Origin of the sequence: Chitinophaga sedimenti (assembly GCF_023156195.1) — a bacterium.
Classification (GTDB): Bacteria; Bacteroidota; Bacteroidia; order Chitinophagales; family Chitinophagaceae; genus Chitinophaga; species Chitinophaga sedimenti.
Genome location: NZ_JAKUKA010000001.1, coordinates 1,410,909 through 1,465,299 on the forward strand (window position 1 = coordinate 1,410,909; position 54,391 = coordinate 1,465,299).

At 50.9% G+C, this 54,391-nt stretch carries 68 protein-coding genes, 1 tRNA gene and 3 pseudogenes (2 of these 72 only partly in view); 36 read left to right on the forward strand and 36 right to left on the reverse strand.

Annotation, left to right across the window (positions count from 1 at the left end):
* The 13 genes and pseudogenes from MKQ70_RS07975 to MKQ70_RS08030 all read right to left on the reverse strand — a co-directional run.
* A protein-coding gene (locus MKQ70_RS07975) for a redoxin domain-containing protein (protein WP_248069766.1) crosses the window boundary here: on the reverse strand, window positions 1-725 show its 5' portion. 661 nt of this gene lie to the left of the window's left edge; the window shows 725 of its 1,386 coding nt (coding positions 1-725); it begins with the start codon at window positions 723-725; its stop codon lies off the left edge, out of view.
* Window positions 689-1,132 carry a hypothetical protein gene (locus MKQ70_RS07980; protein WP_248069768.1) on the reverse strand — a complete coding sequence of 148 codons (444 nt, stop codon included), beginning with the start codon at window positions 1,130-1,132 and terminating at the stop codon, window positions 689-691. Before MKQ70_RS07980 ends, MKQ70_RS07975 begins: the two co-directional genes overlap by 37 nt.
* Before the next feature lies 1 nt (window position 1,133).
* Entirely contained in the window at window positions 1,134-1,715 is a 582-nt protein-coding gene (locus MKQ70_RS07985) for a TlpA family protein disulfide reductase (RefSeq protein ID WP_248069770.1), read from the reverse strand.
* On the reverse strand, window positions 1,703-2,278 hold the full coding sequence (locus MKQ70_RS07990; RefSeq protein WP_248069772.1) for a DUF4369 domain-containing protein: 576 nt from the start codon (window positions 2,276-2,278) through the stop codon (window positions 1,703-1,705). Before MKQ70_RS07990 ends, MKQ70_RS07985 begins: the two co-directional genes overlap by 13 nt.
* A 1-nt stretch (window position 2,279) precedes the next feature.
* Entirely contained in the window at window positions 2,280-2,837 is a 558-nt protein-coding gene (locus MKQ70_RS37940) for a RagB/SusD family nutrient uptake outer membrane protein (protein ID WP_308199432.1), read from the reverse strand.
* Between the two features lie 156 nt (window positions 2,838-2,993).
* Window positions 2,994-3,593: pseudogene (locus MKQ70_RS37945) on the reverse strand (RagB/SusD family nutrient uptake outer membrane protein); the annotation flags it as partial.
* Between the two features lie 173 nt (window positions 3,594-3,766).
* Window positions 3,767-5,773, reverse strand: coding sequence for a SusC/RagA family TonB-linked outer membrane protein (locus MKQ70_RS08000; RefSeq protein WP_248069774.1), 2,007 nt, complete (start codon window positions 5,771-5,773; stop codon window positions 3,767-3,769).
* Entirely contained in the window at window positions 5,770-7,152 is a 1,383-nt protein-coding gene (locus tag MKQ70_RS08005) for a SusC/RagA family TonB-linked outer membrane protein (RefSeq protein WP_248069776.1), read from the reverse strand. Before MKQ70_RS08005 ends, MKQ70_RS08000 begins: the two co-directional genes overlap by 4 nt.
* 23 nt (window positions 7,153-7,175) lie before the next feature.
* The gene (locus tag MKQ70_RS08010) at window positions 7,176-8,306 is read right to left on the reverse strand and encodes a FecR family protein (RefSeq protein WP_248069779.1); all 1,131 of its coding nucleotides are present in this window, start codon (window positions 8,304-8,306) and stop codon (window positions 7,176-7,178) included.
* Between the two features lie 74 nt (window positions 8,307-8,380).
* Complete coding sequence (locus tag MKQ70_RS08015) at window positions 8,381-8,596, reverse strand: sigma-70 family RNA polymerase sigma factor (RefSeq protein WP_282456264.1); 216 nt, start codon at window positions 8,594-8,596, stop codon at window positions 8,381-8,383.
* A complete protein-coding gene (locus MKQ70_RS08020; protein ID WP_248069783.1) occupies window positions 8,597-8,980 on the reverse strand; it encodes an RNA polymerase sigma factor in 384 nt (127 codons plus the stop codon).
* Between the two features lie 200 nt (window positions 8,981-9,180).
* The gene (locus MKQ70_RS08025; RefSeq protein ID WP_248069784.1) at window positions 9,181-9,819 is read right to left on the reverse strand and encodes a DUF305 domain-containing protein; all 639 of its coding nucleotides are present in this window, start codon (window positions 9,817-9,819) and stop codon (window positions 9,181-9,183) included.
* Window positions 9,803-10,168: a winged helix-turn-helix transcriptional regulator gene (locus MKQ70_RS08030; protein WP_248069785.1), complete on the reverse strand. Its 366-nt coding sequence runs from the start codon at window positions 10,166-10,168 to the stop codon at window positions 9,803-9,805. Before MKQ70_RS08030 ends, MKQ70_RS08025 begins: the two co-directional genes overlap by 17 nt.
* On the opposite strand from MKQ70_RS08030, the gene MKQ70_RS08035 reads away from it, so the two are divergent.
* The 8 genes from MKQ70_RS08035 to MKQ70_RS08065 all read left to right on the forward strand — a co-directional run bounded on the left by MKQ70_RS08035 (window position 10,160) and on the right by MKQ70_RS08065 (window position 15,665).
* Window positions 10,160-11,053 (forward strand): aldo/keto reductase, encoded by an 894-nt coding sequence (locus MKQ70_RS08035; protein WP_248069786.1) that lies wholly within the window; start codon window positions 10,160-10,162, stop codon window positions 11,051-11,053. The genes MKQ70_RS08030 and MKQ70_RS08035 overlap by 9 nt on opposite strands.
* A gap of 344 nt (window positions 11,054-11,397) precedes the next feature.
* The gene (locus MKQ70_RS08040) at window positions 11,398-11,730 is read left to right on the forward strand and encodes an ArsR/SmtB family transcription factor (protein ID WP_248069787.1); all 333 of its coding nucleotides are present in this window, start codon (window positions 11,398-11,400) and stop codon (window positions 11,728-11,730) included.
* A 56-nt stretch (window positions 11,731-11,786) separates the two neighbouring features.
* On the forward strand, window positions 11,787-12,632 hold the full coding sequence (locus MKQ70_RS08045; protein ID WP_248069788.1) for an arsenite methyltransferase: 846 nt from the start codon (window positions 11,787-11,789) through the stop codon (window positions 12,630-12,632).
* An 18-nt stretch (window positions 12,633-12,650) separates the two neighbouring features.
* Window positions 12,651-13,070, forward strand: coding sequence for an arsenate reductase ArsC (locus MKQ70_RS08050; RefSeq protein WP_248069789.1), 420 nt, complete (start codon window positions 12,651-12,653; stop codon window positions 13,068-13,070).
* A gap of 1 nt (window position 13,071) precedes the next feature.
* Window positions 13,072-13,626, forward strand: coding sequence for an arsenic resistance protein (locus MKQ70_RS43220; RefSeq protein ID WP_282456265.1), 555 nt, complete (start codon window positions 13,072-13,074; stop codon window positions 13,624-13,626).
* A gap of 8 nt (window positions 13,627-13,634) precedes the next feature.
* On the forward strand, window positions 13,635-14,141 hold the full coding sequence (locus tag MKQ70_RS43225) for an arsenic resistance protein (protein WP_443657913.1): 507 nt from the start codon (window positions 13,635-13,637) through the stop codon (window positions 14,139-14,141).
* Window positions 14,142-14,295: 154 nt separating this feature from the next.
* Window positions 14,296-14,754: a nuclear transport factor 2 family protein gene (locus MKQ70_RS08060; RefSeq protein WP_248069790.1), complete on the forward strand. Its 459-nt coding sequence runs from the start codon at window positions 14,296-14,298 to the stop codon at window positions 14,752-14,754.
* A 263-nt stretch (window positions 14,755-15,017) separates the two neighbouring features.
* Window positions 15,018-15,665 (forward strand): hypothetical protein, encoded by a 648-nt coding sequence (locus MKQ70_RS08065; protein ID WP_248069792.1) that lies wholly within the window; start codon window positions 15,018-15,020, stop codon window positions 15,663-15,665.
* Window positions 15,666-15,842: 177 nt separating this feature from the next.
* Here MKQ70_RS08065 and MKQ70_RS08070 read toward each other — a convergent pair.
* A tRNA-Leu gene (locus tag MKQ70_RS08070) sits at window positions 15,843-15,929 on the reverse strand.
* A gap of 299 nt (window positions 15,930-16,228) precedes the next feature.
* Between MKQ70_RS08070 and MKQ70_RS08075 the strand changes: the two genes are divergently transcribed.
* The 3 genes from MKQ70_RS08075 to MKQ70_RS08080 are packed head-to-tail and all read left to right on the forward strand — an operon-like array spanning window position 16,229 to window position 17,674.
* Window positions 16,229-16,633, forward strand: a complete 405-nt coding sequence (locus MKQ70_RS08075) for a hypothetical protein (protein ID WP_248069794.1) — start codon at window positions 16,229-16,231, stop codon at window positions 16,631-16,633.
* 41 nt (window positions 16,634-16,674) lie between these two features.
* Window positions 16,675-17,100 carry a serine hydrolase domain-containing protein gene (locus MKQ70_RS37960; protein ID WP_282456266.1) on the forward strand — a complete coding sequence of 142 codons (426 nt, stop codon included), beginning with the start codon at window positions 16,675-16,677 and terminating at the stop codon, window positions 17,098-17,100.
* Window positions 17,090-17,674: a serine hydrolase domain-containing protein gene (locus MKQ70_RS08080; protein ID WP_282457165.1), complete on the forward strand. Its 585-nt coding sequence runs from the start codon at window positions 17,090-17,092 to the stop codon at window positions 17,672-17,674. The genes MKQ70_RS37960 and MKQ70_RS08080 overlap by 11 nt, the downstream gene beginning before the upstream one ends.
* Window positions 17,675-17,706: 32 nt before the next feature.
* Here MKQ70_RS08080 and MKQ70_RS08085 read toward each other — a convergent pair whose 3' ends face one another.
* A complete protein-coding gene (locus MKQ70_RS08085; RefSeq protein ID WP_248069796.1) occupies window positions 17,707-18,597 on the reverse strand; it encodes a J domain-containing protein in 891 nt (296 codons plus the stop codon).
* 117 nt (window positions 18,598-18,714) lie between these two features.
* Here MKQ70_RS08085 and MKQ70_RS08090 point away from each other — a divergent pair, with 117 nt between their 5' ends.
* Together MKQ70_RS08090 and MKQ70_RS08095 are read left to right on the forward strand one after the other, a co-directional pair.
* Window positions 18,715-19,110, forward strand: coding sequence for a VOC family protein (locus MKQ70_RS08090; RefSeq protein ID WP_248069797.1), 396 nt, complete (start codon window positions 18,715-18,717; stop codon window positions 19,108-19,110).
* A 309-nt stretch (window positions 19,111-19,419) separates the two neighbouring features.
* Window positions 19,420-20,562, forward strand: a complete 1,143-nt coding sequence (locus MKQ70_RS08095; RefSeq protein WP_248069799.1) for a PQQ-dependent sugar dehydrogenase — start codon at window positions 19,420-19,422, stop codon at window positions 20,560-20,562.
* A 49-nt stretch (window positions 20,563-20,611) separates the two neighbouring features.
* On the opposite strand, the gene MKQ70_RS08100 is transcribed toward MKQ70_RS08095, so the two are convergent.
* The 4 genes from MKQ70_RS08100 to MKQ70_RS08115 all read right to left on the reverse strand — a co-directional run bounded on the left by MKQ70_RS08100 (window position 20,612) and on the right by MKQ70_RS08115 (window position 24,179).
* Window positions 20,612-22,282, reverse strand: a complete 1,671-nt coding sequence (locus MKQ70_RS08100) for an RluA family pseudouridine synthase (RefSeq protein ID WP_248069802.1) — start codon at window positions 22,280-22,282, stop codon at window positions 20,612-20,614.
* Window positions 22,283-22,349: 67 nt separating this feature from the next.
* The gene (locus MKQ70_RS08105) at window positions 22,350-23,318 is read right to left on the reverse strand and encodes a helix-turn-helix domain-containing protein (protein ID WP_372489940.1); all 969 of its coding nucleotides are present in this window, start codon (window positions 23,316-23,318) and stop codon (window positions 22,350-22,352) included.
* A gap of 28 nt (window positions 23,319-23,346) precedes the next feature.
* Window positions 23,347-23,586 (reverse strand): SDR family oxidoreductase, encoded by a 240-nt coding sequence (locus tag MKQ70_RS08110; protein ID WP_248069804.1) that lies wholly within the window; start codon window positions 23,584-23,586, stop codon window positions 23,347-23,349.
* A 14-nt stretch (window positions 23,587-23,600) separates the two neighbouring features.
* On the reverse strand, window positions 23,601-24,179 hold the full coding sequence (locus MKQ70_RS08115) for an SDR family NAD(P)-dependent oxidoreductase (RefSeq protein ID WP_248069805.1): 579 nt from the start codon (window positions 24,177-24,179) through the stop codon (window positions 23,601-23,603).
* Window positions 24,180-24,375: 196 nt separating this feature from the next.
* Here MKQ70_RS08115 and MKQ70_RS08120 point away from each other — a divergent pair.
* The 4 genes and pseudogenes from MKQ70_RS08120 (at window position 24,376) to MKQ70_RS08135 (ending at window position 28,091) form a co-directional block, all read left to right on the forward strand.
* Window positions 24,376-25,381: pseudogene (locus MKQ70_RS08120) on the forward strand (DUF3500 domain-containing protein).
* Window positions 25,382-25,431: 50 nt separating this feature from the next.
* Complete coding sequence (gene bla, locus MKQ70_RS08125; RefSeq protein ID WP_372490099.1) at window positions 25,432-26,289, forward strand: subclass B3 metallo-beta-lactamase; 858 nt, start codon at window positions 25,432-25,434, stop codon at window positions 26,287-26,289.
* A gap of 8 nt (window positions 26,290-26,297) precedes the next feature.
* On the forward strand, window positions 26,298-26,447 hold the full coding sequence (locus MKQ70_RS08130) for a hypothetical protein (protein ID WP_248069809.1): 150 nt from the start codon (window positions 26,298-26,300) through the stop codon (window positions 26,445-26,447).
* A gap of 279 nt (window positions 26,448-26,726) precedes the next feature.
* Window positions 26,727-28,091, forward strand: coding sequence for a sulfatase family protein (locus tag MKQ70_RS08135; RefSeq protein WP_248069811.1), 1,365 nt, complete (start codon window positions 26,727-26,729; stop codon window positions 28,089-28,091).
* A 64-nt stretch (window positions 28,092-28,155) separates the two neighbouring features.
* On the opposite strand, the gene MKQ70_RS08140 is transcribed toward MKQ70_RS08135, so the two are convergent.
* The gene (locus MKQ70_RS08140) at window positions 28,156-28,695 is read right to left on the reverse strand and encodes a hypothetical protein (RefSeq protein WP_248069813.1); all 540 of its coding nucleotides are present in this window, start codon (window positions 28,693-28,695) and stop codon (window positions 28,156-28,158) included.
* 185 nt (window positions 28,696-28,880) lie between these two features.
* Between MKQ70_RS08140 and MKQ70_RS08145 the strand changes: the two genes are divergently transcribed.
* The 8 genes from MKQ70_RS08145 to MKQ70_RS08180 all read left to right on the forward strand — a co-directional run bounded on the left by MKQ70_RS08145 (window position 28,881) and on the right by MKQ70_RS08180 (window position 35,877).
* The gene (locus tag MKQ70_RS08145) at window positions 28,881-29,150 is read left to right on the forward strand and encodes a hypothetical protein (RefSeq protein WP_248069814.1); all 270 of its coding nucleotides are present in this window, start codon (window positions 28,881-28,883) and stop codon (window positions 29,148-29,150) included.
* Window positions 29,151-29,242: 92 nt separating this feature from the next.
* Window positions 29,243-29,689 (forward strand): hypothetical protein, encoded by a 447-nt coding sequence (locus MKQ70_RS08150; protein WP_248069816.1) that lies wholly within the window; start codon window positions 29,243-29,245, stop codon window positions 29,687-29,689.
* The gene (locus MKQ70_RS08155) at window positions 29,662-31,437 is read left to right on the forward strand and encodes a B12-binding domain-containing radical SAM protein (RefSeq protein ID WP_248069818.1); all 1,776 of its coding nucleotides are present in this window, start codon (window positions 29,662-29,664) and stop codon (window positions 31,435-31,437) included. Before MKQ70_RS08150 ends, MKQ70_RS08155 begins: the two co-directional genes overlap by 28 nt.
* 6 nt (window positions 31,438-31,443) lie before the next feature.
* The gene (locus MKQ70_RS08160; protein WP_248069820.1) at window positions 31,444-31,947 is read left to right on the forward strand and encodes a hypothetical protein; all 504 of its coding nucleotides are present in this window, start codon (window positions 31,444-31,446) and stop codon (window positions 31,945-31,947) included.
* 254 nt (window positions 31,948-32,201) lie between these two features.
* Window positions 32,202-33,635, forward strand: a complete 1,434-nt coding sequence (locus tag MKQ70_RS08165) for a 3-keto-alpha-glucoside-1,2-lyase-like domain-containing protein (RefSeq protein WP_248069822.1) — start codon at window positions 32,202-32,204, stop codon at window positions 33,633-33,635.
* Complete coding sequence (locus MKQ70_RS08170; RefSeq protein WP_248069825.1) at window positions 33,584-34,021, forward strand: hypothetical protein; 438 nt, start codon at window positions 33,584-33,586, stop codon at window positions 34,019-34,021. The genes MKQ70_RS08165 and MKQ70_RS08170 overlap by 52 nt, the downstream gene beginning before the upstream one ends.
* A 55-nt stretch (window positions 34,022-34,076) precedes the next feature.
* The gene (locus MKQ70_RS08175; protein ID WP_248069827.1) at window positions 34,077-34,370 is read left to right on the forward strand and encodes a hypothetical protein; all 294 of its coding nucleotides are present in this window, start codon (window positions 34,077-34,079) and stop codon (window positions 34,368-34,370) included.
* Window positions 34,303-35,877 (forward strand): c-type cytochrome, encoded by a 1,575-nt coding sequence (locus MKQ70_RS08180; RefSeq protein ID WP_248069828.1) that lies wholly within the window; start codon window positions 34,303-34,305, stop codon window positions 35,875-35,877. The genes MKQ70_RS08175 and MKQ70_RS08180 overlap by 68 nt, the downstream gene beginning before the upstream one ends.
* Window positions 35,878-36,047: 170 nt before the next feature.
* Here the strand turns inward: MKQ70_RS08180 and MKQ70_RS08185 are convergent, their stop codons facing one another.
* Window positions 36,048-36,863, reverse strand: a complete 816-nt coding sequence (locus MKQ70_RS08185) for a strictosidine synthase family protein (protein ID WP_248069831.1) — start codon at window positions 36,861-36,863, stop codon at window positions 36,048-36,050.
* A 131-nt stretch (window positions 36,864-36,994) separates the two neighbouring features.
* Between MKQ70_RS08185 and MKQ70_RS08190 the strand changes: the two genes are divergently transcribed.
* From MKQ70_RS08190 to MKQ70_RS08210, 5 genes are all read left to right on the forward strand, one after another.
* Window positions 36,995-38,269, forward strand: coding sequence for a hypothetical protein (locus MKQ70_RS08190; protein ID WP_248069833.1), 1,275 nt, complete (start codon window positions 36,995-36,997; stop codon window positions 38,267-38,269).
* Window positions 38,270-38,273: 4 nt separating this feature from the next.
* Window positions 38,274-39,383 carry a phytoene desaturase family protein gene (locus MKQ70_RS08195; RefSeq protein ID WP_248069834.1) on the forward strand — a complete coding sequence of 370 codons (1,110 nt, stop codon included), beginning with the start codon at window positions 38,274-38,276 and terminating at the stop codon, window positions 39,381-39,383.
* Window positions 39,380-39,694, forward strand: a complete 315-nt coding sequence (locus MKQ70_RS08200; protein ID WP_248069836.1) for a phytoene desaturase family protein — start codon at window positions 39,380-39,382, stop codon at window positions 39,692-39,694. The genes MKQ70_RS08195 and MKQ70_RS08200 overlap by 4 nt, the downstream gene beginning before the upstream one ends.
* A 1-nt stretch (window position 39,695) precedes the next feature.
* Window positions 39,696-40,730 (forward strand): glycoside hydrolase family 43 protein, encoded by a 1,035-nt coding sequence (locus MKQ70_RS08205; RefSeq protein WP_248069838.1) that lies wholly within the window; start codon window positions 39,696-39,698, stop codon window positions 40,728-40,730.
* Window positions 40,731-40,836: 106 nt separating this feature from the next.
* Entirely contained in the window at window positions 40,837-41,619 is a 783-nt protein-coding gene (locus tag MKQ70_RS08210) for an alpha/beta hydrolase (RefSeq protein WP_248069839.1), read from the forward strand.
* Window positions 41,620-41,664: 45 nt separating this feature from the next.
* Here MKQ70_RS08210 and MKQ70_RS08215 read toward each other — a convergent pair whose 3' ends face one another.
* From MKQ70_RS08215 to MKQ70_RS08235, 5 genes are all read right to left on the reverse strand, one after another.
* The gene (locus MKQ70_RS08215; protein WP_248069840.1) at window positions 41,665-42,594 is read right to left on the reverse strand and encodes a hypothetical protein; all 930 of its coding nucleotides are present in this window, start codon (window positions 42,592-42,594) and stop codon (window positions 41,665-41,667) included.
* Window positions 42,584-42,721, reverse strand: coding sequence for a hypothetical protein (locus tag MKQ70_RS08220; RefSeq protein WP_248069841.1), 138 nt, complete (start codon window positions 42,719-42,721; stop codon window positions 42,584-42,586). Before MKQ70_RS08220 ends, MKQ70_RS08215 begins: the two co-directional genes overlap by 11 nt.
* Before the next feature lie 78 nt (window positions 42,722-42,799).
* The gene (locus tag MKQ70_RS08225; protein ID WP_248069842.1) at window positions 42,800-43,612 is read right to left on the reverse strand and encodes a DUF2157 domain-containing protein; all 813 of its coding nucleotides are present in this window, start codon (window positions 43,610-43,612) and stop codon (window positions 42,800-42,802) included.
* Window positions 43,613-43,615: 3 nt separating this feature from the next.
* A complete protein-coding gene (locus MKQ70_RS08230; protein ID WP_248069843.1) occupies window positions 43,616-43,762 on the reverse strand; it encodes a hypothetical protein in 147 nt (48 codons plus the stop codon).
* A gap of 98 nt (window positions 43,763-43,860) precedes the next feature.
* Window positions 43,861-44,475 carry a diacylglycerol/lipid kinase family protein gene (locus MKQ70_RS08235; RefSeq protein ID WP_372489942.1) on the reverse strand — a complete coding sequence of 205 codons (615 nt, stop codon included), beginning with the start codon at window positions 44,473-44,475 and terminating at the stop codon, window positions 43,861-43,863.
* Between the two features lie 236 nt (window positions 44,476-44,711).
* On the opposite strand from MKQ70_RS08235, the gene MKQ70_RS08240 reads away from it, so the two are divergent.
* Window positions 44,712-45,668, forward strand: a complete 957-nt coding sequence (locus MKQ70_RS08240) for an App1 family protein phosphatidate phosphatase (RefSeq protein ID WP_248069845.1) — start codon at window positions 44,712-44,714, stop codon at window positions 45,666-45,668.
* Window positions 45,669-45,783: 115 nt separating this feature from the next.
* Here the strand turns inward: MKQ70_RS08240 and MKQ70_RS08245 are convergent, their stop codons facing one another.
* The 7 genes from MKQ70_RS08245 to MKQ70_RS08275 all read right to left on the reverse strand — a co-directional run bounded on the left by MKQ70_RS08245 (window position 45,784) and on the right by MKQ70_RS08275 (window position 48,628).
* Complete coding sequence (locus MKQ70_RS08245; RefSeq protein WP_248069847.1) at window positions 45,784-45,978, reverse strand: hypothetical protein; 195 nt, start codon at window positions 45,976-45,978, stop codon at window positions 45,784-45,786.
* A 106-nt stretch (window positions 45,979-46,084) separates the two neighbouring features.
* Window positions 46,085-46,306: a hypothetical protein gene (locus MKQ70_RS08250; protein ID WP_248069849.1), complete on the reverse strand. Its 222-nt coding sequence runs from the start codon at window positions 46,304-46,306 to the stop codon at window positions 46,085-46,087.
* Window positions 46,270-46,743, reverse strand: a complete 474-nt coding sequence (locus MKQ70_RS08255; protein ID WP_248069851.1) for a hypothetical protein — start codon at window positions 46,741-46,743, stop codon at window positions 46,270-46,272. Before MKQ70_RS08255 ends, MKQ70_RS08250 begins: the two co-directional genes overlap by 37 nt.
* Window positions 46,728-47,168, reverse strand: coding sequence for a LytR/AlgR family response regulator transcription factor (locus MKQ70_RS08260; protein WP_248069853.1), 441 nt, complete (start codon window positions 47,166-47,168; stop codon window positions 46,728-46,730). Before MKQ70_RS08260 ends, MKQ70_RS08255 begins: the two co-directional genes overlap by 16 nt.
* Window positions 47,129-47,428: a LytR/AlgR family response regulator transcription factor gene (locus MKQ70_RS08265; protein ID WP_248069855.1), complete on the reverse strand. Its 300-nt coding sequence runs from the start codon at window positions 47,426-47,428 to the stop codon at window positions 47,129-47,131. The genes MKQ70_RS08260 and MKQ70_RS08265 overlap by 40 nt, the downstream gene beginning before the upstream one ends.
* A gap of 1 nt (window position 47,429) precedes the next feature.
* Complete coding sequence (locus MKQ70_RS08270) at window positions 47,430-48,089, reverse strand: sensor histidine kinase (protein ID WP_248069857.1); 660 nt, start codon at window positions 48,087-48,089, stop codon at window positions 47,430-47,432.
* A complete protein-coding gene (locus MKQ70_RS08275) occupies window positions 48,089-48,628 on the reverse strand; it encodes a hypothetical protein (protein WP_248069859.1) in 540 nt (179 codons plus the stop codon). The genes MKQ70_RS08270 and MKQ70_RS08275 overlap by 1 nt, the downstream gene beginning before the upstream one ends.
* Window positions 48,629-48,815: 187 nt before the next feature.
* Here MKQ70_RS08275 and MKQ70_RS08280 point away from each other — a divergent pair, with 187 nt between their 5' ends.
* Together MKQ70_RS08280 and MKQ70_RS08285 are read left to right on the forward strand one after the other, a co-directional pair.
* Window positions 48,816-49,370 carry an RNA polymerase sigma factor gene (locus MKQ70_RS08280; RefSeq protein WP_248069861.1) on the forward strand — a complete coding sequence of 185 codons (555 nt, stop codon included), beginning with the start codon at window positions 48,816-48,818 and terminating at the stop codon, window positions 49,368-49,370.
* Window positions 49,371-49,835, forward strand: coding sequence for a hypothetical protein (locus MKQ70_RS08285; RefSeq protein WP_248069863.1), 465 nt, complete (start codon window positions 49,371-49,373; stop codon window positions 49,833-49,835).
* Window positions 49,836-49,842: 7 nt separating this feature from the next.
* Here the strand turns inward: MKQ70_RS08285 and MKQ70_RS08290 are convergent, their stop codons facing one another.
* Complete coding sequence (locus MKQ70_RS08290; protein WP_248069865.1) at window positions 49,843-50,073, reverse strand: hypothetical protein; 231 nt, start codon at window positions 50,071-50,073, stop codon at window positions 49,843-49,845.
* Window positions 50,074-50,085: 12 nt separating this feature from the next.
* Complete coding sequence (locus MKQ70_RS08295) at window positions 50,086-50,553, reverse strand: DinB family protein (RefSeq protein WP_248069867.1); 468 nt, start codon at window positions 50,551-50,553, stop codon at window positions 50,086-50,088.
* A 67-nt stretch (window positions 50,554-50,620) separates the two neighbouring features.
* Between MKQ70_RS08295 and MKQ70_RS08300 the strand changes: the two genes are divergently transcribed.
* The 3 genes and pseudogenes from MKQ70_RS08300 to MKQ70_RS08310 all read left to right on the forward strand — a co-directional run bounded on the left by MKQ70_RS08300 (window position 50,621) and on the right by MKQ70_RS08310 (window position 53,808).
* The gene (locus MKQ70_RS08300; RefSeq protein WP_248069869.1) at window positions 50,621-52,258 is read left to right on the forward strand and encodes an acyl-CoA carboxylase subunit beta; all 1,638 of its coding nucleotides are present in this window, start codon (window positions 50,621-50,623) and stop codon (window positions 52,256-52,258) included.
* 47 nt (window positions 52,259-52,305) lie between these two features.
* Window positions 52,306-52,776, forward strand: coding sequence for a ribonuclease HI (gene rnhA, locus MKQ70_RS08305; RefSeq protein ID WP_248069871.1), 471 nt, complete (start codon window positions 52,306-52,308; stop codon window positions 52,774-52,776).
* A gap of 184 nt (window positions 52,777-52,960) precedes the next feature.
* Window positions 52,961-53,808 (forward strand): annotated as a pseudogene (locus tag MKQ70_RS08310) (S66 peptidase family protein).
* Here the strand turns inward: MKQ70_RS08310 and MKQ70_RS08315 are convergent.
* Window positions 53,809-54,391, reverse strand: the 3' portion of a protein-coding gene (locus MKQ70_RS08315) for a M20/M25/M40 family metallo-hydrolase (protein WP_248069873.1). It continues 971 nt past the right edge of the window; only the last 583 of its 1,554 coding nucleotides appear in the window; its start codon lies off the right edge, out of view; it ends in the stop codon at window positions 53,809-53,811.

The window sequence follows — 54,391 nt, forward strand, 5'->3', positions numbered from 1 at the left end:
AAGAGGAGCGCCGATGCCCGGTCGGGTGAATGACGGTAAACCGTGGCCGCAAGCGCATAAGCTGTGTTGTAATCCTTGCTATCCATGTACAGCGGCACGGCATTCAAATAGGCGCTCCAATTAGCTGTCGTTTTACTTGTATCGGTAGCTGCCATGCCCCGTGTAAGCCATACGCGTGCTTTTTCCGGATCGTTGCGCTGCAATTGCGCCAGTTGCACATAAGCGACCGTTTTATCTTCCTTACTGCGCAGCAACTGTATATATTCTTCGGCCGCAGGATCATCGCCCGATGCAGCAGCAGATTGCGCCATTGCCTTGTACAGGCCGGTGTATTCATAGTCACCCGCCGCCGGCTCGGGGAAGCGTTGCAGAAATGCCTTAAACAGCGCAGCCTGTGCAGGATAATCATTCGTACTTTTGATCACTGTCATCTGCTGGCGCTGTACATACTTACCATCCGGGAACCTGGCAACTAACAGCTGCGCCAGCGAATCTGCTGCCTGTTTTTGTCCAAGGAACTCCAAATACTGCTGGTGCAGTGTCAGTTCCATTTCATCGGTGGTGCGGTAAGCCAGTAGCTTTTGGACCAGCAATGCCTTATCCGCCGGTTCGGAGGAGTTGATCAGCATATTAAAGTATTGCTGCCTGAACGTTGCTTCCGATGAGGGATGTTCTGCAATTTCCTGTTTCAGGTACGCCAGGGCCTGTTGCTGGTCTTTTTCCATCGGCCCCTGCCTTGCGCCAGTTGCGACATACGATACCACGCGAACGGCACCACTTTCATCTCCCTGTAAACAGGAAAAACATAGGCTTTACCGTTATTGTCATCAGTTTGGCGGCCATCATATAAACGGCCGGTGAGCACCACTGCATCGGCAGGTACGGTGTAAGTCGCCCGGTATGCGGCAGATAACAACAGGGTGTCGGCCGCCAGTTGCCGCGATTTTCCTTCCGCGTCGATAATCACATACAGCGGCGCACTGCCTGCAAGTGCAGTGCCAGCAGGATCAGCCGTAATGGTGATCCCGTGGCCTGCAGCAGGAGTGCCGGATATGTTTATTGGATGATGACGCTGTGCCCGTGCCAGCTGCGCGGTAACTAGCCAGGCCACCGTAATACAAACGCTTTTCATATTATCTGAATAAAGCTTTTATTTTCTCTTCCAGATCTTTTCCGGTCAGGTTACTGGCGATTATTTTTCCCTGTTGGTCGATGATCACGTTGGCGGGAATACCATTCACCGGGTAACTTTTAATGACCGGGCTTTTAGCCGCCATCAGGTCGGATACGTTAGGCCATTGCAGCTGCTCCTTTTCGGAAGCCTTTTGCCATGCTATACGGTTGTTATCCATCGAAAATGAAACGATTTCCAATCCTTTGTGGTGGAAGCTGGTATAGAGCGATTTCAGTTCAGGGACCTCTGCACGGCAGGGTACGCACCAAGAGGCCCAGAATTGCAGCAGCGTATACTTATTTGCTGCGATAACGTCGGCTAAATGCACGAATTTACCATCAACATCCGGCAGGTTAAAATCAACATACTTTTCCCCGATCATTTTCCCCTGGCGGCGTGCGATCAGTTCGGATTGTGCTTTGTCCAGGCGGCGGGCGTGCCGGATAACGTAGCTGTTGTTGCCCAGCTTGCCGGCAGCCTGGTTTATGATCTGCATGGCGGCAGCGCGGTCGGGTTCCAGTTCCAGCATTACCGCGGCCATCGCTGCGGCAGCCCTGTCTTTACCATTGTTAAGTATTTTTGCAGGTAATTACTTCGGATATCGAATCGTTTCATGAACTGTTCAATCCCATCCCATTCTGCTTCAGGACTGGTGGCGACACCAGGCTGGCGCATGCGGAACACTTGCCGGTCCGTTTGTACATAGGCGCTATCGCGCTGATAGCCCAGCAGCCAGTTGTTATACTTTGCCCCGCTAACCTGGGAAAGCCCGGTAGGCGTAAGTTTAAACGTCACTTCGCCCGGCTCGGCGATGATGGGGTAGGAGTACATCGTTCTTCCCTTGTGGTACACCAACGAAACGTTCATTACCTCTTTTAACGGGTAGTGCAGGGTAAATTTTCCGTTCCGTATGGTATCGGTTGCGAGTGTTTCCGCAGCGCCATACAGGTCGTACACGAGTGACACCGCGGTTGTATCTACATCCGGGATATAGCCGCTAACCCGGAATTCCGGCGACTGCCTGGTTGTGAAAGCAAACAGCGACCCTGTCAGGGCCACAGCCAGCAGTGCGGCGCGGCCATGTTTAACTAATCCTACCATCATGCTATCTTGGGTTTTGAGTGATTTCAGGGTTCATGGCAATATATTTCCTGCCGATCGGCAATACCGTTCGGTTGCTGTTGGGCGGCAGACTGAAATTTCCGTCCGGCAGGGCATGCGTTACCGTTATATTGTCGTTGTCGAACATATTGTAGCGGCGTATATCAAACCAACGGCTGCCCCGGAAAGCCATTTCCCGCCTGCGCTCCGCCTTTACCAGGCTGAGTGCCTCCGCAGCATCCGCAGCACTCAGCATATAGGCAGTTCCCAGCTTATACCTGTTGGCCCGGAGGGTATTGATGTCCTGCATCGCTTCTGCCGCATGGCCTAGCCGTGCGTGTGCCTCGGCCCTTATCAAGTAGGTTTCTGGTACAGAAATGCCTTTTGCAGCGGACCTGCCGGACCATTCGTTGCTGAAGTAGCCGAAATTCTGGCCAAAAGCTTTATCGTTGAAGAAATAGGTTTTGAAACGTAAATCAGCCACTGGATCGTACATGCTGAGCAACGCTGTGTTTGTGTATACAATAGGACTGATCATCGGCCCGGATTTTTCGAACAGCATCTCGGGGTTACGGAAGTTCTGCGGATAATTCAGTACCTCCGGGAAGGATGGATTGGGCTGCAGTGCATTGAAGTTGAGCAGCGTGCTGTAAGCCTTCAGGCTTGAGTCTGCGTATAGCAATGCATTGGCGGGATCATTGCGAAACAGGTACGTTTTTGCCAGCAGGCTGTAGGCGCCGGCTCTGACCGGCCTGTTTGTAAGGCCCACCACCGGCGTTACCGGCAGGTCCGGAAGGGCGGCCAGCAGGTCTTCGCTGATATAATCATACACCTGTTGCACGCTGGCACGGGGGAGTTGCTCTTCGAAGTCGATTCCTTTGCGGATAGGTACGCCGGCATCCGTAGTGGCGGTAGCACTGTACTGTTTACCATACAGGTTTACGAGGATGAAATAAGCATACGCCCGGTGTACCCGGGCCTCCGCCATCAGCTGCTGCTTTTCGGCAGTGGTACCACCGGATGAATTCATTACCTGCGCCGTGACGAGGTTGGCCGTATATACCTGGTTATACATGCTCTCCCAATCTGCGTCCGACTCATTTTCCAGGTAGATATTTTCAGCAAAGCGGAAAGCATTCAGTGCATTGGTCTTGTAATAAGTTTGTGAAAATTCATTGATGGACAAATCATCGTCCAACATGAGGTCCATGCCATAGGTGCCGAAAAAGCCGTTGGACTTCTCCTTCGCCGTCGTTTGGTCCAACAGCAGGCGGTAGTCGGCCGTTTTTTCCGGGATAAATGCTCCTTTCGGTTTGAGGTCGAGGTATTTTTACACGCCCCGGCGCCTGTTACCAGCGTAGCACCGATTATATATATCAGCAGTTTTTTCATGGTCGTGTGTTTAGAAATTAGCTTTAATACTGAAAGTAAATTCGGCCGGAGGTATGAGCAGCAGCGAGTTGTTACTTACATCCGACGCATACTCCGGATTCACCTTTTCCTTGTTGAAGAGGTACACCCCAGGTTACGCGCCTGTGCTGTAAGCGTGATTTGTTGCGCACGCAGTTTGCCGGCGAAGGTTTTGGGAACGGTATAATTCAACAGTAGTTCATTAAAACGTACGTTCGACGCCGTGGCAACATGTATATCCGCATTGCGGATGTAGTTATCGTAAACAGACAATCCCGTTTGGCTGGAGGGCATAGCCGCTACGTTCGTAAGGAGTTCGTCGCCCGGCTTCTGCCAGCGGTTGCCCCAATCTTTATGTACCTCATTCACGGATTCAAACAGGCGGGTATATAATAACTGCGGTACGCGGAAATGGTGGCCGAACTTATAAGTGAATCCGGTGCTCAATGCAAAGGCCTTATAACCCAGGTTCAGGAACAGGCCTCCGTAATGTGGCGGTACAATAGTACCCTGGTAAACCAACGCGGAAGTATTGGTCATCTCTTTCTTATAGTCGACCGCATTACCGTCTTTGTCGTACACCCTTGGCGCACCGGTGGAACTGAGGCCCGCCCAGCGGTAGCTGTAAAGGTAATTCAGCGGTTTGCCCGCCTGTGCTATTCCGGCTGTGTAGGCGCCCACTGTAGGATTGGGAAAGTCTACGCTGAGCACCTTATTGCTATTGTAGCTATAATTAAGCGTGGTGCTGAAAGTAACCGGACGTTTTACGATCAGTGCGGTAAGGGCGACATCTATCCCTTTGTTACGCATACTAGCGTAGTTAACATAGGCGCTGTTGAAACCGTAGGTGCCGTTAACCGTGGCGTTGCCAAGCAGGTCGGTACTGGTGCGGTCATAGTAATCAATACTGCCACGGAGGCGGGCTCCTGTCAGCACATAATCCAACCCGATGTTTTTTACTGCGGTTCTTTCCCATCTTAGCAATGGATTGGCCGGATTGGAGATATACCCGTAGTTCAGGTTGGTTTGTGCATCTTTGGCCACTTTCGCAATAAGGAATGGACTGGTACTCTTATCTACGTTACCATTGATGCCATAAGTAGCACGCAGTGTCAACACTGCAAAAGGACTATTGTCCATAAAAGTTTCCTTATGTACCTGCCAGCTGACACCTGACGACCATAACCACACGTTTCTGTAGCGGTCGCTGCTTCCGAACAGGTTCGTTTTATCCAGCCTGGCGCTGGCGTTGAGGGAGTACTTGTCCTTATAGGTATACCCTGCGTTGGAAAACACGGATACAAACCTGTTTTTGATATCGGTAAACAGGGTAGCATCACGGATGTAACTGGTAGTGCCCAGGATGTTCGTATACCCGTTTATGTAATCGAGGTTGGCAAACTGCAGGGTGGACGGATCGTAGCCATATTTCACCATGGACGATGACTTGCCGGCCACTTCCCTGATTTCGAGACCCGCAATAGCTGAAAGGTTATGATCGTCGCTGCCGATATTGTTATCGAACTTCAACAGGTTACGAAAGGTATGTGTCTGCAAATGATTCTCGGCCAGACTATAAATACTACCTTTCGGCAATCCGCTCACCAGCTGGCCATTTTTTACCGCGGTTGAAAAGTTCACCTGGTTGCGCACATTATAGCTTTGTTCATTCTCCAGTACAGTATTGGTACTGCTATAGTTTTCATACTGATAAGAGCTGTTGAAGGAAAAACCTTTTGGCAGTAAATAGGTAATTCCGGCCACTGCTGTCAGGTTCCTGTTTTGTGTGATGTTATTTTTGTTCCTGAACTCCTGCAACAGGTTAAAACTCCAATCGTACGGATACCCGGATTTAAAGAGCGCGTCTTTATCTGCCTGGTAAAAAGTCTGAGGCTGAGGGATGTAGTTGCCGTTGCCATCCTGCAATTGCTGGTACGGCAGCAGCTTGTTGAGGTCACTAAGCTGCAGCCCGTTGTTGGCATCGTTGATCATTACAAAATTGAGGCCCATGTCCAGGTGCAGTTTTTTGGTCAGCGCCGTGGATTGAAACAGGTCGGCGGAGAAACGTTCGGTACCGGTCTGGGTCATATACGTGGGTACATTATCATAGCTAAATGAGCCGCGGGTACTGCTTTTTCGCCTTTTGCCCCAATAGAGAGGCTGTATTGCTGCCGCAGGGTGTTGCGCATAAACAGGTCGCTGAACTGCTGTATTCCGTCGTATGCGCGGAGTGAATCCACGATAGCCGCTGCATTTGAAGGGTTGTTGAGATAGGCATCTGCCACGGGGCTGATCGCATTCCTGGGTTTCCCGTACAGCGTGGTGAGCTTTTTATCTACCTTATATTTTTCGAAGTCGATAAAGGTGTTGGCGGATGCAAAAGGAATATCGTTCAGGTCAGGTTTTTGGGTGAAGCCAAGCGAAGTGCTGAAGCTTACGTCCAGCGATTTTATAGAAGCCGCGCCTCTTTTGGTTTGAATAACGATAACCCCATTGGCCGCACGCACGCCCCAGATGGAGGCTGCAGACGCATCGCGGAGTACGGTAATGCTTTCCACATCGTTAGGGTTGATGGTATTGATATTCCTTTCTACCGGAAATCCATCGATCACCAGCAATGGGCTGGCGTTGGCCAATAGGGTGCTTTTACCGCGAATCGTCATGCTGCCGTCGTTGTTAACCAGCAGGCCAGGAACCTGGCCTTGCAGGTAGCTGGCCAGGCTGTAGTTATTTCGTTTTTCGAGCGTTGCCGTATTTACTACGCCAAAGGAACCGGCAACCCGTTCGCTTGACAGGCGCTGGTACCCCGTGTTCACCACTGCAATTTCTTTCAGTCGTGAAACACCGGGCTGTAGCCGGATACGACCGAGGGCGAGGGACTGATCTTTAACTTCCACGGGCATCGCCAATTTCTCAAATCCCACCGAAGTTGCTTCCAGCGTATATTTGCCAGGGGCCACGCCGGCGATGACGAACTGGCCTTGTTCATCGCTTACGGCGCCTTTGGCCGTGGGAGACAGCTGTACCGATACAAAAGGCAACGCTGCCCCGTGCTGGTCCGTCATTTGACCGCTGACAGCATAAGTGGTTTGCTCCTGCGGGCGGTTGCCGGTAACGGGCTTGAGGCGGAGGAAAATATTTTTTCCTGAAACGGTCCATGCTACCGGGTGATTTTTAAAAGCAACGGTCAATGCAGTGTCCAGCGATACCTGTTGAAGCCGGAGCGTAACATTCCCCATTTGCCTGGTGATCGTTTCATCATAAAAGAACACATAACCGGTTTGCTTCTTAACCTCCCTGAAAAACTGTTCTACGGGCGCGTTATTTAACGTAACGTTTACCCGCTGACTGTAGGTGTTTGCGCTCAATTGTAACGACAACATCATCAGCAGCAGCAGCCTTAGCAGCCCTGTAAACTGGTTGCGCCCGGGCGGGCGGTCGCCGTGGATTTTTGGTTGATGATTCATAATAGTTGGTTTTTGGTTGCCCATTAAGGGATAATGATCACTTTATTACCTTTTACTTTGGTGTTGATACCGCTCATAGAGAGGCCTGTCAATACTTCTGAAAGTTTGGAAGTCCTGGCAATTTCGCCGCTGAACTGCTTATCCGGGATGTTTCCTTCGTAGCTAATTTCAATATCGTACCAGCGGCCGATCTGTTGCATTACTTCCCTGATCCCGGCTTGTTTAAATTGGAAATAACCGTTCATCCAGGCGACGGCGAGCTCCGTATCGGCGTTGCTCACAACATGTATCGTTTGTTTACCGGCGGCGGTGTTACTAACGGATTGCTGTCCCGGCGAAAGGACCACCGTGTTGGCACTGCTAACTTTCACCTTTCCCTGCAACAGGGTGGTTTTTAACGTCTCCTCGTCCGCATATGCGCTGACGTTAAAACGCGTGCCGAGTACTTCTATCTGTGTATTATTGGCGGTTACAATAAATGACTGTCTGCTGCTGGCGGCCACTTCGAAGAAGGCCTCTCCCTGTACTTCCACGCGTCGTTCTTCTCCCGCAAAACTGACCGGGAAGCGGATGCTGGACATCGCATTGAGCCATACCACGGAGCCGTCGGGCAAGGTAAGGCGGTACTGGCCGCCTTTCGGCGTCGCTAATGTATTATAGTCAGGATAGCCAACAGTCCCTATGCCCGCGGTATATACCAGTGTTCCTCCCTGTTGCTGATTGATCTGCGTATTGCCCTGGGTGGTGAGTTGCCGGTTGGCGCCGGAGTCCAGGGAGATCACGGTCCCATTCCCGAGCGTGAGCGTGGCCTTGTTGCTTCCCGGCATTACATCTGCCAACACCGGTTGACTGACCGGCGGTGGTTGCTTCGGGAACAGCATCCAGGTTGCCACTGCTGCAACAAGTAGTATAGCTGCCGCATATTGGACCCATGGACGGCGGTATATTGGCAATACCTGCCGTTGTACGCCAATAGCGCGATCAATTTTTTGCTTGAGCTGCCGCTGCATTTCGATCCGCCGTTCGCCTTCCAGCGTCCAATCGTAATCGTTTTGGAGCGTATGATACCACTGTTCCACTGCTGCTTTTTCTTCAGGTGTGCAGCGGCCTTCCAGGTATTTGCCCAATAGTGCCCGGGCTTCTTTTTTATTCATACAATACCGTTTCCTGTTACATTAGTGACATGACGGAAGCAGTAGTGGTAGAGAAAGTAAAAAAAAAAAAAATGTCAGTGTACCGGAGGAATGAGAGAAAGGAGCGTGATAATGGCCACCGGGGCGTATCCTACCTGGCTGCGCAGGCGGGCCAGTGCATTGCTGATCTGTTTGCGGACAGTTTCTTCGCTGATGCCCAGTTGTGCGGCGATTTCCCGGTATGACAGCTGTTCTTTCCGGCTCAGGTTGAAAATTTCCCTCATTTTTTCCGGGAGGTCATGGATAGCCATTTATTTTTTCTCTTCCAGGTTGCGCATGTGGAGCAGGGTTTCCGGTGATGGCACTCCGCCGTTGTCCAGCTGATCAGACAAGCGTTGCAGGTAGTTCGAACGGTTCAGGTTCCGTGCTATATTACGAATCGCCATGTAACGGGCGCTGTTAAAGAGATAGGTGGACAGCGCGTATTGTATCTCCAGTTTTTCTCTATTTTTCCAGAGCGATACAAATAACTCCTGCACAATATCTTCTGCTTCCGAATAAATTCTTACGGCCTTCATCACGTGCTGCATCAGCGGGTAGGAGTATTTGTTGTAGATGGCGGTAAAGGCATCATGGTCCCCGGCTTTCATCAGATCCAGCAGCATAGCATCATCGGTGGCAGCGTAATTAGTCATTCACAAGTACTTATTACGGTAAAATTAGAAAAAAGGTTCAATATCCGCTATAAATTAGCCGGTAGTACTGCTATTCAGACTGCTGAGTGGTGGCTGTTTGGCGTTGCGGCCCCGGCTCGGAGAGAACACAGCCGGGGCGATTTGGGGACAGTTTTTTATGACGGCAGGAGCGGGGCTGATCCGAAGTACGGCCGATGCTTTTACTCCCTGACCGGAATGGAGTCCTGTGTGCGGTATGTGTGTAAAATCTTTTTCATCAATGCTATTTCTTCCTCCTGTGATCGGATGATACTATCTGACAATGCTTTTACCCTACTGTCTCGTATATCCGCGTGCTTGCTGGTTAAGATTGCGGAAGAGTGATGTGGAATCATTGCTTTCATATATTGTTGATCACTAATAAAAATTTGCGCGCGCAACATATAAAGCGTAATGCCAAACACCAGCACTGCGCCGGAGACGATCGCGATATTTCGTTTACGGCTGGTGTACATTCCTTTCATCATGATGATCATCAATAAGGCCATGGGGGCCACCATCAGTATACTCATGTACAGTCGCGTTAAACTGAGGTAGATGTGATCGATACGGTCTACATTCAGAAACATTACGCCGTACATGAGTACTAACGAGATAGCGAGCGTAATAAACAGCTTTGTATAATTCATGTTACAAACTTTGTTTAAAAACGGCGCAATAATCAAGCCATGGGCGGCAATCACATCGTTAGCAGATAACGGAGACGGTGACTGGATGTTCATCCTGTAGTCGTTGTGTGTTTTTTCCGTTCGTCCATGTAACTGCCGGATCGTCGTGGGAAGTTCACTGTAATGGAGCATCGGGCGCTTGAATAAGGGGTTCCAGCTGATCCCGATGTGCTTCACCCCAACGGGCTGTCGATTCGATAACGGGTATCAGCGTTTTGCCTAAAGGCGTAAGCTCATACGTGACCTTTAAAGGTTTTCCTTCATGTACTGTTTTGGTAATGATGCCGTGGCCTGCCAGTTGACTGAGCTGTGTATCGAGCAACCGCCGGGACGCTTTAGGAATACGTCGCTGCAATTCTCCCGGCCGGTTAATACCATTGTATATGCACCAGATAAGGCTGATTTTCCACTTTCCATTTATCACTTCCATAAAAAGATGCAGCCCGCATTCCAGCTCGACCGGTAATTTCTTTTGATACATATTGTAAATATCGGCTATTCCGCTATTTTTTTGGTACGGCTGAATTTAGCCGTACTTGACTTTACTGGTGGGACGGCTGAACTTTGCGGTATGAAATATAAACTATTCGGAACACAGACTGGCTTGCAGGCCAGTGAAATTATTCTCGGCGCGGCAAGCCTGGGGCAACGCAGGGGATATGGGGCAGTTGCCGAAGATATCCCCGGGATTTTAGGTGCTTATACCGATGCAGGGGGTAATTTCATCGATCTGGCTGACCAATACCAGTTTGGCGAAGCGGAAGAGATTGTCGGACGCTTTATCGCCTCAAATCGCCAGGATTTCATTATCTCTACAAAATATACCCTCAGCAGCGAAAAAGCAGCAGCCCCCGCTAGCAGGGGCAATCATCGGAAAGCTATGCGGCAGGCGGTGGAGGGCAGTCTGAAGCGTTTGAAAACGGACTATATTGATCTTTACATGCCACACTTTGATGATGGATTGACACCCATGGAAGAAATTGCCCGCGGACTGGAAGACCTGACGACATCCGGCAAAATTTTATACACGGGCCTCGCAAACTTTCCTGCCTGGAAGGCTGCGGCTATTGCCAGCAGCATCCGGCTCAATGCTTTACAGATCGAATACAACCTTGTGCAACGGACGGCTGATCGTGAGCTGATCGGAATGGCAAATCACTATGGCCTCGGCAAGATGTTCTATTCTCCATTAGCCGGCGGCTTACTTACGGGTAAATATCGAAACGGGGATACCGGAAGACTTACCATATCAGCGTCGGGCGCTTACCAGGAAAATGCAGTGACCTCCGCTATCATCGACGAGCTGGAAGCTATTGGTTCAGCAATTGGGGGTACTCCCGGACAAGTTGCGTTGGCCGGATCTTGACAAAAGATGCATTTCCGATCATTGGAGCGCGTACACTTCATCACATACAGGATAGCCTCCGGGCACTTCAGATACAATTAGGCCCGGATGACATCACGCGTTTGGATAAAGTTAGTTCAATCGAAATGGGATACCCGCACGATCTGCTTGAAGCTGTTCAGCAGTTCAAGCCGTGAACACTCCTTTATGTGTTCTTGCGAAAGCCGCAGCCCGTGATTGCGTGATTCAGCATTTAAAAGAGGGGATAGCAGTAAAGTTTTCTCGCCCATACTTACTTCAACACCAATCAAAAAAATTTGGTGAGGATTTATTCATATCGTAATATTGCGATAAATCAATTATTGATGGGCGCTACCAAGACTACGCTATTTACGAAGGAGCAAAATGATATAGCCATGATGGCGAAGGCTATCGCCCATCCCGCCCGCATTGCTATCCTGCAATACCTGGTTAAGAAAAATGCATGTGTCTGTGGTGATTTAGTAGACGAGCTAGGACTTGCGCAGGCAACCACCTCTCAACATTTGAAGGAATTGAAGAATGCAGGTATCATTCAGGGAAATATTGAGGGGGCCAGTGTTTGCTATTGTATAAATCCGAAAGTTTGGAATCAGTATCATATTCTATTTAGCAGTTTCTTTAAAGCGGTCGATCTGACTGGAGCAAAATGCTGCTAGCTATTTTTTTACGGAAAGTGATCGCAATATTACGATAGTTTAAAACTTACAATATCATGCAAACTGAACAACAACTTAAAGCACTCGTAAAGCAGAAGTACAGTGAAATAGCTTTACAGGGCAAGGATGATAATTCATCCTCCTGCTGCGGCGCGTCCTGTTGCTCCACGGAAGTCTATAATATCATGAGTGACGATTACACGCAGCTGGAGGGGTACAATGCCGACGCAGATCTTGGGCTGGGATGTGGCTTGCCGACGCAATTTGCTGCCATTAAAAAAGGTGATGTCGTCATTGACCTCGGTAGCGGAGCCGGTAACGATGCTTTTATTGCCCGGGCTGAAACAGGGGAAACCGGTAAGGTGATCGGTATTGACTTTACCCCGGCAATGATTGAGAAAGCACGCGTTAACGCTGAAAAGCTGAGTTACCATAATGTTGAATTTCGGCAGGGGGATATTGAACATATGCCGGTAACAGCAAATGTGGCTGATGTGATCGTAAGCAACTGTGTATTAAACCTGGTTCCCAATAAGGCGGGTGTGATGTCGGAAATCTTCCGGGTGTTAAAGCCGGGTGGTCACTTTAGTATTTCAGACATTGTACTGGAAGGCGAACTCCCTGCCGGTATTCAACAAGCCGCTGAAATGTACGCGGGTTGTATTTCCGGGGCTGTACAAAAACAACATTACCTGGATTTGATTGCTGCTGCCGGATTCACCGGCATAGTTATCCAGCGGCAAAAGACTATTATCATACCAGATGATATTCTGAACAACTATCTTTCAGCGGAGGATATTGTTGTCTTCAGGTCTTCAGGGACGGGTATCCGGAGTATTACCGTGTATGCAGAGAAACCAGCGGAAGCGGCAGCGTGCTGCGCTCCCGGATGTTGCAGTTAAAAATTATCAAACGACTATATGATGAAGAAAATACTTGTACTATGTACAGGCAACAGTTGCCGTAGCCAGCTGGCAGAAGGTTATCTGCGCCGCTTCGCAGGAGAAAAAGCAGAAGTCTACAGCGCGGGCGTGGAAACGCATGGCGTGAATCCCCGTGCAATCGCCACTATGCGGGAAGATGGTATCGACATTTCGGGACATACCTCGAACAATATGGACGAATACCGGGGAATTGATTTTGATTATGTCATTACGGTGTGTGATAATGCCAAAGAGCGTTGCCCTTTCTTCCCATCTAAGGCGCAAAAGTTTCACTATAACTTTCCTGACCCGGCAAAGGCTACGGGTACAGAAGCGGAGATCATGGAGCAATTCAGGGCGGTGCGTGAGCAAATCAAAGCATACAGCCGGAACTTCGTAGAAGAAAATTTAGCGTAGAATGAGTGCAAACAACTGCAGCCCCGCGGCAGAGCGTAAGAAGCTAGGTTTTCTGGACAGGTATTTAACGTTATGGATCTTTCTCGCTATGGCTGCTGGCGTAACTTTAGGTTACCTGGTTCCATCATCTGCGGACTGGATTAACCGCTACAGCGCTGGTACGACCAACATACCGCTGGCCATTGGGCTGATCCTGATGATGTACCCGCCACTGGCAAAAGTGAAGTACGAGCAGATAGGGAAGGTCTTCCGGAATGTAAAGGTATTGGGTATTTCGCTGGTATTAAACTGGGGGATCGGGCCGGTTCTGATGTTTGCGTTGGCACTGCTTTTCCTGAACGGTTACCCTGAGTACATGACAGGACTGATCCTGATTGGCCTTGCACGTTGTATTGCCATGGTAGTAGTTTGGAATGAACTGGCGGAAGGTAATCGAGAGTATGCGGCGGGATTGATCGCGTTAAACAGCATCTTCCAGGTGTTACTGTACAGTATCTATGCTTATGTTTTTATTACAGTACTACCGCCTTATTTGGCGTTAACGGGCTTGACGTAAATATTACTATTGGGGAGATCGCGAAAAGTGTAGGGATTTATTTAGGTATTCCCTTCGCTGCTGGTGTGATTACTCGCTATACATTAATCGGCTTGAAAGGTGAAAGCTGGTATCAGCGGCAATTTGTACCCTTTATATCTCCGATTACCCTGATCGCGCTGCTTTTTACCATAGTGGTCATGTTTAGCCTGAAAGGCGGGTTAATTTTGCAACTGCCTATGGACGTATTGCGTATCGCAGCACCATTGGTGATTTACTTTTCCCTGATGTTTGTTGTCAGCTTCTTTGCAGGCAAAAGAGTAGGAGCCGACTATTCTCAAAGCGCATCCATCGCTTTCACTGCGGCTGGCAATAATTTCGAGTTAGCGATTGCCGTTGCCATTGGTGTGTTTGGTATTAATAGTGGACAGGCTTTTGTCGGTGTAATCGGGCCATTGGTGGAAGTGCCTGCGTTAATAGCGTTAGTCAACCTGGCCTTGTGGCTCAAGAAAAGATATTGGCGCCGTGTACCCTAAAACAACGCATAAACTCGTGCTGTTAAATCATTTCGTCGATGATAAAACGACTTGGCAGACAAAAAACGCCCGTATCCTTTCAACTTGGATTCATTAGGCTACTTTTCAAATTTTGTGTTAGGCCTGCGTATAGTTTTGCCTAAAACAAAACACCTTGAAAGCATTATTCATCTTTACGCTGCTGTTTTTCGCGACCTGTAGTGCATACGCCCAGGTGGATACGACCAGCTATCCCAAAGAGCGCCAGGAAATCAGGCAAATTTTGCGAAATCAAAAGCCAGGGACGTTAACAGACTGTGGTGATATGATCGCGGTCGGCCCTAAGGGCGACATATCGTTTTCGCATCAGCAATGGGTTGAGGCCCAAAAAAGGGAGAAGTTGGTATTTAAATCTGTGAGGCCGGTTCCAGGAAATGAGTTCATCCGTATTTACGACGGAACCACAGCCGTAATCAATCTCCTCATCAATGTGTCTTTGGTTGTTGATGGCCGCGACGTGAATATTAAAGTTCGCCGACTGGAAATATATCATAAAAGTGCTGATGGTTGGTGCCGGGTAGCCGGGCAAGGTACCCTGGTTGATGAAGAGCTGTTCCCGGTAAATAGTAGATAACATACCCCTTGTCATCCTTATGACATCTGTCCCGCAGGTGAGCATTAATTGATGTGAAGTCACAAAAGCACTAAACCCTAAAAACAGGCTACCATGAAAAAGGCATTTCACTTTCTGATCGCTGTATTCGCATGCTATACGATTTCGTTCAGTACAGGTTGTAAAAAAGATAGCAACACCAATAACCCAGGAGGAAAATACAGCTTCTCCAACTCCGAGTACACCGGCACTGCGAGGGTTGGCAATCATTATTTCCCCGGCCATTGTCGTTACGGTTTGGCGCCGGCGACGATGTTACAGCATGGTCGCACCTCACGCTCAACAAATATCATCGTGGCGATATACCCGGTAAAATAACGAAGGTTGAAGAAGACGGCCAGGGACAGATACAGGTTACCGTATTATTTGATTTGCCGGGAGAAGAGCAGTTCAATTCACCGCAGGTGTTCATGATCTCTGCAGATAAGGCCAAGATCACCGGTGGATCGGCACCTATCATTTCAATGGTAGATATGAAATTATATCCAAAGGAATCTTACGGTATCGTGGGCATTTGGGCGCAGCCGGAACATCCGCAATGGTTCGCCGATGTGAATGTAATTAAGTTTTTTTCTCCGGAAGGATATACCAATTACATCCAAAGCGGCATTCCTTTGATTGGTACCAGTAGCGATATGGGCGGTATGCTGTCGCCAACCTACAAACAGGATGGTTCCAGGCTCACATTTGCAGGCGTTGATCCAAGTGAATTACCGGTAAAGATTATCCCGTATTACGGCGTGCTGTCGGCCGACGGCAATATCTTATATGTAGATGCATATGAATTCAGTCGTGCCAGGCTTACAGCATCACAAAGTACATTCGAATATTATGGACCCAGGGGCGTTACACCATGGTTGATCCGACAGTAATGGATCGAACTTCTACGCACCCAGGTCTGATAAGATTTAATATCGCGTTGACATCATTGTCGGTGGGCTGGTCTTTTCTGCGTTGAACTTTCCGTAGTTGCATGAAAATGGCTGAGCAATAGACGCTCGCAGGGATATGAATGACAAAACCCGCTCATAGAGCGGGTTTCACTTCGTTGGTGCCCAGAACAGGAATCGAACCTGCACTCCGTTTCCGAAACAAGATTTTGAGTCTAGCGCGTCTACCAATTCCGCCATCTGGGCAATGCGTCTCGCATTGTGGGATGCAAATGTATGTAATCAATCTATATTTCACAATTTTTTTTCATAATAATTAAAAATCCCTCACTCAGCACAGTCAAATCAGCCCGATATACCGTTTCTTTGCACCATGCAACAAATTCAGGAACTCATTCAGTCGGGACAAATTGAAACTGCTATCCACGAAACGGAAGCGAAGCTCGGTCAACTGCCATCATCAGACTTCCACAGTGTAATCGGTAAAAACCTGCTGCATCTCCCAGGGACCACTAACAGGGTATTTCAATTATTTCTATGCGGCCATGACGGAAGAAGAGGAGCTGGACATTAAAGCCCTGTACCTGGAAATGAACAGTTTTACCACGCACTACGACCGGTGGTTCCTGCATTTGCTGGCCTACGAGTCCGTAATGAACCGCGATAATCTCGATTGGCTGGCAGATTTCAGTGGCGAGTCAGATAAAACGTTAACTGTTACAGGTTTTGAAGCGTTGCAGGAAGCCAATAAAAAATACATGCAAACGGAAGGCTATCGCAACGATCAACTGAGAGAGGCATGTGAGCTGCAGGAATATCTGATCATTCTTCGGGTGCAGGAGCTGGTGAAGCAAACACTCGGTGCAAACAGGGGCAAGGCCGCCTGGGCCGATCTGCCGGTGTTTGTTGGTGCGCACGATTATGAAGACCTGCTATTCGTGATGCAATAGCATCGATGTATCACGCAAAGTTGACCACTTAACCTCTGTATATGCCAAATATTCGTGCCATTGGAGTTATTATACTGCTGCTGCTCTGTCCTGCCGTTATTTTCGCCCAAAAGGACAGGATCGATACGTTTATTGAAAACAATATGGCCAGGCAACGGATCGTCGGTTTGGCAGTAGGTGTAATCAAAGACGGAAAAGTCATAAAAGCAAAGGGCTACGGATACGCCAACCTGGAACTCAATGCCCCGGTAACTACCAGCACGATGTTTAAGCTGGGTTCTGTCAGCAAACAGATTATTGCATCGGCAATCATGAAGCTGGTGAGCGAAGGTAAGTTGCGGTTGAACGACCCGGTTATGAAATTCTACCCTGATGCGCCGGCGCATTGGTCTGCCATTACCCTGCGGCACCTGTTGAACCATACTTCGGGGCTAATACGGGAGTCGCCAGCCTTTGATGCAATATGATGCGCAGTCAGACTCACTGCTGATAAGGGCTGCCTATAAGGACACGCTGGTGTTTGCGACCGGTACTAAGTTTCAGTATTGTAATCTTGGTTATTTCATGCTGGCAGACATTATCAGGCAAGTAACCACCGGGAGTTTTCCCGATTATATGAAGAAGGAAGTCTTCGAAAAAAATGGCCTGACAAGGACGCAGGTTACTTCGCTGAGCGACATTATTTATGGCAGGGCAGGAGGATACGTGCGTATTGGCGACACGGTGACCAATGCTGTGAACTACGTAGCACTAAGACCCAGCGGCGCATTCCTGTCAACCATCGATGATATGTTGAAATGGGAAATGGCGATGCAGAAAGATAAGGCACAGTGGCAGCAGATGTGGCAGGACCGGTCATTACTAATCCAGCCGACACCAGCAACGGCACTGTGTATTATGGTTATGGGTGGTATGTTACGCGTTATAAAACAGGAACGCCGTTTTCCATGGCGGCACATTGCCGGGTTTCAGATCGATATTCTTCCGGTTTCCCGACGAACGTACGGCGGTGATTGTGCTAACGAATTCGGAGCCGGCTAATACAGCCGTTATTGCACAAGGAGTGGCCGATATTATTCTGTAACACGCAAACTTCCATCATCATTTGCGAACCCGACAACCCTGTCGTCCGCAAAACTTACTGTAGCACCGGGGTACACCCATATTTCACCACCCTCCACGTCTGTCCTCCGGACGATCAGCGGTTTCCCCTGCAGTTGTAACACCACGCTGCGCGTAGCCCCCGCTGCGAAATGAGTGCTGGCGGTTTTTTCACGATCGTAAGTAGTATAAGCAAAATTCAGGCTGTCGCCGAGATGTGCATATTCCCATACCCGCCCGTCATGTAAGGTAATCGAGGTGGCGCCATATTTTAGGAGGGTTTCCCCACTGGCGTTTTCCAACATAGAGGTAGGTGGCCCCAGCTTCATCAGCACCGAGTCAAAAGTGTCGCCCAGCTTAAATGCATTACGTGGCGGCTCGTACCCAGGCTGTGTTTTGTTAAGTTGTTCTGCAAGGAATTCGTCGAGCGTGACTTGCCGCCCCGCGCCGCCGGGTTGATCATATACGGTCAGCAGGGCAATGTTGTATTCAGGTGTTTCGTCCTGGTTGGTGGCTATTATCAGCGCAATGACCGGGAACAGTATCGCGGCTAAAACAGCACCGGCCTGCCAACGGAATCGCCGCTCCGCCCGGTAGTCGTAAGCCGGGGCCTGCGGCTTGGCTGCGGGCTGTGGTGGAATGTACGCGGTAGTCGGCGGTACATACCTCAGCCGGTTATCGTGCGCCGATTTAGTGTAAGGATCGGTCAGTATATCATAGGCATGCTGTACTTGTTTGAAAAGCTCGTCGAGGCGCTTATCACCACCGTTTACATCGGGATGATATCGCTTTGCCAGTCGCCGGTAGGCGGCCTTGATCTGATCTGCGCCGGCAAAGTCGGGTAGTTCCGGATTTTGTAGCAATTGTACATAGGTGTGAAATAAAGATCCTGAAAAATCGAGTTAAAAACAATAAAATTCGGAGGCTGCTGACATAATGCTGTCAAACACCCGGCTTTACTTTGCCTGAAAATATACAGTATGCGTCTTTCTTCTCTTCGGATTATTACGGCCGATATAAAGGCCCTGGTTAAGTTTTATGAGACCGTTACCGGCTTGTCATTTACCTGGTATACGGATGATTTTGCCCAGCTGAATACGGCCGTTGCCGCGCTGGCGATCGGCAGCACGCGCACCCTGGCGCTGTTTGGGGGCAATGCCGTAGCCGCTGCGGCAAGCAACAGGTCGGTGATTATTGAATTCCAGGTAGATGATGTTGACCTCCGCTATCAGCAGATAACGGAGGTGCTGGTAGATGTGGTACAGCCGCCGACGACCATGCCCTGGGGCAATCGCTCGCTGTTATTCCGCGACCCGGATGGTAACCTGGTGAACTTATTTACGCCGCTGACGCAGGAAGCGAAGGAGCGGCGCTAAGGCCGGGGCAATGCCCGTCCTTTAAGTCATGCGGCATATCGGGTAATGTTTTCAGCTGAACAGCGTCAAAACGCACAGGTGAGCGACCAACGACCGACGGGAGGTGTCCCTGGGGGACATCATCCTGCAAATTCCTCCGCACATCATAAATATGTTCATTAAGCGTAGTATTTTGTATGTTGTGTACAATTACGGAAAACATTTTATAATCATCAAACAGATTAATCAATGAACAAAGGAATAGCAGGTCTTCTTGGTAGCGTCATGTTTATGATTCCGCCCGCTTGCTTACATGCACAGCAGGCTCCTGTGGAAACTAAAAAGGCTAACTCCGCTTATACCCCGGCGTTTAAAGGTCAGACCCGCATTGCAGGGGTGACCACGAAAACCGCTTATGAAGGCAAGGTGTTAACTTCTTCGCTCGAACGCCCCTGGGGTATTGCAGCACTGCCCGACGGCCGGTTTCTCGTGACCGAAAAGGCAGGCAATATCCGCATTGTAACCGCTAAAGGCGCGATCAGTGAACCGGTTGCCGGCGTTCTTAAAGTGGACGACGACGGACAGGGAGGTTTGCTTGGCATTTGCATCGATCCGGCTTTCGCTAAAAACAGGATGGTATACTGGGCCTTTTCTGAGCCTGTTGGAGAGGATAACGTTACGTCTGTAGCGAAAGGTAAGCTGTCGGCCGACGGTAAACGCCTCGAAGGCGTGACTGTTATTTACCAGGCTAAACCCGCTTACAACAGCGACCTGCACTTCGGCGGCCGCGTATTGTTCGGGAAAGACGGTAATCTTTACCTGAGCACCGGCGAACGCTCCGACATGAAAACCCGTCCGCAGGCGCAAGACCTGAACTCAGGCCTGGGCAAGATCATTCGTATTACTACCGACGGTAAACCCGCTGCTAATAATCCATTTGCAGGAAATAATGCTGCAAGGCCCGAGCTGTACAGTTACGGCCACAGGAACGTACAGGGAATCGCGTTTCATCCGGTAACCGGTGATCTCTGGGATGCCGAATTCGGCCCACGGGGCGGTGACGAAATTAACAGGGTGGTTGCCGGTAAAAACTACGGCTGGCCTACCATTACCTATGGTATTGAATACTCCGGTCAGAAAGTAGGCGAGGGTATTCAGCAGAAAGACGGAATGGAACAGCCGGTGTACTACTGGGACCCGGTAGTTTCGCCCAGCGGCATCACTTTTTACAATGGTAAAGGCATCGCAGAATGGAAAAATAACCTGTTCATTGCCTGCCTCAGCGGCATGCATATTTGCCGTTTGGTGATCGAGAACAATAAAGTTGTGGGAGAAGAAAGACTCCTGGCAGGGGAGAAACAACGCTTCCGCGATATCATCCAGGGTAATGACGGGGCGCTGTATTCCGTGACCGATATGGGGCGGCTTTACCGCATCGCTAAAAATAACAAGGAAGCCCGCTCCGTGACGTGAGCGGGTTTTTCTTTATGCACCTCCGGGATCATGATTGCAAATTACTACGCTAGAATCCTGGCGGTGCTTCAAAACTGATCCGCTGCTTGCTCTTAGGATGTACAAACTCGAGGTACGCCGCATGCAGATACATCCGGTCCGCCGCAACCCCGTACAGGTCATCGCCAATAATAGGGGCATCTAATCCCTGTTCATGCGCAGCGTGCATCCGCAGCTGGTGTGTTCTGCCGGTATGTGGCCAGAAGTGAATCCGGGTGCTGGATGCGTAGCGGTCTACCACCTTCCAGGTAGTGACGCTTTTCTTGCCGGAGGTGAAGCAAACCAGCTGGCGCGGACGGTTTAGCAGGTCTGCGCGAAGGGGTAAATTAATTTCGCCTTCCGGTTGTTCGATCACCTTGGAAAGGAGGGCGGTATAACGTTTCTTCACGGTGCGTTGTAAAAATTGCCGTTGAATATGTTTGTGTACCGGTTTCGTTTTGGCCACGACCAGCAAACCGGAAGTGTCCATGTCAAGGCGGTGAATCATCAACGGCTCTGTATCTCCAAACACCTGTCTCAGCCTTGTGTACACGGAATCTGCGATATTAACGCCGGGGACGGAACGCAGGCCGGACGGCTTGTTAACTACTACGAAACACTCATCTTCATAAACAATTTCCAGTGGTTCAACGGGCGCTGGTAAATACAGCAGCGGGTTTTCGTCTATCGGGATGCCTTCCAGCATGTGCGCCAAAATGGGTTTGCATTTACCCGTGCAGGCAGGGTAAAAATGCTGGTGCTTCCGGATGTCGGATTTAGGCGAACTACCCCACCAGAACTCGGCCATCGTAATGGGTGTATAGCCATGCGTAAACGCGTATTGTAATAGCTTGGGTGCCGCACATTCGCCGGCGGCAGACGGAGGTTTGCCTAAGGGTGTATCAGCGAAAATCTCGCCTACACTTTTCCCTTTTCCATCTTTATTTAAGAAGATGTATTGATCGAATAATTCCTGCTGTAAAGCAGCAGATCGTTCTTTACGTTCATTTTTTAATGCGTCAATATCCGCTTCCAACTGACTCAGTTTGACCTGCGTCTCCGCCAGGGACTCTTGCCATTTGTCGGTCAGCCCTTTCAGGGTACGTTTGTCATGCAAACTCTGTTTGATCAGCGCTGCTTCCGTCAATGCATATCCGGGTAGACCCTTTAACGCATCGCGTTGCGCTTTGCGGTCAGCTTTATTGGTTTTGAGTTGTTCTTTTAAGGCGGTGATTTCCAGCGCAGCAGTAGCAGATAATTGCTCGTGCTCCAGGATGAGTTGCCGGTACACCGGGGCTGCTGTCATCTCTTTCACCCGGGCATTGATGGTGTTGATCACTTCAACTTTCTTAAGGAAGAAACTGTCTTCTTCCAGCATATCAAACACTGGTGGCACAAACCTGGGGTGATCGTTGGAGTTGGCGAGTTTGCCCGAGAAGGCCGACAGGTAGGCAAGTTTACCCTCCGCATCCTGCACCACCAGCACGCCGAACATTTTGCCGATAGCGCCCTCTTCCGCATCGTTTTCGAGCCCGAAGTTGTGATCGAGTTGCGTCTGCGATTCCAGGTAAAGCTGTAGCTCCGCCGCAGCAATCCTCGCCAGCGGATGCGGCTCGTAGTAGAATGGATAAGTAAACCGCTCCGGCAGCGCAATTCCCCGTATCAATTCATCCGGAAAGTAAGAAACCCTGCTGTCTCCCAAGTGCCTATGTGTATTTAGGCCGCAAAATTACGTCTTCTGCCTTTAATGGGATGAAAAATACCCCTTTTTAGTTAAACGACTTCCGGAACGCCAGCGGCGACACGTTCGTTTTAGCCTTGAAAAGCTTATTAAATGACTGCGGATGCCCGAACCCAAGTTCATAGGCCACTTCGCTCACCGATAAGGTGGTGGCCGAGAGCTTCTCCTTTGCTTTTTCGATGATCTTCTGGTGTATGATATGCTGTGTGTTTTGCCCGGTCATAGATCGTAACATATCGCTCAAATAGCTGGGCGATATATTCAGCCTGTCTGAAAGGTACTGAACCGTTGGGATGCCCTGTTTGGCAGACAGATCACTGTTGAAGTATTCATCCAGTATATCATCGAGCTTCTGCAGCAGGTCGTTGCTCACGGCTTTCCGGGTAATGAACTGGCGTTTGTAAAAGCGGTTGGCGTAGTTCAGCAGCAATTCTATCTGCGAGATAAGCACATCCTGGCTAAAATCATCTATCCGGCTGTTCAATTCCTCTTCAATATTTTTGAAGATGGCCATGATGGTCTCTTTCTCCTTTTCTGACAGGTGCAATGTTTCATTGGTGGCGTAAGAGAAGAAGCCATATTGTTTGATCTTCTTTGCCAGCGGGTAATTCCAGAAGAAGTCGGGATGGATCAACAACGTGTACTGGGAACAAACTTCGTCCGAAGTATGGCCATGGTTGCCGATTACCTGGTTAGGCGCGGCAAACAAAAGCCCACCTTCATCAAAATCATAATAGCCCTGGCCATATTTCAGCTTACCGCCCAGTGCGGGTTTATAGGAGATTTTATAGAAATGCAGCACATGCGTATACGGCAACTGGCTGACCACCAGCCGGTTCGTAGCCCCATCTATCAGGCTGATCAAAGGATGTGCGGGGGCCGGCAAGCCGAAGGCCTGGTGCATATCCGATAATGAGGCCATATTCACGTGATTCGTCTCGTCCTTTTTCATGTTGATAAAATTAAAGTAATTATAACCGGCAGCGCTGCCCGCCACCGGTTATCCCTGAATATTGACCAAAAGATTACTTTGAAGCACCCTGTGCCGCAACGGCTACGTCATCCCACGCCTCCCAGGTAGCTATTCTTTCTGCATAAGCACCGCGTACCCACGAAAGGTTATGGCTGCCAAGATGAATACGCAGGGGCGGATTTTCCGCGTCCACCACTTTAAAGATCGCGTCCGGAGTGGCACTGGGATCGCCTCTTTCCATGTTGCCCAAACGGCCGAAGAACTGGGTTTTAAAGTCCTGGTAAATATCCATTCCCGCCGAAAACTTCAGGGACTCTGGCTGCTGAACTCGGTGGCGTAAGCACCCGGCTCAATGATTGTAACTTTAATGCCGAATGCCTTTACTTCTTCGGCCAGACTTTCATGGATGGCTTCGAATGCCCATTTGGAGGACGCGTAGTAGCCGATAACCGGCAGGGTAACATGGCCGAGATTGCTGGAGGTGCCCAGTATATGCCCGCCGCCCTGGGCGCGCAGTAAGGGCAGCGCGGCTTGTATCACCGCTACAGGGCCTAATACATTGGTCGCGTAGAGCTGTTTGATTTCTTCCGCGCTGGCTTCTTCGATCATCCCTACTAAGGAGTAACCGGCATTGTTCAATACGATATCCAACCGGCCGAAATGCGCGTGCGCCTTTTCTACCACCGCTTTCACCTGGTTCGTGTCTGTTACGTCCAATTCGAGTGTAAGCACATTAGCGCCGTATTTTTCATTCAGATGATTGATGCTGGATAATTGGCGTGCGGTTGCAGCTACTTTATCGCCGCGCTGCAATGCCGCCTCCGTCCAAACTTTTCCAAAACCCCGGGAACTGCCGGTAATGAACCAAACTTTTTGCTGTGTCATAATTTTAGCGTTTTATCTTTTTTACACAACAAAGGTCGGGGAGTGGCTTTTACCGGATGTAGCCGAAATGCGGGGATGTGTAGCCAAATTGAGAATTATGAGTGGTTATTAAAAACGAAGAATAACCCCTATGTTTAGGGCAGCATTCCACGATATGAAGCAACTTGTCCTGATACTCTTCTCCGGCATCGCTACGATGTCCGCCACGGCGCAATCCCTGGAAAAAACAGCCCATGCCTTTATTGCCACGCTCGATAGCAGCCAGCGCACGGCCACTTTATTCGCCCTGGAAGATGCAGAGCGGTACAACTGGCATTTTGTGCCAAGAGAACGCAAAGGTCTGCCGCTAAAAGCGATGACCGCCGCGCAGCGGAGCAAAGCCTACGAACTCCTGAAAGCCTGCATGAGCAGCACCGGTTATCAAAAGGCCACTACCATTGTGGAGCAGGAATTGATTCTCCGCGCGCTCGAAGGCAGGGGCGACAATGATACCTACCGCGATCCCGGCAAGTACTACTTTTCCGTCTTCGGTATGCCGGGGAACGGCAAACCCTGGGGTTGGCGGATGGAAGGGCATCATCTTGCGCTGAACTTTACTGCGGCGGATAAGAAAACGATCGCAGTTACGCCCACTTTATGGGGCCAATCCGGCCATCGTACCCGATGGGCCTAAAAAAGGTCAGCAGGTATTGAAGGAGGAAAGCCAACTTGCCTTCGCATTGCTCGAAAGTCTTACACCCACCCAACTGGCCGGTGCAGTCGTGGCCGAAAAAGCGCCATCCGATATTATTACCGGCAACAAACGTAAAGCGTGGCTGCAAGACCCTCCGGGACTGCCCTACGGTCAGTTGCAACCGGCGCAGCAGGCGCAATTGAAACGGCTGCTGGCAGTCTATATTGACCGGTATACAAAGCTAATGGCGGACGTGCTATGGAAAGAGATCAACGACGCGGGTTTGGAGCAGTTGCATTTTGCCTGGGCCGGCGGCAGGAACTGGGGTAGCGGTCATTACTACCGGGTACAGGGGCCGACATTTGTTATAGAGTACGATAATACGCAGAACAACGGCAATCACGTGCATACCAGCTTCCGCGATCTGAAAAATGATTTTGGGAGGATATGTTGCGGGAGCATTACGACAATGCCCATCACGCAAAAAAGTAGCGTCACTATGGACTCCCCCGGTAGTTTTCATTTTTAATCCAATAAAACCCTAATTTCACCCTGGTAAAATTTAACGGAAATGATGCGATTTTCCCCCTGGTGTTAGCTGCAGGGCTGCTGTATACGCACACCTCCTCCGCCCAGAAAGTCGTGGAGCCCAAAGCGATGAGTGACGAATGGTCCAAACCATACGAACCGTTCCGTATTGCCGGCAACCTGTATTACGTAGGCACCTACGACCTCGCCTGTTACCTGGTGACAACGCCGCAGGGAAATATACTCATCAATACCGGCCTGGCCGCCTCTACGGGCATTATCCGCAGCAATATCGAAAAGCTGGGCTTTCGGTTTGCCGATACTAAAATCCTGCTCACCACGCAGGTGCATTACGATCACGTTGGCGCCATGGCGGAAATCAAAAAGCTGACCGGCGCTAAGTTGATGGTGGACGAAAAGGATGCAGCGGTTATGCAGGACGGTGGCACGTCAGATTATTATTTCGGTGGTGATCATGCGGTATTTAAGCCGGCTAAAGTAGACCGCCTGCTGCGCGATCATGATACGGTCGCGCTGGGCGGCTCAAAACTGGTACTGCTGCATCACCCGGGACATACGAAGGGCTCCTGCAGTTTCCTGCTCGATGCGCGCGATGGCGCCCGCACCTACAGGATACTCATTGCGAACATGCCTTCCATCATCATCGATGGAAAATTCTCGGAGGTGAAGTCCTATCCCGGTATGGCTGCTGATTATAAACGCACGCTTCAACAGATGAAAGCCGTTTCTTTCGACCTGTGGGTGGCTTCACACGCCAGCCAGTTCGATCTGCATACCAAACGAAAGGCAGGGGACAACTACAACCCGGCCGTGTTTGCGGACAAAGCAGCCTATCAATCCAAACTGCGCGATTTGCAGCAGTCTTTCGATAAAAAAATGAAAGAATAATACCCATTATGGATCTCACCAACACCCTTCAAAACGCTTGCAAATACGCCAGCACCAACTTTGACACCGCCGCCTGGCGACGCTTCATCGACGGGCTGGTCATCGGCAATCAACTCGATTATTCCTGGGACGATGCGGATGATACCGGATCAACGTGATGAGCCGCGAGGGGGAACAGGTGTTCTTTTGCGGCCGTAATATGCCGTTATTATTTATTTCGGAAGAATATTCGCTTACGGGTCTGGATAGTTATCCGCACAGCCGGAGATCGTGTCCGCGCAAGATTGGTGGACGGCATCCTACACCTTCAGCTGGATGAACTAACGACCACCTGCCTTAGCTGGCATACCGAAGAAATACCGCACCGGGGCAAGTTCTCGCTGCTGGATTTCGTGTATGCGACACATTGATGAAGCACGCCCATTAAAACACTCGATATGAAGACGATCAGCCGTTTATCTTTCTTGTTATTCATTCCACTTACCGCCTTAAAGCCACCTGATCCACCCAGGAAACCCAATGTAGTCATCATTCTTACTGACGATATGGGATTCAGTGATATCGGTTGCTTCGGTGGCAATTTTGTACCGACGCCGCACATCGACCAGATGGCGAAAAACGGGTTGAAGTGCACCCAGTACTACAGCGCTGCCCCGATCTGCTCGCCGTCCCGCGCCGGAATGCTTACCGGTCAGTACCCCGGCCGCTGGAACTTCGCTACTTACCTCGACAATAAAAAGCATAACAGGGACGCTGAACAGGCCGACTACCTCGACCCGAAGGCGCCCTCTATTGCCCGGATATTTAAAAATGCCGGCTATGCCACCGGCCACTTCGGTAAATGGCACCTCGGCGGCGGCCGCGATGTAAAGGATGCCCCCGGCTTTGACCAGTATGGCGTTGATGAACACAACAGCACCTACGAAAGTCCGGACCCGGATCCGCTGCTTACGGCCACCAACTGGATCTGGTCGGATAAAGACAGTATCAAACGCTGGGACCGCAGCAAGTACTTCGTTGACAAAGCGCTCGACTTCCTGCAACGTCACCCGGATCAACCCTGCTTTATCAACCTCTGGCCCGATGATGTACACACGCCCTGGGTACCACGTAAAGACCCTGAATCTGCTGCTGTATACCCGGCAAATCCGGAAGAAGAAGCTGCGTTTAAAGGTGTGTTGAAAGAATATGATGTACAGATCGGTCGTTTCCTCGAAGGACTGAAACGACTAGGTCTTGATAAAAACACGATCGTCATTTTTACCAGTGATAACGGTCCGCTGCCTTCCTTCCGAGGCGCCCGCGCCGCAGGTTTCCGCGGTACGAAGCTCTCGCTGTACGAAGGCGGTACGCGCATGCCTTTTATCATCAATTGGCCGGGGCATATAAAAGCCGGCGTCACAGACGAAAGCTCGGCCATCAATGGCACGGATTTGCTACCCACACTCGCCGCCATGGCGGGTGTACCTTTACCTGCAGGTTATAGGGGCGATGGGGTTGATCGCAGTACCGTGTTGCTGGGCAGGCCCTCCGCGCGCAGGCAGGACATGTACTGGGAGTACGGTCGCAACAATGTGGCTTACCGTTTTCCGCGCCAACGGGATAAAAGTCCGCAGCTGGCCGTCCGCTCCGGCGACTGGAAGCTGCTGATGAATCACGATGGGAGTGGGGTAGAGCTCTATAATATTCAACAGGACAAGGGAGAAACAACGAACCTTGCCGAAAAGGAAGCAAAACTGGTGAATGAGCTCAAAGCGAAGCTCACAGAATGGTGGGAGGCCTTGCCCAAATTGAAGGCATAAAGAAAGAGGTTGTAATCGCAGATTACAACCTCTTTCTTTCCATTAACCCCGTTGTGGGTCAATCTTAATACTTCTTGTAACTGATGTTCAACTCACCATCAAACGCGTTCGTGTAATTAAACAACCACTCAAAATTGTTGTAGCTGCTGGAACGCGAAATGGTGGCCGGATAACCCCAGCTGCCCAATGTTGTCGGGGTAAATTTATTGTTCTTTGAAAAGTCTCTCGCCATTACCTGCCACAGCGGATGTGTACCCAGGAAGCTTTTCAGCGTGTCGTGCTGGTACACCAGCGTGTACGGCGTTTCGTTGATCGGCGCATAGGTGGCGGAATCCAGGTTGCCTGCAGTGCCGTAATAATAGTCAACGGTGGCGGTAGCGCCGCTCCAGTCTTCATCCTGGTGTACAATGCGGCCCAGTGCATCATAGGTAAAATGATAAATCACCCAGGGGTAGATGTAACCGCCCGGGGTAGGGTGCGGCTCGTCATCCGGGCCCCATTCGCCATTGCCCATAATAATCGTGTCACGGACGATCTGGTTAAGACCGTTGTATACGAATTTGTGCCATGACTCGAAATCGTTGCCGAAAATAGGGTTCCGCATGTAGTTCACCAATCCCTTCGGTCTGCCCGAACCATCATATACAATATGGGTCTGGGCATGACGGAAGTCGTCGTAGTTGCGGATAATACTGTCGGGGTTGCCCTGGGCATTGTAATAGAAGCGGAGGGTGTCCCAGTGTGCGGGGTAAAGCGGGCCCCAGATCTTATCGATCCGTACCTTTTAGCGTGAAACTGGCCAGCTTGTTTCTGGCAGGAGGTGGCGGCGATAAGGCATACGGCGGCCACCAACAAAGTAAGGGTTTGTTTCATGTACTTGTTTTTATATGTGGGGGGATTAATGGCGTGTTGCCTTTTGTTTCATGTAATAATGCTTACAGGGTAAAGCGCTGTCAGAATGATAAAGAAATCGGGTTTGCTGTGCGCACATGGTTTCGCTTACTCATTGGTTTCCTCAATAAAAAAGGTAAATTTTGGGGTAGATGTATTGGGTGTTAACGGGTTTAAAGATAGTTAAAGAAATATAAAAACAAACATATTTGTCACGAGGGATTTAGATTTAACTTTGCGGGATAAAATTCAGAACGATTTTGAGCGCGTCCGTTTTCCTGATTACACCGCCCTTCACACAGCTGAATACGCCTTACCCGGCCACCGCTTACCTGAAGGGCTTCCTGAATACCAAAAACATCACGTCTTTTCAGGCGGACCTCGGTATTGAGGTAACACTGGCTTTGTTTTCCCGCAAAGGCACGGAAGCGCTGTTCTCCCGTATCACCGAACGCGATGGTTTGTCCGACAATGTTACCCGCATCCTGGCACTGCAGGACGACTACATCCATACTATCGACGATGTGGTACTTTTTCTCCGGGGAAAAATCCCACACTGGCGCACCGCATCTGCAAACGCGACTTTCTTCCCGAAGCCGCCCGTTTCGCACAGCTCGAAGACCTTGACTGGGCCTTTGGGTCCATGGGTACACATGATAAGGCAAAACACTTTGCTACCATGTACCTCGAAGATCTGTCGGACCTGATCATGGAGTGTGTCGACGAACACTTCGGCTTCAGCCGCTACGCCGAACGGCTGGCCCGCTCCGCCAATAGCTTCGACGAGTTGTATGAAGCGCTGCAGAAGGAATATACCTTCATTGACGAACTGCTCATCAACCTGTTGAAAGAAAAGATGCACCGCCTGCAACCGCAGCTGGTCGCTATTTCGGTACCCTTTCCCGGTAATCTGTACGCCTCGCTTCGCTGCGGCCAATGGATCAAAGCCAATTTTCCGCAAACCAAAATAGCCATGGGCGGCGGTTTCGCTAATACGGAACTGCGGTCGTTATCCGATCCGCGGGTATTTGAGTTCTACGATTTTATTACCCTGGACGATGGCGAAGCACCTATCGAAAATTTGCTCAAACACGTGCAGGGCGAAGCGTCGCAGGAGGGGCTCAAACGTACGTTTACGCTCAATAACGGCGAAGTATCCTACCACAACAATGCCGCCTGTCATGATTACAAGCAGGGCCAGGTAGGCACGCCCGACTACGCTGACTTATTACTCGATCAATATATTTCCGCCATCGAGGTGGTAAACCCGATGCACCGCATGTGGAGCGATGGCCGCTGGAACAAGCTGACCATGGCGCATGGCTGCTATTGGGGTAAATGTACTTTCTGCGATATTTCCCTCGATTATATCCGCGTATATGAACCGATTGCCGCGTCGCTGCTGTGCGATCGTATGGAAGAAATTATTGCGCAAACCGGGCAAAACGGTTTTCACTTTGTGGACGAAGCCGCGCCGCCTGCACTGATGCGGGCGCTGGCGCTGGAAATCATCCGCAGGAAATTAACAGTAAGCTGGTGGACCAACGTGCGTTTTGAGAAAAGCTTTACGCGCGACCTCTGCCTGCTCCTGAAAACTTCCGGCTGCATTGCCGTGTCAGGTGGGCTGGAGGTGGCATCTGACAGGCTGCTGGAGCTGATCCAGAAAGGGATCACTGTTGCGCAGGTGGCACAGGTGAACCGTAACTTTACAGAGGCAGGCATCATGGTGCATGCGTACCTCATGTACGGTTTTCCTACGCAAACGGAGCAGGAAACCATCGATTCGCTCGAAATGATCCGCCAGATGTTTAAAACCGGTATCCTGCAATCCGCGTTCTGGCACCTGTTTACGATGACGGCACACAGTCCCGTAGGCATGGACCCGGCGAAGTATAAAGTCAAAAAGGAAACGGAATTAACAGGCGCATTTGCCAACAATGATATTGTACATATCGATGAATCCGGGGCCGATCATGAAACGTTCGGTTTCGGGTTGAAGAAATCGCTCTTCAACTACATGCACGGCCTTTGTCTCGATGATCCCTTGCAGAAATGGTTTGAGTTTAAAGTGCCCAAAACCAAAGTGGCGCCGGATTACATCGAAAAGTGTTTGTTGGAGGATATATACGTTACGCCCAAGCCCACGAGCAAAGTCGTGTGGCTGGGCAAACAGCCCAAGGTGGAACACTTCACCAAATCGAAAAAAGGCAATACATGGGAAATGACCTCGCTCACGTTCCAGGACCGCCGCGAAAAGGTAAGCATCAGCGTGAGTCAGCCGCAAGGCAAATGGCTGGCGGAAATGCTGGAAAAGTTGTCGATCAGTAATCCTAAAACCTTTACACTGCAAGAAGTAAAAGATAGTTATGCAGCTGCCGAACTCGAAGACTTTGAACTGTTCTGGGATAATAAGCCGGTGAGCACCCTGTACAAGTTTGGCCTGCTAAAATTGTAAGCCCGCATGAAAATCAGTAAGTACGCACAGGAAGGCAAATCCGAAAATTATCAGCATGCCGAAGCAAGAGGATTGCTGAAAGCCGGCGAGGCTGCGGCTTTATTGTCGAAACGTTTGGGCGTTAAAATAACGGCAAAGGAGATCGAGGTGTTCTCCAAAGAATGGCACCACGCGGGTGTATTCAACGCCGGTAGGGGTATCAAAGGCCGCCGGGTGTATTTCTTTTCGGAGGAAGCTTTAAGTAATATTTCTTTGGATGCGATTTTAGCTAATCGTAATAAGCCGAAACCCGTGCCGGACGAGCGTACGGTACAAGGTTGGTATATCCAGTTCTTCAAAATGACCGATCCTGCAACCCGCAGGCGTTATTCCAAACCGTTCGTGGGCATTTACAAAGGTCCCGCCCACAAAAAGCCCAAGGGCTTTAAACCACTGTCGGACGAAGCGTTCGAAGTTGCCGCCAAACAGCGCGGAAAAGCGCTGCTGCCCGGTGAAACGCCCTCCTTTTAACCCGGTAATTCCGGCCATTGGACAAAGTGTTTAACCATTCATCAGAATTAACCTCCGTCTATATGCTAAATTCCGGCGGCGCACTTGCTAAAACCACGTGTGCTGTTTAGCCCGCTGCCATCGTGATAATTCCCCGAATCGCCAGTAGAAAAACGGTTTAGCACCCGATTAAGTGTTTTAAGTTTAACACTGTTTTTTGACCATTCGTCAGTAATTTTTCGACTTACAAAAAGAACATCTTTATTTTGCCGGCTATGGTACTAAGATCGAAAAACAATTTTATTGGCCGGTCTCTCCGGATCGGCTTTTTATGTGCATGCGGTGCAGGCTTTGCTTTTTCACAGCAGGCCAGGGCTCAGGGCCAGCTGCCGCTGCAGGATTTTTCTTCTTTTAAAAATGCCGGCAAAAGCTGGCAGATTGTAGGGGATGTGACTACGGAACAGGGAAAGGAGAACACTTTCAAAACCTCCGGAGGTACAGGCGTTCTCGTTAATCAACCTTCAAGGAAGGTGCACGGGGAAGATCTTTTTTCCAATTTCGAACATGGCGACATCGACCTCGAACTGGAATACATGATGGCGCAGGGTGCTAATTCAGGCATCTATTTACAGGGACGTTACGAGTTGCAGCTGCTGGACAGCTGGGGCAATCCCGCTCCCAAACCCGGCGATAACGGCGGTATTTATGAGCGTTGGGATGACAGCAAACCTGAAGGTCAGAAAGGCTACCAGGGTTATGCTCCCCGCCAGAACGCCAGCAAGGCTCCCGGTCTTTGGCAGAAGCTGCGTATCTCCTTCCAGGCGCCCCGTTTCGACGCTGCAGGCAATAAAATCGCTAACGCGAAAATGCTGCGTGTAGAACTGAACGGCGTATTGATCCACGAAAACGTAGAATTGGCCGGTCCAACCCGTGGCGCCATCGGCGGCAACGAAGTAAGCTTCCGGCCCGCTCCGCATCGGGGTGACCATGGTGCAGTAGCGTTCCGTAACATCAACATCAAACAATACGATAAAGCCCGCCCCGAACTGAGCGGCTTATCTTACAAAGCCTACAAAGGCCGCTTTGACCGCGCAACGGATTACAGCAAACAGAAACCCGAGGCAACCGGCACTTCCAGCCTGCTGACCGCCAACGCTTCTCATCTTTCACAGGAGTATACCCTGGTATATACCGGTACCCTCAACGTAAAAGAAGCAGGCGAGTACCAGATCGAACCTAACACCCAGGGCGGTAACGCCATGTTGTCCATTAACGGTAAACCCGTTCGTGGCCGCGTAACACTGGCTGCAGGTAGCACGCCGGTAGAAATCATGTACTCCCGCTCCGGCGACTGGGGTAATCCTACTTTGGGCCTGAACATCACTGGTCCTGGTGTACGTACGTTCTATGTAGGCGATGTAATCACGCCGGACGATACCGATCCGATTATCCTGAGCGCACCGACCAACACCGTGCTGAGGAGCTTTACAGACGTTCCCGGTTATGGCAAGGTAACGCACGCAGTATCTGTGGGCAGCCCGCTGAAAGTGAACTACACCTACGATCTCGACCATGGTATGGTGGTACAGGTTTGGAGAGGCGAGTTCTGGAAACAACACCGATGTGGCACGAGCGTGGTAACGGTACATCCCGGCCCATGGGCGCTGTACAGCGTTTGGGCAAACCGTTCTTCCAGCTGGCGAAACTGAGCGGCGAACAGGCTGCCTGGACCGCCGACTCCACCGGCAGCGGTTACCGTCCGAAAGGTTATGTACTGGACGACCAGGACAGGCCTACTTTTAAATACAACATCTATGGCGCAACCGTTACCGACCAGGTGCGAGTGGCAGAAAACGGCCGTGGCATTGTACGCGAAATCAGCGTAACCGGTGCTCCGTCTGACCTGTACGCTAAGCTGGCCGAAGGTTCCCAGATTGAATCAATAGGAAAGGATCTCTATCTCGTGGATGGTAAAGCCTACTACCTGCAACTGCAGGATGCGGGCGGCGCCAAAGCTGTGGTACGTGAATCCGCCGGCGTAAAAGAACTGATTGTTCCCGTACGCGGCAAATTGAGTTATTCCATCCTTTTCTAACCTTTAGACCGATCAACGAATGAAAAATATAATCAGGAAAGCGGCATGCTTTTTATTGCCTCTGGCCGCAACCCTTACACAACCCGCCTTCGCACAGGAAACGCCGAAGGAGGAAGACTATTTCCGGATCATGAAGCTGAGCGCTCCGGAAGGCACACTGCTCGAAGTAGGTGGTTTAACTGTATTGCCCAGCGGTGATCTCGGTGTATCTACCCGTCGTGGTGATGTATTCATCGTGGAAAACCCTACCAGCAATCGTCCCTTCTTCCGCAAGTTCGCCAGTGGCCTGCACGAAATCCTCGGGCCTCGCCTGGAAAGACGGCGCGCTGTACTGCGCACAACGCGGTGAACTCACCAAACTGGTGGATTCTAATATGGACGGCAAAGCCGACATCTACGAAACGGTCTACGCATGGCCTTTGTCCGGTCACTACCACGAATATAGCTTCGGCCCCAAACTGGCGCCCGATGGTTCCTTCTTCGTGAGTGGCAACGTAGCTTTCGGTAATGAAGAATGGTGGCGTGGTGAAAGCCGTGTTCCCATGAGGGGCTGGATGATGCACATTTCCGCAGACGGACAAATGGAGCCATGGGCTACCGGTATGCGTTCTCCCTGCGGCCTGGGCATGATCAACGGCGAACTGTTTTATTCCGAAAACCAGGGCGACTACATGGGCTCCGGTGGTGTATGGCAGGTAAAGAAAGGTGATTTCGTAGGTCACCCCGCAGGTCTGAAATGGACCGGACTGGCCAACTCCCCGCTGAAATTGACTGCCGAAAAGTTCAACTCCATCGTGGACGAACGTAAAGTGAAAAATGAACAAGGTCGTTATATCAAACCGGAGAACGTGGTAAATGAGAAATTCATCACCATGTTCGAAGTGAAAAAACAGATCCCTGAACTGCGCACGCCGGCGGTTTGGCTGCCTCACGGCGTACTGGGTATCTCCAACTCCGAAATCCTGGCCATCCCTGAAGGTAACTTCGGTCCCTTCGGCGGACAGGTGCTCGTGGGCGACCAGGGCCAGAGCAAAATCATGCGTGTGGTAATGGAGAAAGTGAACGGTGAATATCAGGGTGTGGCGTTCGACTTCCGCCAGGGTTTCCAGTCGGGTGTACTGCGTATGGCATGGGCACAGGATGGTTCCCTGTTTGTAGGTGAAACCAACCGTGGCTGGGGTTCTGCAGGTGATGCGAACGAAGGGTTGCAACGTCTTGTGTGGAACAACCGCATTCCGTTCGAAATGAAAACCGTAAAGGCAATGCCCGATGGTTTTGAGATCGAATTTACCCTGCCCGTAGATAAGAAATCTGCAGAAGACCTCGCGTCTTACGCTGTAGAGAGTTTTATCTACAAATACCACCCGGTATATGGTAGCCCGACCGTGAACCAGGAGAAGTGCGAAGTGAAAGGTGTAAAAGTATCTGCAGACGGCATGAAAGCCCGTATTATCGTAGATAACCTGCGCCAGTACTACATCCACAACATTACGCTGAACGGCGTACGCGCTGCGGACATGTACTACTCACTGGTACATCCGACCGGCTACTATACGCTGAACAATATCCCGACAGGTACTAAACTGGCGATGAGCGAAGTAAGCACCCGCAACTCCGAGAAAGAAGCGGCTGCAAAAGCAAAAGCTGCGGAAGCCGCGAAAGCTAAAACGGCTGCTGCTAAAGCAACCGAAGCTGCGAAACCCGCTGCACCAAAGGTGTACACTTATGAAGAGGTAAAACCTTTGCTGGCAAAACATACTTGTTCTGCCTGCCACGCTGCTGACAAAAAACAGGTGGGTCCTGCCTTCCGCGATATTGCTAAAAGAACTACAGCAACGAAGGCATCGTTAAACTGATTTACAATCCTAAGCCGGAGAACTGGCCTGGTTATGCGACAGAAATGCCGCCGATGCCGCAGGTTCCGAAAGCGGATGCGCTGAAGATCGCGAGCTATATCAACTCGTTGAAATAGGTTGCTTCTTTGAATAATAGACGAAGGCCCGGCAGTGATGCCGGGCCTTATGTTTTACTGTAGTTTGTAAGCCGCTACCGTCTTTGCAAAGAACGTTGGCACATACACGATCCGTTTTTTTGCATCATACCCGATATCCGCCGCGTTAATCTTCTCCGCGGAAGTATTCAGCAGCGTTTCCACCTGGCCATTTGCGGATACGTAAAAGATCCAGCCGCTCCAGGAGGTAACGAGGTAATCGCCGTTGCCGATGGGTTCAATGCCATCACCGCCTTGTGGCAGGGTAGCAATAGGCGTCACCTTTTTCGCACGGTCTGCTTTTATGAATTTTTTGCCGGAAGCAATAATGAGATCTTTTCCAACGGATTTAAGACCGTTTACACCATCCATATGCTCCAGGTACAGTTCGGGTTTGTCGTGCTGAATACGCCAAACCTTCGCGGTCTTTGAGTCAGACACGTAGACGGTGCCGTCCGCATCGATGGTGAGGTCGTTCAGTCCCTCTGCATCCTCCCATTTGATGTTCTTTTCAATGGCGCCCTTCTTCAGGTCGATCACCACGACCGTGGTGACATCCGCTACGTACAGACGATTACGATAGATGGCCATGCCCTTGGGCGCATTGAGGCCGGTAATGAAGGTAGAGTCGTATCCGCTGCCATCTGGCTTCAAACGGGCTACGCCGCCTTTACCGTCAAGTCCCCACGGATCGCCGTCGATCAGGGTTACATATAATGTGCCTTTGCCATCGTCGAGTACCGATTCGGGTACGGCGACGATGGGCTTTGTTTCCCATATTTTTTCAAGACGATGTTGTGCCTGGGTGGTGGCAGACAGGCCGCAAAGCATGACGAGCATAAGTTTTTTCATAACACGATCAATTGAGGTTTGCCGGTAAGATAGGCTTTATGCCGCTCAACCGCAAGCATTGTTCCATGCATTGCATATATGCCGCAGGCTGATTATATTAGAGCAACGTTCCTCCGTATAAACAACTAACTATGAACGATGTCGTTAACCTCCGTCCCTGGAGTGCTGGTGAGAAATTTGCCGTTCGCTTTTTTACGGTCTTTTTCGTCTTCTATATTTTTCCTTTTCCTGTTGATATTATTCCTTACATCGAAATGTACTGGAACCAGCTGTTACAGGTATTGATACCCTGGATTGCCGCGCATATCCTTCACCTCGAAAAGCCCATCACCATTTTTGAAAATGGGAGTGGGGACACCACTTACAACTACGTCGAATTGCTCACGATGGTCTCAACAGCGCTGATCGCCGCCATCGTGTGGTCGTTGCTGGACAGGCGGCGTAAAAGTTATCATTACCTGCATTACTGGCTGCGGGTGCTGGTGCGGTATTTCCTGGCTTATAACATGTGCCTGTACGGCTTCATAAAGGTTTTTCACCTGCAAATGGCTACGCCTTACCTGTCGCAATTGCTGCAGCCGTTTGGTGAAAAGTCGCCGATGGGACTGGCCTGGTCGTATATGGGCTATTCTCCAGGTTTTAGTGCATTTACGGGCTGGGCAGAGGTGGTCACCGGTATGTTGTTGCTGTTCCGCCGTACCGTGACGCTTGGCGCCATGGTAGCCATCGTGGTAACGATCAATATTATGGCGGTGAACTATTTCTTCGATGTGCCGGTAAAACTGTTCTCCACCATGTTGTTTACGATGTCGGTATTCCTGCTCGCGCCGGATATGCAACGGCTCGCCAAACTGCTCATCCTGAACAAACCTGTGCCGCCGAAGGTATTCCACAATTATATTGAACGCCGCTGGCTTAAAATAGTGCTGATGACGTTCAAGTTTCTCTACATCACCGTTGGTATCTATTTCCTCGTCAGCTCTAACGCCAGTGCCGTAAGCGTGTATGGCGATAAACGTCCCAAGCCGCCGTTATGGGGTATTTACGATGCGCAACTGGTAGTGCGTAACGGCGATACGATTCCGCCGCTGCGTACAGATCATGATCGCTGGAACAGGCTTGTACTCGATTTTAAGGATTGGGCTACCATTTATATGACCAGCGACAGTATAAAAGGTTATTCTTTTGAAGTGGACACCACACTGAAAACCGCGGTGGTTTATGAACCCGGCGATACTTTACACAAATCCACTTTACATTACCGCGTGCATGACGATAGTTTATTCCTCACCGGCAAATATGTGAATGATTCTATTTTGATTAGCTTTACCAGGCGTGATCACAAAGACTTCCGACTGCTGAACAGGGGATTTCACTGGATCAACGAACACCCGTATAACCGGTAATGTCATGCAGTACGATGCTATTATAGTAGGGGCAGGCCCCAATGGCCTGGCCGGCGCGATTACCCTGCAGCAGCAAGGCCTGCGTACGTTGTTGCTCGAAGCCAAACCGACCATCGGTGGCGGCATGCGCAGCGCGGAGCTCACGTTGCCCGGCTTCGTACACGACATTTGCTCCGCCGTACACCCACTCGGTGCAGGATCCCCGTTTTTCAGGCAGCTGGATTTACAGGCCTTCGGACTTGAGTTCGTACATCCGCCGGTGTTAGCTGCCCATCCGCTGGACGATGGCAGCGCCGGTGCGCTTTATCGTTCTTTTGACTATACCGCCGCGGCACTTGGCGCCGATGAGTCGGCCTATCGCAGCCTGTTGGGCGGCTTGTACCGCGACTGGCCGCAGATTGATAAGGATGTACTCGGGCCGCTGAGCCTGCCTTCGCATCCTTTGATGATGGCGAAGTTTGGGCTCACTGCTTTGCGCCGCGCCAGCGATATTGTAAAAAGGTTTAACACGCAGCAGGCCCGTGGTCTGTGGGCCGGTATCGCCGGCCACTCGATGCTGCCGCTGGATCATTATACCACCGCTGCAGCAGGTTGTGTGCTGATGTTAGCCGGTCATCATCACGGATGGCCGATCCCGAAAGGCGGCTCGCAAAGTATGGCAACGGCGCTGGCGGGCTTATACCAATCGTTGGGAGGCGTCATTCAAACGGATACTTATGTGAAAAGCCCGGACGAGTTGCCGGCAGCCAAGGCCGTACTGTTCGATTTGTCGCCGCAACAACTGGTCAGCATTGCGGGACAACAGTTCTCGTCTATCTACCTGAAGCAATTAAAAAGGTTCCGCTATGGCATGGGCGTGTTTAAAATAGACTGGGCGCTGGATGGCCCGGTGCCTTTTACCAACGAAGCCTGCCGCAATGCGGGCACGGTGCACCTCGGCAACACTTTCGAAGAAATTGCGCACGCCGAAAAGGCGGTCTGGAATGGCCAGCATCCGGAAAAGCCATTTGTATTGCTCGCGCAGCAAAGCCTGTTCGACCACAGCCGCGCCCCGGAAGGCAAACACACGGCCTGGGCGTATTGCCACGTGCCCAGCGGCGCAGAAAAGATATGACGGCAGCCATCGAAGCGCAGGTAGAACGTTTTGCGCCCGGCTTCCGCGATCGTATTTTACAGCGCCATACGATGAATGCCCGCCAGATGGAGGCTTACAACCCCAACTATGTAGGCGGTGATATCAACGGCGGTGTGCTTGATATTACACAACTTTTTACCCGGCCGGCGTTACGCCTGTCGCCCTACCGTACTTCCGCAAAAGGGATATACCTCTGTTCCGCTTCCACGCCCCCGGGCGGCGGCGTGCATGGCCTCTGTGGCCATCATGCGGCCCAACGCGTGCTGAAGGATATTTTTAAATTTAACTAGTATGATGATGAAACGATTGATGGGTTGTTTATTCCTGTTTTTATTTTTCCTGAACAACACTTCCGCGCAAACCGAAACCTTCGCTAACCCGCTGTTGTCTTCGGGTGCAGATCCTTATTCTTTTTATAAAGATGGATTTTATTATTACACCCATACCACCGGTAACCGCCTGGTGATCTGGAAAACCAAGAACCTCGCGGACCTTGAACACGCCGAAAAGAAAACGATTTACACACCGCCCGCCGGTACTATGTATTCAAAAAACCTTTGGGCGCCCGAAATCATCTTCCTTAATAACAAATGGTACGTATACTTTGCCGCCGATGACGGTAAAAACGAAAACCACCGCATGTATGTGGTGGAAAACGGCAATGCGGACCCATTACAGGGCGAATGGACATTTAAGGGTAAGGTAGCTGACCCGACCGACAAATGGGCCATCGACGGGGATGTATTCAGCTGGAAAGGGCAGTTGTACATGATCTGGTCAGGATGGGAAGGCGATGTAAATGGTCAGCAGAACATTTATCTCGCTAAAATGAAGAATCCCTGGACCATCACCGGCAAACGGGTGAAGATAGGAGAGCCGACGTACCACTGGGAAAAGCATGGTAACCTGGGCGCGAAGGATGATGTAAAACACGTAAGCGTGAACGAAGGCCCGCAGGCCCCGGAGCATGGCAACCGTTTGTTCATCGTATTCTCCGCCAGCGGTTGCTGGACGGACTACTACGCCCTGGGACTCATGCGTTTTGAAGGTAAAAACATCATGGACCCTAAGTCCTGGAAAAAGTCAGCTGAACCTTTCTTTAAACAGAATAAAGAAGTGGGTGTATATGCGCCCGGTCATAACTCTTTCTTCAAATCGCCTAATGGGAAAGAAGATTGGATCCTGTACCACGCCAACGACGAGCCGGGGCAGGGTTGTGGCAGGTTCCGCACACCGCGCATGCAGCCTTTTACCTGGGATAAAAACGGCCTGCCTGTATTTGGAGAACCCGTTAAAAAAGGCGTTTCATTGCCGATTCCGCGCTAAGTCCAAATGCTTCGAGGATCTGGTCATTGCCGGTAGCAGCAGGTGATCGTAGTTTTGTAAGGTGGACTTCCCGATACCGTGTGCAGACCATCTTCAAAACCTTTTTATGTCATCCATCCAGTCAAAAACGATCCTTTTTGTTACCGGCTGCTTCGTAAGCCACCATTGCTGGAACGACTGGGCCGCGTATTTCGAAAGCCAGGGTTACAAAACCGTCACCCCGCACTGGCCCGGCAAAGCCGGTGAGCCAGCTGCGCTGCGGAACAGTCAGCCCAACAAAGCCATTGCCAGCCTGCGGTTAACACAGGTACTGGAGCATTACATCAGCGTAATCAAACAACTGCCCGAACTGCCGGTCATCATTGGTCATTCGTTCGGCGGACTGCTGACGCAATTGCTGATTAACCGCGGTTATGGCGTGGCGGGCGTGGCTATTCATTCGGTGCCGCCGCAGGGCGTATTGCCGATCGAGTTTTCGTTCCTGAGATCCACTTTCGCTGCGCTGGGCCTGTTTACGCCGCTGGACGAGGCGTACCTCATGAGTTTCAAAACCTGGCAGTACGCTTTTACGAATGGCTTTCCACTGGAGTTGCAGCATGCTACCTACAATGCACTGACCATTCCGGAGTCTAAACGGCTTTGCCGCGATGGCCTCACGAGCGCCGCGCACGTAGATTTTAAAAAGCCCCATGCGCCATTGCTGTTGCAGGCCGGGGCCGAAGATCATATTATACCTGCTTCCCTCAACAGAAGAAATTTCAGGGCCTACAAAACACCCGGCTCGGTCACCGATTTCGTGGTAAAAGAAGGACGGAACCATTTTGTATTAGGGCTTCCAACGTGGAAAGAGGATGCCCGGGACATACTGGACTGGATCAGGAAACAATAAGAAGGAGGCCCGGGATCACATGTCCCGGCCTCCTTCTTATTACTGTTAAAAGGTGCCGGTGGCCCCGCCACCAACGCCCGATCCGCCGCCGAATCCTTGCTGGTCCGGCGCCTGGCCCGGCTGCATAGTTTGCACGATGATCAGCGATTCGAGGTGCAGCTTTTCGGCCGCATGCTTGTCGTCGTCTTCTTCCTTTGTAAAGCCATGTTTAGGCGTTTTAAGGTAGCGCATGCCCCACCAGGCAGTGCCTGCCAGCAACGCCCCGGCCAGTATCAACTTACCTTCCAGCGCCATCAGGTGATGGTACATGTGTATCGTGTAACAGGCGGCGGCCACCAGCATCAGACCGGTAAGGAGCAGGGTGCGGTCTTTTCTTTTCAACCCGAAAAAGATATATACTAATGGCAATATAATCGTAGTGATCCAGAAGAACCAGGGTACGATATTATCCGGAAGTAAGGGATTGCCCATTACTGCCGTTACTGCGAGCGTATAGTAATTGAAACATGCGTAGAAAGATAGCAGTGCACAAATCTCCAGCGCCGTCAGGCAATGGCGGTAATGCCGTGCGCCATGCAGCGTGGCCAGTTTGCGGGCGCCAAAGTAAAAGGCTGCCGATACCATTGCCAGCGGAATGTAAGCATATAAACGCAGTACGGACGAAGGATCTGTTTGAAGGAAGATAAACGTCAGCAACGCAAAGTACGCGATGCCCGTCATGATCACGTCTGCATAACGCAACGCCAGCACCGTGGCGATTAACAAGAACGCGACCGACACCCGTAGCGGATACTCAAACAGATCCTGGAAAGCAAGTCCCGTCAGCAAAAACGCGCCGGCCATCCACATCAGCGCGGTGTCCACACCCGATTTGTAGTGCTTTTTACCGCCGTGAATGAACAGTTCTGCCGCCACAATACACATAACGGTCAGGAACACACAAAAGCCGGTAACGCTATCCAGGCTATCTACCACTCCCTATGAGCAGCAGCAGTCCGACGCCGGCCATTACAGCCACCACGGTCGCAATCAGCAGTCCTGCCCGTACAAAAATGTTCGGATGAAAAAATGCTTTCGGATAGGCCTCGCTGGCGGCTTTCATTTCGTCGGCCGTAATGAGGCCTTTTTATGGGCGGATTCCACCTCTTCGCGGAGGTAGGTCTGGTCGAGGGTTTCGGAATTATATGCGAGCATCTTTTTTCAGGTTTTTGTACTGGTAGGTAAGGAAAACACTAATGCCGATGGCGGAGCACAGGAAGTAGAGCAGCATAATGACCAGGTCAAAGTAATGGTAGTTGTTGAGCACCACGATGCTCAGGGAAATGTAGCTGTACAACACGCAAATCAGTATAAAATAAAAGGAATGTTCCTTACGCGCCTGCCAAAGGAATAAGGTGGTAATGCCCGCTACCGGCAGTACCCACAAACTGTTTTCAAAATACAGTTGCGCGGCAATAAGTGCGATATATAAAATATGCACGCCGAAGTTGCAGTAGGTGAAAAAGAAGTGCCGTTTAAGGTTGCGCAGCCGGCTGAGGTAGCCGCCGCCGATAAGGATCGCGCCGAGCAGGATGCCGGTGAAAATCAGCCTGCTGTCGCCAAAGTCATTTTCGGAGAGTATGCCCGTTGGCGTTAGGGCAATGCCCATCCAGGCGGCAAGATTCGTAATAGCCAGGCTCAATACGCCCAGGTGATCAAAATAGTAAGCGCTGAAAAACAGGATGAGCATCGGAATGAAAGTACTCGCGCCGTAACCCTGACCAAATACCCCGTATTGCGCCTGCAGGTAGGTGATAAATGATATGAGCGTAAGACAGCCGAGCAGCAGCACATAATCGAATACTGCATTTTCCGTAAGCACTTTATGCCAGGAAAACGGCGGCCGGTGCCGGAAACAGTATACAAAACAGCCGATACTGACCGCGGCGATCAGTAATATTACGGCCATATGGCCAATGGTGTCGAGGTTGCGGTAAATGGGTGCCGAGGCCACCGCTTAGCAGCAGTACCCCAGGTACAACAAGGTCTTTAATTCCCAATGCAGGGAAAACAAACGGCCGGCAGCAGCGGCTTTAACGCGGTCCAGCGAGGCGGCTGACAGGTGGCCTTCACGGTGCAGTTTTTCAAACAGTTTTTCGTCCATAGGTAGGGGAAATATATAACCTTTTCCCGAACCGGCAAATTACAGCTGGTCCGTACCCGAACTGAATACGGTGAGCGCGCGGTGCATGATGTCTGCGTTCACGCGGTAAACTTTGCCCGGTATTCGCCGTCCAACTGGAAGTGCGCCTTTCTTTTCGTATGGATGGTGATGTGTTGTGCAGGAATGATTTCTGTTTTACGCGGATCGAAGGGGCGGTGACGGAACAGCATTTTCAGGAGTTCGAGCACGGACAATTGCTTAATCAGCACCACTTCAAATATCCCGTCGCTTAAGTCGCCATCGGGATTAATAAAAGCGCCGGTACCATATTGGCGGGCATTGCCGAACACGACCATAAACGCCTGTCGCTCCAGCTTTTCCTTTCCATTATCGATGGTAATATCCAGCAGTTGACGGTAGTACAGGGTTTTTAATGCTACCCTGGCATAGCCGATCTGCCCCCGGATGCCCGATTTCTCAAAGTATTTTACCATCAGGGCGTTCAGGCCGATATCGCCCAGGTGTACGCAGTACTGGTCGCGGTCTACCCGTACCACATCGATCTGTTGGGTATTTCTTTGCACAATCACCTCGAGCGCCTCCGGGAGGGTGAGGGGCAGCGATAACTCCCGGGCCATGCCGTTCGCCGAGCCTGCAGGCAGTATCCCCAGGGGAATGCCTGTATCCACCAGTACAGAAGCCACGGCGCGCACGGTGCCATCGCCCCCGACGGCTACAACCCCGTCTGGCTGCAGCTCATGGACGGCCTGCTGCAGGGAAAGGCCCTTTTACGGGCGGTATGTATATTGAAGTAATGAATGTGGTAGGGCTTGTCCTGGAAAAAAGTATGGATCAAATTTTGCGGATCTTGTTTTCCGCGGCCCGATTTCGGGTTGATCACAAAAAGGAGTGTGCGAGTGCCGGAGCTTTCCATCTAGGTGTTAGTTGTATGCAATTAGATAACGGAACAGAACATATCAAATTTAAAGCCGCAAATAAAACGTGGCGCGATCGCTGGCTGGGATGGTTAAAGCTCACCGGGAGGGTAACCGTACGTGTTTACCGCGGTTACGGCCGCGACGGGCAACTACAGCTCTTCGGCCATGTGCTCGAACTGGGTCCCATTCCCCCGAAACGTTATTCCCGCAACATTATCCGCAATTTTTTCGGGTTGATCCGTTTGTTTATCGTGCGGGCCAAACCCAATGCCCAGGTAACTCTCACCTGGCAGGGGAAAGTGATCAGGGCTACCACGGCGGCCGATGGCTTCTTCCACTTTCAATGGACGCCGGAGACGCCTACGGATGCCGGCTGGCATGAAGTGCGGGTAGATCATACTGCTTCCGCCGATGGCGCGGTGCTGGCCTCGGCGTCGGGGAGCATTTTCATTCCCCACCGCACACAATACGGCTGTATTTCCGACATCGACGATACCTTCCTCATTTCTCATTCCTCTCGACTGGGCAAACGCCTGTTCGTATTGTTCACGCACAACGCCCGCACCCGCAAACCGTTCGACGGCGTGGTAGAGCACTACCGGATGCTGAGTTATGCAGGCAGCCACGAAGATACGCCCAACCCATTCTTTTATGTGAGCAGCAGCGAATGGAACCTGTTCGACTATATTACTGAATTTACCCGAACGCATAAGCTGCCGCATGGCGTGTTCCTGCTCAGCCAGATGAAACATTGGTACCAGCTGCTGAAAACCGGCCAGAACAAGCACGGCACCAAGTTTACCCGTATCACCCGTATCCTCGAAAGTTATCCCAACATGCGCTTCGTGCTGCTGGGCGACGATAGCCAGGAAGACCCCAACATCTACGAAGCCGTCGTGAAACATTTCCGCAAACAGATCATCTGTGTATACCTGCGGCATGTCAGCAAAAGAATCACCACCATGTAATGGAAGTGGCTGATCGCATCGAAACGGCCGGCGTACATTGTTGTTACTTCAAGCACAGCGAAGAAGCGATTGCCCATTCGTTACGCATTGGCCTGGTAGAAAAGCAGGTGAGTATTTAAAAAGGCAGATACACAAAACGCGTGACCGGGTACTGGTCGGTGATCATCAGCACGCCCTGTTTGTATTGCAGGATGCCTTCCCAGTTATCGCAGCCCCACATGAATGGTGCCGTGGGCGTTACCGTAATTCCCTGGTCAGTGACGTTTATTTTAATCAGCCGGCCCACGCAGTCCTTCCGCCAGTCGGCCATTTTGCCATTCTCTTTTTAAGCGGAACGGTGGGTTCATACTCTTCATACTCCCCGTTGTAATAGTAATTGATACCCCACAGCTGCCCGTTTTTTTCATGCAGGTCGGTTACCCGGAAGGGAAAGGCTGTACCGGGATATCTGTGACACCGGCGAAGCTGGTGTCGATGAGCCAGGCCTTGCTGCGGTCCGCGAAGTTGTTGTATTCGAACATCACCAGCAGTTTGTTCTGCTGCGGCAGGTAGGCGATGGCCTCATGTCCCGCTTCGGTCAATGCGGCTCCCTGCGCTTTTTTCAGTTTGGGGATGGTGATAATATGCGCCGTGTCCATCCATATCTTTTGCCCGCAATGCGGCCACGGACCACATAGCCATTGTCGTTGTAGGATTCTGTTTCCACGCTCATGAACAGCTGGTCGCCCACAACTACGCTGCCTTCCATGCCCTGGTAACCACGGAGTTTGGCCAGCAGTTCGTACAGGTTTTCGAAGCGGTATTCGTACAAGGTGTCTTTTGGTGTTTGTCCCGCCAATACGGCATCCACATAGGCCGTGTCGATGGCATAGATGTACCGGGCCGGGTATTGCGGCATCAGTATAATGCGGTCCTGGTAAGTGGCCAGGCTTGAATATTCGTTGTTCCGGTTCGACACGGTGCAGGGCAGCGGTATGTCCGTCAGTGATGTTTGCGCACTTGCCGCGGTGCTGACCAGCAGTAATAACAGCAGGTATTTCATCCCGCCAAAATAAGTAATTACCGGCTTTTCCATTCATCAACAAATGATGAATAACTGTCGCTGATGGGTAATGCGATGCCCGAATCCAGTATAGCCTTGCGGTTGACGACTGATGTTACCCTCTGCAGCGGTACGATGTACGAGCGGTGGATCCGGCGGAACCGGGCCGGCGGGAGTTTGTCCAGCACCGCCTTTAATGTCATCAGGGTCATGACCGGCTTGCCCGTGTTGAGGTGGATGCGGATGTAGTCTTCCAGTCCCTCGATATAGGCGATATTGCGCAAATCGATTTTGACGATTTTGTATTCGGAGCGCACGAACAGGCTTTCTTCCTGGTCGGCATGCGTACCGGTTTTGTACTCGTAGTAAGTAACCGCCCGCTTCACCGCTTTGGAAAAACGTTCGTAGTCTACGGGCTTCAGCAGGTAGTCCATGGCCTCCAGCTCAAAACCTTCCACGGCGAACTTTTTATGCGCTGTAATGAAAATGATGATGGGTTTGTGTTCCGGGAGCGCACAAGGTCCATGCCACTGATATCCGGCATATTAATATCAACAAAAAGCAGGTCGACGGGATTGTGCCGCAGGAACCCGGCGCCCGATACTGCATCCTCAAAGGTTTGCAGGAGGCGAAGGTCCGGCGACCGCGAAATGTATTCGCGGATCAATGCCAGCGAGAGTGGTTCATCGTCTATGGCGACACATTTCAACTGGGTCATATCATACCTTTAACGTGAGATCAACGGTATACACATCGTTTTCTTCCCGGATGTTCAGCAGGTAGCGGTCCTGGTACAGGTGCTCCAGCCGCTGCCGCGTGTTGGCGATGCCGATGCCGGTACGTTCAGGCGCCACAGCGGCGGCGCGGAATATCCTGTTCCGGCTGAAAAACGTAATGGTATGCTGTTCCGCGAATATACGGATAGTAATATTGGTCGGTTCGTGGTTGCTGATCCCGTATTTAAACACGTTTTCTATAAACGTCATTAATATCAGCGGTGCGATTTCTTTATGGTCCAGGTCGCCGGACACGTCAAAATCCAACTGCACCTTGCCGCCGAGGCGCAGGCGTTGCAGGGCGATGTAGTCCCGGATACAGGCGACCTCGTCCTCCAGCGACACGTAATCTTCCGTCGCATCATCGGTAACATACCGCATGATATTGCTCAGTTTCATAATACTATCTGCCGTATATTCATTTTTAGATATAGCCAGTGAGTAGATATTGTTCAGTGTATTAAACAGGAAGTGCGGGTTGATCTGGGCTTTCAGGAACGACAGCTCCGCATTGGCTTTGTCGGCCTCCGCCCGGGTGATGCGTTGTTCCGTCATCCGCCACTGCTTGCCCAGCTCGATGGACATGGCGAGGGTGACCAGCATTATATAAAGGAAGATGCTGACAACGTCGGTCCGCGGGCCGCCACCCGGCTGGCTGCCGGGGTCCGGCGGGCCAGGAAAATCACGACGACGGGCGTTCGACACACTGTCGGGCGGATAACCGGGAAAGCCGCCATCGCCCCGGCGGTCAAACGCACCAACCCCACCACCTGGCCGGCCAGGACCGGCGTCCCCGAACGGCCCGGATTCCCCTGCCGGAACGCCATTCCCCGGTCGGCAATGTGTTTACGCTGCAGCTGGTCGAACGGGCGCAGGTAGTACACCATGGCAAACAACGCCAGCAGTGATGCGGCATACAGCAAAAACTTCTTTTTAAGAAACAGCTGCGGCACCAGCAAGGCCGTATTCAGATAAAAGACGATGATAAAGACAAGGCAAAACTTCCAGTAGGTCCAGGAGGAGAGGAGGTCCCAGGAGGGGCCGCTACCGCGGGGACTAACGGAAAAGAGCAGGGGCAGACTCATGAAAATCAGCCATCCTGCAATATGTACAATGAAAGTGGACGCTTTAATCCGGAACATACGCAAAGTAATAGGTATAACCCCTTTAAAGATTCGATCTATCGGTGACCGGGCCGTATTTACCGACCAAAAAAACTTCCCCGGCGGTTGATATCCGTTATTTTATGAAGATAAATAAGTATAACGATTTCCACTGCGACTACTCATCAGTATGCCCTCCGGGTGAATGAATAAAAAAATTGTTTACATGGAAAGTATTTATATTGCGCACAGAATACTCCCTGCAACATTGACGAAAGTACCGGTACATATAAGTGAAGATTATCTGGTAGCACAATTAATCGCCGGCGATCACGAAGCCCGCACATTTGTGTATGATAAGTACTCACCCGCCCTTTACGGAGTGATCCTCCAGGTAATTCCCGAAGAGGAGCGCGCCAATGAACTACTGGTCAAGTTATTCGTACATATCTTCAGGAATGCGAAGAACTTTACAACTTCCGGCCATTTTACCCTATTCGGCTGGTTGATGAAAACTACCCGCGAATTTGTCGTGCAAGCTATACCTCCGTCCATTAGTTCGTCAGTGAACACAAAAATCCCTATACTGCGACCGAAAGAAAATGCGTTAATGCTGTTTATGAAAAATCTGCCCGCCGATGTTCAACGTATATTTGAATTATGTTATCAGAAGGGCTTATCACAGAAAGCAGCAGCCAACGCAACAGGACTTCCGGAAGCGGAGGTGTCTAGGCTCCTGAGGTCGTCAATGGTGGAACTAAGAAAATTTATGCAAAAGTAGGTGGAAATCAAAGAATACATAGACAGTGGAATTATCGAGAGCTACTTGCTGGGACTTGCAACACCTGAAGAGGAGTTGGAGTTACAGCAACTCAGAAGGGTGTTTCCCGAACTGAATGTAGAAATTGCGATAACCGAAAGAAAGCTGGAGAAACTGGCTTTCGAAGATGCCGTAGAGCCGCCCGCCCTCGCCTGGGATAATATTATACAAAGGATTACCTGGGAAGAAACCAACCGTGACTACGGCCGTACACGCAAAAAGGACTCCAGTAATATTCATATTCACATGGCGCCCCGTAAAGATGACCTCATCACGGTGCACAAATATTGGAAATACGCTTTCATCTGTATTTTCATCTTATCCAAACTATTCCTGATAGGCGCTATCATTTACGGGTTGAAATATTACCGCGAGCTGAAAAGTCAGCCTGCCCAAACCCCCACCCAGCAGGAGCAAACCCGGTAAATCTTCTTTACAACCACTTTTCAATGCTTTCCGCTATTTTCTGCAAAAGCGGCACGTCCGGATTTTTATAGTCGGCCGGCACCATCGCGCGCAGGTTATTTTCCTCATCGGGCTCAAACGTAATGCGGCTTTCCCCGATATACACGATAAATTGCGCCGTGTAACCCACCAGCGCCGGTTGTACTTCAAAAGTTTGTTCCGTTCCTTTGTGGGAAATCTTTAACAGAAAGGGATCCATGCGGCAAATATACTATGCCGCGGCGTATTTGTGCAGCAATACGATCTGTCCCAGGTGGTACCCTGCATGCACCACCACACCACGGATGTAGTAATAAGAGCTATGCTGCGTATTGGGCACCAGGCCATAGAGTTTGTCTTCCGGGTAATTACGCACGGTTTCCGCCATCAGCTGAAAGGAATGCTCCAGCCGTTGCAGCGTATTATACCAGTTTTCTTCGTTCGTATTTTCAGGCAGATAAAAGTCGGGCAGGTCGCCTTCCTGGTCTGGCTGCTCGCCCCGCAGTTTGCGCATCACGTTCTGGTGCCAGAATATCAGGTGATTCACGATTTCCCAGGTGTTGTTGGAACCGTTAAGGCGGTAAGTTGCCTGCTCCGGCGTAAGCTCCTGCAAATGCTCAAGCAGCGTTACATCCAGCCAGGGCTGCCCGCTGTATATATGTTCCAGTGCTTCTGCGAGTACAATCACGTGTGATGACATACAAACTATTTTTATACGACGTGTGATCCAACAATTATGCCTTATTTTTAGCAAAACAATCTACGTTATGGACCATCAGCAACTGGAAATTAATAAGAATGAAGACCAAATGCGTTTAATGGTGAGCACCATGAAACAACGCCTCGCCGTGATAGAACAGGGTGGCGGCAAGAAAAGCCTCGAAAAAGTTAAACAGCGCGGCAAACTCAACGCCCGCGAACGCATCAGTTACCTCATCGATGCGAACAGCACCTTTACTGAAATTGGCGCTTTTGCGGCGTACGACATGTACACCGAACATGGTGGTTGTCCCGCCGCGGGCACCGTAGCCGGCTTAGGCTACATCGCCGGCCGCCAGTGCATGATCATTGCGAACGATATGACCGTGAAAGCCGGCGCCTGGTTCCCGCTCACGGGCAAAAAGAACCTGCGCCTGCAGGAAATCGCCATGGAGAACAGGCTGCCTGTTATTTACCTGGTAGACAGCGCCGGGGTGTATTTGCCCATGCAGGATGAAATATTCCCGGATAAAGAGCACTTTGGCCGCATTTTCCGCAACAACGCCCGCATGAGCGCCATGGGTATTACCCAGATCGCTGCCGTGATGGGCAGCTGCGTGGCCGGCGGGGCCTACCTGCCTATCATGAGCGACGAAGTGCTGATGGTAGAAGGCAACGGCTCCATCTTTTTGGCCGGGCCTTACCTGGTAAAAGCCGCTATCGGTGAAGACGTAGACGCAGAAACACTCGGCGGCGCCGTTACCCACACAGAAATTTCCGGTATCGCGGACTATAAGTTCAAAACCGACGAGGAGTGCCTCGACCAGATCAAAAAGATCGTTGGCAAACTGGGTAAACCGGAAGACGCCGGTTTTGACCGTATCGCGCCTGTGGCGCCCGCTAAATCGCCGGAGGATATTTACAGCATCATTCCCCGCGACGGCAGCAAACCTTATGATATGGTTGAGCTGATTGAGCGCATCGTCGACAATTCAGCATTCGATCAGTATAAAGAAGATTATGGCAAGAGCATTTTATGCGGATATGCGCGGATAGACGGCTGGGCCGTAGGCATCGTGGCCAACCAGCGCAAAATCGTGAAAAGTCGTAAAGGCGAAATGCAGATGGGCGGCGTAATTTATAACGACAGCGCGGACAAAGCCGCCCGTTTCATCATGAACTGCAACCAAAAGAAAATCCCCCTGGTGTTTTTGCAGGACGTAACCGGCTTTATGGTCGGCAGTCGCAGCGAACATGCCGGCATCATTAAAGATGGGGCCAAACTGGTAAATGCCGTGTCCAACTCCGTGGTGCCCAAAATCACCATTATTGTGGGCAACTCTTACGGCGCCGGCAACTACGCCATGTGTGGCAAGGCCTACGATCCGCGTTTCATTTACGCCTGGCCCAGCGCCAAAATTGCGGTAATGGGCGGGGAGCAGGCCGCAAAAACATTGTTGCAGATACAGGTGGCATCGCTGAAAGCGAAGAACCAAACCATCTCGCCCGAAGAAGAAGCGAACCTGCTGAAAACCATTACCGATAAATACAATGCCCAGACCACGCCCTATTATGCGGCCGCCAGACTTTGGGTAGATGCAATCATTGACCCGGGAGAAACGCGTAACATTATCTCCGAATCGTTGAAAGCCGCCAACCAGGCGCCGGTGGAAGAAGCGTTCCGCACAGGTGTGATACAGGTATAAGGCTTTCGATATTTTCTGTTATTTTTGCCCGCTTAACTCAGGAAATTTTGGCAAACCAGCAATTGATTATTTATACAGACGGTTCTTCGAGAGGCAATCCCGGTCCGGGCGGTTATGGTGTAGTAATGTTGTGGGGCAGCCTGCGTAAAGAAATGGCGCAGGGCTACCGCAAAACCACCAACAACCGAATGGAGTTGCTGGCCGTGATTGTGGCGCTGGAAGCGTTAAAGAAGGATGGGCAGGATATCATCATTTACACCGACAGCCAGTATGTGGTAAACTCCGTAGAAAAGGGATGGATATGGAGTTGGGTGAAAATCGGGTTTAAGGATAAGAAAAACAAAGACCTGTGGCAGCGGTTCATCCCGCTGTACCGCAAACATAAAATCAAGTTTGTCTGGGTGAAAGGCCATGCCACCAATGCCGAAAACAACCGTTGCGATATCCTCGCCACCGAGGCGGCAGACAGTGGCCATCACCTGGTAGACATTGGCTACGAAAACGGCGACGGCAATTAATATAACTCATGGACCGCAAGCATTTTTATCCTCTCTTGTTACCGCTGGCGCGACATTGCCCGCGCTCGGCGCCGTGGCGGAATTAACCGCGGAAGACCATCCGGTTACGATACCGCCTTACCTGAAAAAAGGCAGCGTAATCGGCATAACGTCGCCTGCTGGCCACATTACCCGCGAAGAAATAATGCCATCGGTACAGCTGATGGAAAGCTGGGGATGGAAGGTGCAGATCGGCAGTACTATCGGCAAAGCAGATTACAGTTTTGGTGGTACCGATGAAGAACGCTGCCGGGACCTGCAACGTATGCTGGACGATCCCAAAGTGGCTGCCATTATGTGCGCACGTGGCGGTTACGGTTGCGCGCGTATCATCGACAAACTGAATTTCGGGAAATTTAAGCGCCATCCCAAATGGGTGATCGGCTTTAGTGATATTACTGCGTTGCACAGCCACATTGCCCGGCAGTGTGGCATTGCAACGCTGCACTCCAAGATGTGCAACAGTTTTCCCATTGATTTCGGCGGAACAGACAGCATGGTGCAGGCCACCATCTTGTCTATCCGCGATGCGCTGATGGGTAATACCATGCATTATACCGCTGCTGCAGACCCGAAGAATCGCCTGGGTAAAGCGCAGGGCATACTCGTAGGCGGCAATCTCTCCATGCTTGTCAGCGTGGCTGGTACCCGCTCCGAAATGAACACAAGGGGCAAAATTCTGTTCCTGGAAGAAGTGGGCGAGTACCTGTACAGCCTCGACCGCATGATGGGCAACCTGCAACGTTCCGGCAAGCTGGATGCCCTCGAAGGACTGATTATCGGCGCTTCAACCGTGTTAAGCCCGACGATCCCGGCGAAGAATTCGGTCGTACGTTGTACGATATCGTGTTCGAAAAAGTAAAAGACTACCACTACCCGGTGTGCTTCAATTTCCCCGTAGGGCACCAGCGCAATAATTATGCGCTTAAATGCGGCGTCAGCCACCGGCTCGAAGTAACGGCCGGCGGCGTAAAGCTGGATGAAGTACGCTAACTAACGGCTACCTAAACTTGGTTGCGCCGCCTGTTTACGGGGCAGCTTTTCATCGCGCTGCGCGGTGTTGTATACAAAGGCGGCAATCACCACCGCTGCCTGTTTCAAATCATCTTCCACCAAATGATCGTACGTGTCCATGTTGCTATGGTGCGTGCGGGTATTGTATTCTATCGGGTCCTGTATAAACTGGAAGCCGGGCAGTCCGAGTGCGTCGAACGACTGGTGATCGGTACCGCCGGTATTGCGTATTGTTACCGTGGTGGCGCCCAGGTCGGCAAAGGGTTTCAGCCATTCGGTAAAGATGGGGTTACAGGCTTCGTTGCCCTGCAGGTAAATGCCGCGCACTTTACCGGTACCATTATCCAGGTTGAAATAACCGGAGAACTTTGATTTCGCGTCTGCGGTCGCAAACTCCTTTTTCGTGTAAGCCCCGGATCCTAATAACCCCTGCTCTTCGCCGCTCCACAAGGCAATGCGGATGGTGCGGCGTGGTTGTACGCCAATCGCTTTCAGGATGCGCAGGGCTTCCATCATCACCGCACAACCGGCAGCATTATCGGTGGCGCCACTGCCGCCATGC

Bases quoted from the DNA above. Each gene is read 5' to 3' on its own strand.
- MKQ70_RS07980 (WP_248069768.1), bottom strand. From the start codon at position 1,132: ATGAAAAGCGTTTGTATTACGGTGGCCTGGCTAGTTACCGCGCAGCTG.
- MKQ70_RS07985 (WP_248069770.1), bottom strand. From the start codon at position 1,715: ATGGCCGCGGTAATGCTGGAACTGGAACCCGACCGCGCTGCCGCCATG.
- MKQ70_RS07990 (WP_248069772.1), bottom strand. From the start codon at position 2,278: ATGATGGTAGGATTAGTTAAACATGGCCGCGCCGCACTGCTGGCTGTG.
- MKQ70_RS37940 (WP_308199432.1), bottom strand. From the start codon at position 2,837: ATGCTGTTCGAAAAATCCGGGCCGATGATCAGTCCTATTGTATACACA.
- MKQ70_RS08000 (WP_248069774.1), bottom strand. From the start codon at position 5,773: ATGACCCAGACCGGTACCGAACGTTTCTCCGCCGACCTGTTTCAATCC.
- MKQ70_RS08005 (WP_248069776.1), bottom strand. From the start codon at position 7,152: ATGAATCATCAACCAAAAATCCACGGCGACCGCCCGCCCGGGCGCAAC.
- MKQ70_RS08010 (WP_248069779.1), bottom strand. From the start codon at position 8,306: ATGAATAAAAAAGAAGCCCGGGCACTATTGGGCAAATACCTGGAAGGC.
- MKQ70_RS08015 (WP_282456264.1), bottom strand. From the start codon at position 8,596: ATGGCTATCCATGACCTCCCGGAAAAAATGAGGGAAATTTTCAACCTG.
- MKQ70_RS08020 (WP_248069783.1), bottom strand. From the start codon at position 8,980: ATGACTAATTACGCTGCCACCGATGATGCTATGCTGCTGGATCTGATG.
- MKQ70_RS08025 (WP_248069784.1), bottom strand. From the start codon at position 9,819: ATGCTCCATTACAGTGAACTTCCCACGACGATCCGGCAGTTACATGGA.
- MKQ70_RS08030 (WP_248069785.1), bottom strand. From the start codon at position 10,168: ATGTATCAAAAGAAATTACCGGTCGAGCTGGAATGCGGGCTGCATCTT.
- MKQ70_RS08040 (WP_248069787.1), top strand. From the start codon at position 11,398: ATGGGCGCTACCAAGACTACGCTATTTACGAAGGAGCAAAATGATATA.
- MKQ70_RS08045 (WP_248069788.1), top strand. From the start codon at position 11,787: ATGCAAACTGAACAACAACTTAAAGCACTCGTAAAGCAGAAGTACAGT.
- MKQ70_RS08050 (WP_248069789.1), top strand. From the start codon at position 12,651: ATGATGAAGAAAATACTTGTACTATGTACAGGCAACAGTTGCCGTAGC.
- MKQ70_RS43220 (WP_282456265.1), top strand. From the start codon at position 13,072: ATGAGTGCAAACAACTGCAGCCCCGCGGCAGAGCGTAAGAAGCTAGGT.
- MKQ70_RS08075 (WP_248069794.1), top strand. From the start codon at position 16,229: ATGACGGAAGAAGAGGAGCTGGACATTAAAGCCCTGTACCTGGAAATG.
- MKQ70_RS37960 (WP_282456266.1), top strand. From the start codon at position 16,675: ATGCCAAATATTCGTGCCATTGGAGTTATTATACTGCTGCTGCTCTGT.
- MKQ70_RS08080 (WP_282457165.1), top strand. From the start codon at position 17,090: ATGCAATATGATGCGCAGTCAGACTCACTGCTGATAAGGGCTGCCTAT.
- MKQ70_RS08090 (WP_248069797.1), top strand. From the start codon at position 18,715: ATGCGTCTTTCTTCTCTTCGGATTATTACGGCCGATATAAAGGCCCTG.
- MKQ70_RS08110 (WP_248069804.1), bottom strand. From the start codon at position 23,586: ATGGATATTTACCAGGACTTTAAAACCCAGTTCTTCGGCCGTTTGGGC.
- MKQ70_RS08115 (WP_248069805.1), bottom strand. From the start codon at position 24,179: ATGACACAGCAAAAAGTTTGGTTCATTACCGGCAGTTCCCGGGGTTTT.
- MKQ70_RS08130 (WP_248069809.1), top strand. From the start codon at position 26,298: ATGGATCTCACCAACACCCTTCAAAACGCTTGCAAATACGCCAGCACC.
- MKQ70_RS08135 (WP_248069811.1), top strand. From the start codon at position 26,727: ATGAAGACGATCAGCCGTTTATCTTTCTTGTTATTCATTCCACTTACC.
- MKQ70_RS08140 (WP_248069813.1), bottom strand. From the start codon at position 28,695: ATGCGGAACCCTATTTTCGGCAACGATTTCGAGTCATGGCACAAATTC.
- MKQ70_RS08155 (WP_248069818.1), top strand. From the start codon at position 29,662: ATGTACCTCGAAGATCTGTCGGACCTGATCATGGAGTGTGTCGACGAA.
- MKQ70_RS08160 (WP_248069820.1), top strand. From the start codon at position 31,444: ATGAAAATCAGTAAGTACGCACAGGAAGGCAAATCCGAAAATTATCAG.
- MKQ70_RS08165 (WP_248069822.1), top strand. From the start codon at position 32,202: ATGGTACTAAGATCGAAAAACAATTTTATTGGCCGGTCTCTCCGGATC.
- MKQ70_RS08170 (WP_248069825.1), top strand. From the start codon at position 33,584: ATGGGCGCTGTACAGCGTTTGGGCAAACCGTTCTTCCAGCTGGCGAAA.
- MKQ70_RS08185 (WP_248069831.1), bottom strand. From the start codon at position 36,863: ATGAAAAAACTTATGCTCGTCATGCTTTGCGGCCTGTCTGCCACCACC.
- MKQ70_RS08190 (WP_248069833.1), top strand. From the start codon at position 36,995: ATGAACGATGTCGTTAACCTCCGTCCCTGGAGTGCTGGTGAGAAATTT.
- MKQ70_RS08195 (WP_248069834.1), top strand. From the start codon at position 38,274: ATGCAGTACGATGCTATTATAGTAGGGGCAGGCCCCAATGGCCTGGCC.
- MKQ70_RS08200 (WP_248069836.1), top strand. From the start codon at position 39,380: ATGACGGCAGCCATCGAAGCGCAGGTAGAACGTTTTGCGCCCGGCTTC.
- MKQ70_RS08205 (WP_248069838.1), top strand. From the start codon at position 39,696: ATGATGATGAAACGATTGATGGGTTGTTTATTCCTGTTTTTATTTTTC.
- MKQ70_RS08210 (WP_248069839.1), top strand. From the start codon at position 40,837: ATGTCATCCATCCAGTCAAAAACGATCCTTTTTGTTACCGGCTGCTTC.
- MKQ70_RS08220 (WP_248069841.1), bottom strand. From the start codon at position 42,721: ATGAAAGCCGCCAGCGAGGCCTATCCGAAAGCATTTTTTCATCCGAAC.
- MKQ70_RS08230 (WP_248069843.1), bottom strand. From the start codon at position 43,762: ATGGACGAAAAACTGTTTGAAAAACTGCACCGTGAAGGCCACCTGTCA.
- MKQ70_RS08240 (WP_248069845.1), top strand. From the start codon at position 44,712: ATGCAATTAGATAACGGAACAGAACATATCAAATTTAAAGCCGCAAAT.
- MKQ70_RS08245 (WP_248069847.1), bottom strand. From the start codon at position 45,978: ATGGCCGACTGGCGGAAGGACTGCGTGGGCCGGCTGATTAAAATAAAC.
- MKQ70_RS08250 (WP_248069849.1), bottom strand. From the start codon at position 46,306: ATGGACACGGCGCATATTATCACCATCCCCAAACTGAAAAAAGCGCAG.
- MKQ70_RS08255 (WP_248069851.1), bottom strand. From the start codon at position 46,743: ATGGAAAAGCCGGTAATTACTTATTTTGGCGGGATGAAATACCTGCTG.
- MKQ70_RS08265 (WP_248069855.1), bottom strand. From the start codon at position 47,428: ATGACCCAGTTGAAATGTGTCGCCATAGACGATGAACCACTCTCGCTG.
- MKQ70_RS08270 (WP_248069857.1), bottom strand. From the start codon at position 48,089: ATGCTGGTCACCCTCGCCATGTCCATCGAGCTGGGCAAGCAGTGGCGG.
- MKQ70_RS08275 (WP_248069859.1), bottom strand. From the start codon at position 48,628: ATGTTCCGGATTAAAGCGTCCACTTTCATTGTACATATTGCAGGATGG.
- MKQ70_RS08280 (WP_248069861.1), top strand. From the start codon at position 48,816: ATGGAAAGTATTTATATTGCGCACAGAATACTCCCTGCAACATTGACG.
- MKQ70_RS08290 (WP_248069865.1), bottom strand. From the start codon at position 50,073: ATGGATCCCTTTCTGTTAAAGATTTCCCACAAAGGAACGGAACAAACT.
- MKQ70_RS08295 (WP_248069867.1), bottom strand. From the start codon at position 50,553: ATGTCATCACACGTGATTGTACTCGCAGAAGCACTGGAACATATATAC.
- MKQ70_RS08300 (WP_248069869.1), top strand. From the start codon at position 50,621: ATGGACCATCAGCAACTGGAAATTAATAAGAATGAAGACCAAATGCGT.